A 57671-nucleotide genomic window follows, 5' to 3' on the forward strand; every position below is an offset into this window, starting at 1 on the left:
CGTTGAGCTGATTAATTATCACCGGAATGGCACGCCGTATTGGGTCAGCATCCAGTGCAACCCGATTTTTGACGGGCTTAATTTTCTGCAAGGCTTTATTGCCATCGAAAGCGACATCACGGCGAAAAAGCGCGTTGAGCTGGAGCTCAGACAGGCCAGACAGAATGCCGAAGCGGCGAGCAAAGCCAAAAGCATGTTTGTCGCCAATATGAGCCATGAAATCCGCACTCCGCTGAACGGCGTACTAGGCATGGCGCAATTGCTGCTCGATACACCGCTGAACGACGCGCAACGCAAATACATCGAAACCATTCAAGCCAGCGGTGACGCTTTGCTCAGCGTGATCAACGATATTCTGGATTTTTCCAAAATCGAGGCCGGCAAGCTTGACCTTGATCCGATCGAGTTTGATCTGCACAGCATGATCGATGATTTTGCCGACATGATGGCCATCAAGCCGCAGCAGAACGGCGTCGAATTTTTATGCCGGATCGATGAAAACGTGCCGCAGCGCGTGGTGGGCGACCCGGGCCGTATCCGGCAGATTTTGATTAATCTGACCGGCAACGCGATCAAATTTACCGAGCAGGGCGAAGTGGATGTACATATTGGCTTGCAGGAGCAGGCGGGTAAGGAGATTACGCTGCGCTTTACCGTGCGCGACACCGGCATCGGCATTGCGCCCGAGCAGCTCGCTTGCCTGTTCCAGAGTTTTAGCCAGGTCGATGCCGGGATTACCCGCCGCTTTGGCGGCTCCGGCCTCGGGTTGGCGATTTCCAAGCAGCTGGCCAATCTGATGGGCGGGCACATCGGCGTGGAAAGCCATCTGGACCAGGGCTCGGAATTCTGGTTTACCGCCCGCTTGCAGTTGGGGGAGGGGGTTTACCCGCTGGCCGTGCGCAGCGCTGATCTGAGCGGGCAGCGGGTGCTGATTGCCGAGCGGCATCGCAATAATGGCGAGCTGCTGCGCGAGCTATTGCAACGCAAGGGCATGCTCCCGGATGTGGTGGTATCCGCCGAACAGGTGCTCGATGCGCTGGCTGTTGCGCAGCAGGCTGGTCAGCCCTATGCCATGCTCTTGCTCGATTTCCAGCTGCCGGGCGAAGATAGTGAACAACTGGCGCGCCGCATCAAGGAAACGCCAGCGTTTGAGTCGCTGCCCATCGTGATGCTCACTGCGGTCGGTCAGCGTGGCGATGCAGGCCGCGCTCAGGCGGCTGGTTGCAATGGCTTTCTGAACAAGCCCATTCATCAGCGCGACTTGTACGAAATGCTGCAGCTGGTGATCAGAAACGGGCATTCCAACCAGCTGGTGACGCGCCATACCGTGCGCGAAATTCGCCAGTGCCAGCTCTCGGTCTTGCTGGCCGAGGATAACCCGATCAACCAGCTTGTCGCCGTGAAAATGCTCGAAGCCATCGGCTGCCGGGTGGATACGGCGCAGCATGGCGCAGAAGCCATCGCCAGATTGCAGCAAGCGTCCTACGATCTGGTGTTTATGGATATGCAGATGCCGGTGATGGATGGCCTGACTGCGGCCAGATTAATCCGGACGCAAAGCCGGTTTGACACCATGCCGATTATTGCGCTAACTGCCAACGCCATGCAGGCCGACCGGGATGCCTGCCTGCAGGCAGGAATGAATGATTTTCTGTCCAAACCATTGAACCAGCAGGCGCTGGAAGAAAAACTGCAGCTATGGCGCAATGGTGTGGTGATGAATTGATCTTTGGGTATGTTCTTAAAGATCACTATCTGCATGCCCTTCAAGGCAATACCTAGTTAGGTATATCAGCTGCGGTAGGCTTTCAAAAACACCACCACCGCGCTGCTGACCTGCCGTTTGATCACTTCGGCCGTGGGCTCGGCCACTGATAGCTGCATTTTGCGCACAATACCGGCGTCGCAGAGCGCAAAAAACTGCTCGGAGGCCAGTGCGGTGTCGCTCACGTTCAGCAGGCCAGTGTCATTTAAATGCGCCAGATAGCGCGCCAGATTGGCGTGTGCAATGGCCGGGCCGTTGTGCTCGATGGCTTGCCCGAGCTGAGGAAAGTGCAAGGCTTCGGCCAGCACCGTGCGAAACAGCGCCCTTTGCTGCGGATCAAGCAGGCTGATCAGCCATTGCTGGCCGATCTGCTCCAGCACCTGCTCGGGCGACGTCTCCGAAAAATGCTCAGGTAACTCATGCTGTTCGCTTTTACAGCACTCGCCCTGAATCAGCGCGACGTAGAGCATTTCCTTGTTTTCAAAGTAATTGTATAGCGTGCCTTTGGAGACCCCGGCGGCTTTGGCAATCTGCTCCATGCTGGCGGCGGCAAAGCCTTTGGCCATGAAAACGTCACGCGCCCCGTCGATAATTTGCTGACGCTTGCTTTCGCTGAGTTTGCTAGTGTTTTGCTGATCTGACATGACAGGGCTTCCAGAAATATATTCAAACGGCGTATTGACCGAACCGTTCAGTCAGTTTAGCATCTTTGCTCGTAAATCCCAATTCAGTGCCGCTGCCTGTTTCAAGATTGCTTTGATGGCTGCGGCTTAGATCGTGTGTGTCCCAATGAGGAACGCAGTTCCATGTCACTCCGTTTGATGCTCTCAGTGAGTGTGTTGGCAAGCCTGCTCAGTGCTTGCGCTGTCAATTTGCCCACCCCGACGTCTGCCCAGCTCGACCCTAAGGCTTTGCAATGGCAAGCCAGTTTGCAAAATCCCCTGCAAAGTAGCGCGCCACTGGCTGAGCGCCTCGCCGAGCAGGCGCAGTGGTGGCAAGCTTGGAATGACCCCGTTTTAATTCAATTGCAAATCGCCGCGCAGCAGGAAAACCCAACTTTGCAACTGGCGCAGGCGCGGATACGCGAAGCGCGCGCCAAGGCGTATTCGGCCAAGGCGTACTTGTGGCCTACGCTGACCGGCAGCGCAGCGGGCACGCGCAGCAAAAACGAGCTGGCTCCACCCGGCGCGATCAGCAAGGCCGGTTCGCTCGGGCTGGATGCCAGCTGGGAAATTGATTTATGGGGCGGCGTGCGCGCCGCCGAGCAAGGCTTGCTGGCCAATTTGGCCGCGCGCGAAACCGAGTGGCACGACGCCCGCGCCAGCATGGCGGCCGAAGTGGCCAATGCCTATGTCACTTACCGTGCTTATCAGACCATGGGCGCGATTGTGGCGCAGGATCTGGCCTCGCGCGATCGTAGCCTGGCACTGACACAGGATAAAGAACGCGTTGGTCTGGCCAGCCCGGTTGACGTTGCGTTGCTTGACGCCAGCAGCGCCGATGCGCAAGCGCAATTGGCCGAAATGCACGAAGGGCAGGCGCTGGCGGTCAAGGCGCTGGTGGCGTTGACCGGCCTGGAAGAGAGCGAAGTGCGTCTGCAACTTGCAGCCCTTGATCCGGCTACGCGAATCATGCCGCAAGCCGTGGGCTTTACCGTCGCCAGCCTACCTGCCGAAGTGATTGCCCAGCGCCCTGATGTTCGTGGTGCGGCCGAACAAGTCAAAATGGCCGCTGCCGATGTGGGCGTGGCCGAAGTGGCGCGCCTGCCATCGCTCAGTTTGTTTGGTGCCATCAGCATAGGCAGGCAGCAGAACGACGGGGTGACGGTATCGGGCAATAGCTGGTCTTTTGGCCCGACGATCAAGCTGCCGATTTTTAACGCCGGGCGGCTTAAAGCCGATCAGGAAGCCGCACAAGCGCGCTACGATCAGGCGCTGGCGGCGTATCAGCAGCGCGTGCGGCTGGCTGTGCGTGAAGTGGAAGAAAACATGGTACGGCTCAATAGCTCGGCCCAGCGCGTCGCCGCTACGCAGCGCGCGGTGGCAGGTTACCAAAAGCAGCTCGACTCGGGCGAGGCGATGTGGCAAGCCGGAGCGGCCAGTCTGCTTGATCTGGAAGTGTCTCGCCGTTTCCTGCTTGGCACTCAAACCCGCCTGATCAACTTGCAGCGCGAGCAATTGGCGAACTGGATTGCCTTGTATAAATCGGTGGGTGGCGAGTGGCCGCTTGATGAGACCCAATTACTTGCAAATAAATAGGGTATTGCCTTGTAGGTAATACGCTGAGCAGATTACATAAAGATACTGGAGTAGGGTAATGAATCGTTTGCTAGAACGTCTTCCCGCGCAACGTCGCATGGTGGTCAGTGTATTGGCCGCGCTGACTGTGATTGGCATGGCTGGCTACGCCGTGGCCAATGCGGATAAAAAACCGGATGCCGCCAGCCCGGCCAAGGCGGTGCTGACCGTCAAGCTGATTACGCCCAAGGTGATGGAGTGGGCGCAGAACGTGTTGGCCAATGGCAATGTCGTGGCGTGGCAGGAATCGCAAATCGGTACCGAAATTGGCGGCTTGCGACTGGTGGAAGTGAATGCGCAGATTGGTGATGTGGTGAAAAAAGGCCAGCTACTGGCGCGCTACAACGACGAAACGATTCAAGCCGAATTACTGCAAGTGAAGGCCGCGCTGGCCGAAGCCGAGGCGGCGCTCAATGAAGCGCAGGAAAACGCCAACCGCGTGCGCCAACTGGGTACGACCGGCTCATTGAGTGCCCAGCAAATTACGCAAGCGATGACGCAAGAGCGCACTGCGCAAGCGCGCGTGGCCGCCGCCAAGGCGCAGCTGGTGAGCGCGCAGGCGCGGCTGAATCAAACCCGGATTGTTTCGCCCGATGATGGCGTGATTTCCGGCCGTAGCGCGACCTTGGGCTCGGTCAGCCAGCCGGGGCAGGATTTGTTCAAACTGGTGCGCAAAGGTCGGCTGGAATGGCAGGCCGAAGTGACGGCCAGTGAAAGTGCGCGCATCAAAGTCGGGCAGAATGCGACTTTAACGGTCGCCAGTGGCAAGACGCTGAGCGGCCAGGTGCGCCAGATCGCACCAACGGTCGATACCCGCACGCGTAATCTGATCGTGTACATCGACGTTAAAAATGACGACGCAGCGCTTGGCGCGGCCAAACCGGGGATGTTTGCCAAAGGGCAGATCGCCGTTGGGCAGGCCAAAGCCATCACTTTGCCCGGTAGCGCGATTTTGCTGCGTGACGGTTTTGCCAATGTGTTTGTGATCGACGCCGCTGCCAAACAGGGTACGAGCAAAGTGAAGCAGGTACGGGTGCAGCTGGGGCGGCAGGCGCAAGGGCTGATGGAAGTGAGCGGCATTGCGGCCAATGCCCAGGTAGTGGCATCTGGCGCAGGCTTTCTGGCTGATGGCGATACCGTCCGTGTTGTGAAGTAATCAGCCAGCACACGTGTTCCCGCACCAGCGGCCCGCGTGGGTACTTTGTTTTTGTTGTTAAACCAAGGGTATTGCTCTGTAGCCCTTGATAATCAATATCGCTGTCGATATACCTGTGTTGGTATATTTGCCAAGGATGCATGATGAATTTTTCTGCGTGGTCGATTAAAAACCCGATACCGGCAATTATGCTGTTTGTCTTGCTGTCCATTGCCGGGCTGTGGTCGTTCAAAGCGATGAAGGTGCAGGACTTTCCTGACATCGAATTGCCGATGGTCACCGTCACTGCCGTCCTCGATGGGGCTGCGCCTGCCCAGCTGGAAACCGAAGTGGCGCGCAAAATCGAAAACTCGGTGTCGGCGCTGCAGGGCGTCAAGCACGTTTACAGCAATATCACCGACGGCGTCGTCGGCATGACGGTTGAATTCGAGCTGGAAAAACCGATCAATGAAGCGGTCGATGACGTGCGGGACGCGGTATCGAATGTGCGCGGCGATCTGCCCGCCGATTTGAAAGACCCGATTATTGGCAAGGTTGAATTTTCCGGCGTGCCGTTTCTGGTGTTTACCGTCGCCGATCCGCAGCTCGATGAAGAACAGCTGTCGTGGTTTGTTGATAATAAAATCACCCGGCTGGTACGTTCGGTTTCCGGCGTTGGGCAGGTGTCGCGCGTTGGCGGTGTCACGCGTGAAGTGCGTATCGAGCTTGACCCCGAGCGCATGAGCGCGTTGGGCGTGACCAGCAGCGATATTTCGCGCCAGCTGGCAATGACGCAACGCGACTCATCCGGTGGCCGTACCGATCTGGCCGGGGCCGAGCAGGCGCTGCGCACGATTGCCACGGTGCAAACGGCCGCTGAGCTCGCCAGCACTGAGCTGGCGCTGGGCGATGGCCGCCGCATCCGGCTCGATCAAGTGGCGACGATTTCCGATACCGTGGCCGAGCGGCGCACGATTGCCCAGCTTGATGGCAAGCCGGTGGTGGGGTTCGAGATCACGCGTTCACGCGGTGCCAGCGAAACCGAAGTGGCGGCGCTGATTCAGAAAGTGCTGGCACAACTCAAGGCCGAACACCCGACGCTGCAAATTACGCAGGCCTACGATATGGCCAAGCCGGTGCAGGATGAGTTTGATGGCTCAATGATGCTGCTGTACGAAGGCGCATTGCTGGCGATTGTGGTGGTGTGGTTTTTCCTGCGCGACTGGCGCGCCACGCTGGTGTCGGCCGCCGCCTTGCCCTTGTCGGTCTTGCCGACGTTTATCGGCATGCATTACATGGGCTTCACCCTCAATACCGTGACCTTGCTATCGATGGCACTGGTGGTCGGGATTCTGGTTGACGACGCGATTGTCGAGATTGAAAACATCGTGCGCCATTTGCGCATGGGCAAAACCCCGTATCAGGCGGCGATGGAAGCGGCTGATGAAATCGGTCTGGCGGTGATTGCGACCACTTTTGCACTGGTGGCGGTGTTTTTGCCGACGGCGTTTATGGGCGGCATTCCGGGTAAATTCTTTATCTCTTTTGGCTGGACTGCGGCGCTGGCGGTGATGGCCTCGCTGGTGGTCGCGCGTTTGCTCACGCCGATGATGGCGGCGTATTTGCTTAAGCCGATTCTGACGCAGGAAAAAGAAGGTCGCATTATGCAGACCTATCTGAAGTGGGCCGAATGGTGCTTGCGGCATCGTAAAACGACGGCGGCCTTGTCGATTCTGTTCTTTGTTGGCTCGCTGGCGCTGGTGCCGCTGCTGCCCACCGGCTTTGTACCGGCCGATGATCGATCACAAACGCTGGTGAATATTGAGCTGCCACCGGGCGCGACCTTGCAAGATACCTTTGCGGTCACCGAGCAGGCGCGGCATATTCTGGAAAAGCAGCCTTATATCACTCGTATTTACACGGCGATTGGCGGCGGCAAGGCCGGGAGTGATCCGTTTGCCGGTGGTTCAAGCGGGGTGAACAAGGCCAGCATCACGCTGACGCTGGCTGATCGCACCGAGCGGCCGATCAAGAAAACGCAGATTGAGAAAAATCTGCGCGAAGCGCTGGCCGTTTTACCTGGCGCGCGCGTCAAGATCGGTCTGGGGCAATCGGGTGAAAAGCTGCAGATGATTATCAAATCGGATGACCCGGAAAGCCTGGCGCTGGCGGCCAAAAATGTTGAGCAGGATTTGCGCACGCTGCAAGGCGTTGGTGCGATTACATCGAGTGCGAGTCTGGTTCGCCCTGAGGTGATTATTCGTCCCGATATGGGCAAAGCGGCCGATCTGGGCGTAACCGGTCTGGCGATTGCCAATACGATCCGTGTGGCGACGGTCGGTGATTTTGACACTGCGCTGGCCAAGCTCAATTTACCCGAGCGTCAGGTGCCTATAGTGGTGCGTTTGCCCGATACATTCCGCACCGATCTGGAGGCGATCAAGCGTTTGACTGTGCCATCGACTCAGGGCGATGTGATGCTTGGGCAGGTGGCAGATGTAGAAATCTCCAGCGGTCCTAGCCTGATCAGCCGCTACGATAGGGCGCGTAATGTGATTTTTGACGTCGAACTCAATGGCCGTACCTTGGGTGAGGTCAGTGCCGAGTTGGATGAATTACCTGCACTCAAAAATCTGCCTGCAGGCGTAACGCGCGCCGAGTTTGGCGATGCCGAAGAGATGAAAAAGCTGTTTGCGAGTTTTGGTTTGGCGATGCTGACCGGTGTGCTGTGCATTTATATGGTGCTGGTGCTGCTGTTCCGCGACTTTATGCAGCCGGTGACGATTCTGGCGGCGTTGCCGTTGTCGATTGGCGGTGCCTTTGTTGCGCTCTTGATTGCCAATAGCGCGTTTGCGATGCCGTCCTTGATTGGCCTGATTATGTTGATGGGGATTGCGACCAAAAACTCGATCTTGCTGGTGGAGTACGCGATTGTCGCAAGGCGCGAAGGGAAAAACCGCTTTGATGCGCTGATGGACGCGTGCCATAAACGGGCGCGGCCGATTGTGATGACGACGATTGCAATGGGCGCGGGTATGTTGCCAATTGCACTGGGCTGGGGGGCGGATTCGAGTTTTCGTTCGCCAATGGCGATTGCGGTGATCGGCGGCTTGATTACCTCAACTTTCCTTAGCTTGCTGGTGATTCCGGTGGTGTTTACCTTTGTCGATGATTTCGTGCAATGGTGGGCGCGAAAACGCAAGAAGGCACAAGTGGCCTAAACAAAAAGGGCTTTGCGATGGCAAAGCCCTTTTTACTTTTATACGTTTAGAAATTTACGCTTTGAGATAACGTTCAAATACAAAGCCAAAATCCTTGACGATGTATTTCTGCTGCGCAGCGGAGAGCCAGCTAAACGCGGTTTGATTCAGCTCTTTAAACGCTTCCACCACCGGCGTGCCGCCGACCTGACCGCGACCCAGTGTGGTGGCGGCAAGCTCAAGGCTGGCTTTGGCGTTCTCATGCATCAGCTCGTTCTCGTGCATGATTTCGGCGATGCGCAGCAGCGATTTGTACAGGTCTTTCAATTCTTCCAGGTGCTTTTTATGCACGTCGATAGAGAATTCCTTATGGCCGAAAGTGAATTTGATCTCGATATCCATATCCACCGTGCCAGCGGTTTCCAGATGGACATTGGTGATCGGGTTTGAATGGTAGCTATAGCGATAGAGCATGCGCTTTTTGCTCATCGCGCTGGTGCCGTCCAGATGAATCAGCGCTTTATTGGTAAAGCAGTATTCGTCGGTTTTGGACTTGATCAGAAAGAAAATCTTCTCGCTGTCTTCGTGAAACACATAATCATCAGCGTCGACCTTGTCGTAGTCTTCCACTTTGACGACCGAGCCAATATCGCTCAATCCCAGTGCATCTGCGGCTAATTTACCAAACATGGCGGCTTCCTTTTTTTGAGTGAAGAGACCTGACCAGTCTAGTCAAAAATCGGGCTGTAGTGGATTTTTTGCTGACCTTGCTATTTGGTGCAAATCGCGTTTACTAAAACCATCTTCAGGATGGAGCAGGGCATGCGCTATGGCAGCTGGGTTGCCGCCGTGATGATCGTAATGGCGGTATTGGGGCAGACGCAAGGCTTGTTGCCGGGGCTGGAGCGCTGGTCCTACGATGTGCGGGTACGCCTGTCGGCGACGGGGAACGTGCCCTTGCAGCAGGTGGCCACGATCCGTATTGACGACGCCAGCTTGCAGCAAATTGGCCGCTGGCCGTGGCCGCGTGAAACGCAGGCGCAATTGCTGGAGATTTTGGTTCACGATTACGGGGTGAGGTTGATCGGACTTGATATTGTGCTGGCCGAGCCCGAGCAAAATCAGTTGCAGCGTGAATGGGCAGCGCTATGCCGTGATCTGGGCGGCGAGCAAGACTCGCGCTGCCAGCAATGGCAACAACGCCTGCAGCCATTGTTGCTGCCCGAGCAGCGCCTGATGCGCGCCTTGACGCAGCTGCCTGTGGTGGGTGGCATGTATTTTCTGCCTGAAGTGCGCCAGTCGGGCGCATTGCCGGAGGGGATCGCGCTTGAGTCCGGCTTGAATCTGTTTCCGGTGGCGCGTGGGTTTGGCGGCAACTGGCAGGGGCTGGCCAAGGCCTTGCCCGATGCAGGCTTTCTGAATACCCAGGTTGACGATGATGGTGTGGTCAGGCGCGTGCCGCTCCTGATCCGCTATCAGGAGCGCCTCTATCCCGCGCTGGCGGCGCGGATGGCGGCCCGCCTTGCCGATCCTGCTGCGCCGGTGATTGAGCCGCTGATGCTCAGTGACGACTCGGGCGCGCGCGTGCTCGATGGCGTCCGGCTTGGGCAGCGTGTTGTCCATCGCCTTGATACGGCTGGCCGTGTGCTGCTGCCCCAGTTTGGCCCGGCAGGAGCTGTGCCGGGCTTTTCCGCGGCGGATATTTTGCATCGCAGGGTGGACAAATCAGCCTTGCAGGGGAAGGCGGTTCTGATCGGGGCGACCGCTCCGGGCTTACAGGATATCCGGGCTACGCCAGTGAGCCCGATTTATCCCGGTCTGGAGGCGCAAGCCTCTTTGCTGATCGGCATTTTGTCGGGCCAGCTGGCATGGCAGCCGCCTTTGGCCACACTGCTGATGTTGCCACTGATGGTCATCATCGGCGGCTTGCTGGCCTGGCGTTTTGCCCGCGATGATTTTTTGCGCTGCCATCTGTGGTTTGCACTCGCGATTGGCGCACTGATTGGGCAGGCCTATTGGGCCTGGCAGCAGTTTAGATGGGTATTGCCTGTAGTGTGGCCTCTGATCATGGTTGTGGCTCTATACCTGCGGATGGTATTGGCAAGCCGTTTTCTGGCTTTTCGCCAGCACCGTTTGCTCAAAGCGCGTTTTGGCGAATATATCCCGCCGCAAATTGTGGCCAAGCTCGATAGCGCCACCTTGCAGCAGGGTATGAGCCCGGAGGTCAGGTCGATGACGGTGCTGTTTGCCGATGTGTGCGATTTCACCGCGATTGCCGAACAGCTGAGCCCGGATGATCTGGCCGAATTGCTCAATCTGTATCTGAGCGCAATGACCGAGCAGATCCACGCCAATCAGGGCGTGGTGGATAAATACATTGGCGACGCGATTATGGCGTTCTGGGGGGCGCCGGTGGCCGATGAGCTACAGCATGCACACGCGGTGCAGGCCAGTCTGGATATGCAATCGAGCCTGATCGAACTGAACCGCCAGTTTGCTGTGCGAGGCTGGCCCGAGCTGGCGATGGGCATTGCGCTGCATGCTGGGTCGATGCGCGTCGGCAATATGGGCTCGCGCTACCGCCGCGCCTATACCGTGATGGGCGATGCGGTGAATGTGGCGGCCAGAACCGAAAGCCTGACCCGTGTTTACCAGCAAGGCTTTCTGGTGACCGAGGCGTTAGTGCAGGCTTTACCGCAATACGCCTGGCTGGAGATTGACCGGGTCAGGGTGAAGGGGCGGCAGCAAGCCATTTCACTCTATACCTTGCCACCCGCAAGCGATCTGCGCTGGCTTGCAGCGTGGCAGCCATTGCGTGCGGCTTGTCTGCAGGGGGATGCGGTACTGGCGGCTGAGTATTTGGCGCAATGCCGTGCGCTCGGCTTGCCAGATGGTCTATATCACAGCTATCAGGCTCGCTTAGCCAACTGGCCAGCAGATGGGATCTGGAGCTGGCAGTCCAAATAGTTTTTGGGAGGTTTTCATGGCATCCATTCGTCGTCGCACTTTCATGCTTTTGCTTGCTGCGTTTCCGCTGTCCCGTGTCTGGGCAATGAGCGGTTTTCTGTATCGCCCCGGCCTGCGAGCGATTCAGGGTAGTGTCAAAATCAACGGTAGCCCAGCCACTGAGGGTATGCCGGTCTCCTGGGGGGATACGGTGGAAACCGGCGTGAAATCCAGCGCGGTGTTTGTATTGGGCCAAGACGCATTTTTGCTGCGTGAAAATAGCCGGGTACAGCTGGGGCTGGAAGCCGCAAGCCGCTTTATCCGCCTGCAAACCGGCAAATTGCTCTCGGTGTTTGGCCCCGGCGAAAAAACGCTGGAAACGCAGGCGGTGACGCTGGGAATCCGTGGTACCGGCTGCTATCTAGAAGCCGAAGGCGCTGGCACCTATGTCTGTCTGTGTTATGGGCATGCCATCCTGACCCCGAAAGCCGCGCCAGAGCAGATGATCGAATACAAAACCATGCATCACGACAAGCCATACTGGGTGGAAGGCGCGCAAGTGCGTCCCGGTGGCGTGCGCAATCACACCGACGCCGAGCTGATCATGCTTGAAGCTTTGCTGGGGCGAAAACCGCCTTTTTCGTCGTCGGATCAATATCGCTACTGAGTCAGCGCCAAGAGGCCGCCGACCAGAAAGAATGCCAGCGCGCAGCAACGGTTAAAGCGCCTGATTCGTCCCGGAGCTTGCAGCCACTGCGCCAGTTGATGGCCACCCCAGGCATAGGCCACTTGCCATACGCTTTCAATGCAGAAAAAAGACACGAGCAAAATCAGCCATTGCGGCCCTTGTGGCTGATTCAGGTCGATAAATTGCGGCAGAAAAGCCCCGGCAAACAGAATGGCTTTGGGGTTGGACAAGGCGACAGTGAAGCCGGTCTGGTAGCGCGCATACGCGGTATTGGCGCTTTTTTCCGGCATATTCATTGTTTCTCCGGCGCGCCAGCATTGCGCTCCCAGATAAATCAGGTAGACGCCACCGACCAGTTTCAAACCCTGAAAAAGGGTAGGTGAAGCCATTAAAATGGCGCCAACGCCCAGTGCAGACAGGCCGATCAGGATAGCCAGGCCACTGATCGCTCCGGCCATGGTGGCCAGCGTCGCCCGCCAGCCATAGCGGGCGCCATGGCTCAGCATCAGCAACATATTCGGGCCTGGCGTGGCTGAAATAAAAATGGTACTGGCAAGAAATATAATCCACAGATTGAGGTTCATGGTGTCCAGTGTGTTTTGAATAAGGATCGCCGACTCATCGGCTGTGTACGTGTATTAAAGGGTAGTGATCTGCAATTTTGCTACCCAGTTTAAGCATTTTGTCAGCAAATAAAGCCTTGTTTTGCTACGCTTTACTATGATTGCTTGCCTTCAGTGGGCTTTGTCATAAAAATAATGGGGTTTTACCCCGCTTCAAATTGCCGACTCTGCCTTTATAAGAGAAATATCCTGTGTCTCGTAATCGATTAAATCAGCAAGTTGACGATTCCGGCTATTCATTTGGCCGAATCCGTAAAGTGCTGATCTTTTTATCCCTGTCGGTTTGCGTGATTGCACTGGCTATTCTGGCGCAGTCCACCTGGCGCAGCCGCCAGGAGGCGCTGAGCAAGGCCGAGCAAGAGATGTTGCTGCTGTCCCGCACGATGGAAGAGCACATTGGCCGTTCGATGGAAGGCACGCTGTCCGCCATGAATGGCGTTGCACATGATGAGATTTTCACCTCCTGTCTGGCGGCGCGCGACGAAGCCTGTTTGCATGCCTATCTGCAGCGCACGGTAGGGCGCTATCCGCAAATTGCCACGCTGGCGCTGGCGTATCCCGATGGCGATCTGGCTGCGTCCAGCACAATTTATCCGGTTGAGGCACGCAATCTCTCCAGCGCGCCGTATTTCCGCGCAATGCGTAGCCGTGCTCAGGCACCTTACTATATCGGCGAGCAGCAAACCGATCCCACCGGCAAACTGGAAATGATTCCATTTGTCGTCAGTGTGTCTGACCCGCAAACCAAGATGGCTGCAGTGCTGGTGGCCGGTCTGGCACCTGATTTTTACCAGCAGTTTTACGATTCGATCAATCTGGATCGGCAGCTGGTGATCCGTTTATTCCGTGAAGACGGCATTTCGCTGGTGCGCTTTCCCAAAGCTAACGAAGAAATCGGGCGCGATATTTCACAGCGTAGTTTTTTTGACAAAGTATTTCGTGATTCGCCAACCGGCATTTTTTATGAAACCAGCAAAATTGATTTTCTAACCCGGATTTATGGCTGGCGTCGCGTTCAGGGCTGGCCATTGGGGGTTTCGGTGGGCGTTGATCGTGAACTGGTGCTCGCCCAGTGGCGGCAGGACACGTTGGTCAATGTGGCGATTGCACTGTTGCTGGTGCTCTCGGGCGTGGTATTGCTGTTTTATGTTTTGCGCCAGCTGCGCCGTCTGGAGCGCACCGAAGATACGCTATTTTTAACCAAGGTTGCCGTTGAAAATGGTGCCGATATGGCGATCTGGCTCGATCCGCAGGGGCATATCCGCTATGTTAATGCCACCAGCAGCAAGCGGCTGGGTTACAGCGAAAGCGAGCTGATGGCGATGCGTTTTCGCGATATTCACCCCAATTTCAAAGCGGATGGATGGCCCAAATTCTGGCAAAAACTGCGGCATCACCGTCATCTGTTTGACGAGATTGTGCTGCGTACCCGTACGGGTGAAGAGTTTCCTAGCGAAATGCACTCGAACTATATTCTGTTCCAGGGGCAGGAATACAACTGTGCCGTGGTACGCGATATTTCCGAGCGCCGCATGGCCGAAGAAGCCATCGGCAAATCCGAGCAGCAATTGCGTCTGGCACTGGAAGCCTCGAATACCGGTTTGTTTGATATGCCGCTCGATGGTCGCCGCACAGCCGTGACCAGCCCCGAGTACGATAAATTGCTCGGCTATCAGCCAGGCGAGCTCATTGAAACATTCGAGAAATGGAAAGAGCAGCTTCATCCTACCGATCGCGAACAGGCAGTCTCGGCTTATCGTGATTACTATGTCGGCAATTCGGCCCAATTTACCGTCGATTTTCGCCGCCGGACCAAACTGGGCGAGTTTCGCTGGTATCAGACCCGTGGCAAGTTTGTCGATTTTGATTCACGAGGCAAACCGAGCCGCCTGATCGGCACCATGACCGATATTACCGAGCGTAAGGAAGCGCAGGATCGCATTACCGAGCTGGCCAATTTTGATACCGTCACCGGGCTGGCCAACCGTAATTTGCTGCGCGACGAGTTGCGCCTTGCGCTGGCTTCTGCCGAGCGCTACAAACGCAAACTGGCCTTGCTGTTTCTGGATCTGGATCGCTTTAAAACGATTAATGATTCATTGGGCCATGCGGCGGGCGATATGGTGCTGGCGCAAGTTGCGCTGCGTTTGCGCAGCATTGTGGGCAAGCAGGATATTCTGTCGCGCCTGGGCGGCGACGAATTTGTGCTGGTGCTGGCCGATCTGCCCAATGCGCTGGTCGCCGGAGACGTGGCCGAGCGGATTCTGGCGTCGTTTGGCGAGCCGTTTGTGCTTGAGGCGGGCAATTTTGCGACGTCCACCTCAATCGGTATCAGCGTGTACCCGGATGACGGTCAGGATGCTGACGAGCTGATCAAAAATGCCGACGTGGCCATGTATCAGGCCAAAAGCAATGGCCGCAATAATTACCAATTTTTCACTGCAGATATGAATGCCAGAGCGTCCGAGCGTCTAAGCCTGGAAACCAGCATGCGCCAAGCGCTGGATCGCGGTGAATTCGAAGTGTATTTTCAGCCGCAAGTTGGGCTGGATCAGGGCGGGATTATTGGCGCTGAAGCGCTGATCCGCTGGAATCACCCGACGCAGGGGCTGGTGCCGCCCGGCAAATTTATCCCGATTGCCGAAGAGTCGCGCATGATTGTGCCATTGGGTAACTGGATTTTGCGTCGCTCTTGCGAGCTGGCCGCGCAATGGCAAAGAGATGGTTTGCCGCCGATTACGATTGCCGTGAATCTGTCGCCTTTGCAGTTGCATCAGGCCAATTTGCTGGATCTGATTCAGGACGCGCTCGATACCGCCGGGCTGGATGCCAAATATCTGGAGCTGGAAGTCACCGAATCGGTCGTGATGCAGGAAGTCGAGCATGTCATGGCCATGTTGCATGGTATCAAGCAGCTGGGGGTCAAGCTCTCGCTTGATGACTTTGGTACTGGTTATTCCAGCTTGTCGTATCTGAAACGCTTTGCCTTTAATAAGCTCAAAGTGGATCAAAGCTTTGTCCGCGATATCAGCTCCGATCCAAACGATGCGGCCATTGTGCTGGCGATTATTGGTCTGGGCAAAACGCTGGGGATGTCGGTGCTGGCTGAAGGTGTTGAAACCGAGCTGCAGCTGGAATTTTTGCGCCGTGCCAAAACTGATTCGATTCAGGGTTATCTGTTTAGCCGCCCGGTTCGTGCCGATGAATTCCGGCAATTGCTGCAAGAGCAGCGGCAGCTCAAGCTACCCGAGATTGAAATGACCACAGTCATTCCGGAGTAATCGCCCGAGTCATTTTTGATGCTAGGTTGATGCGATACCCAAACAAAATGCCACGTCTTTGCGTGGCATTTTGTTTGGGACAGCACGGGCTTAATCGTCGTTGGCTTTGAGCTCTTCCACCAGATCAATATAGCTTTGCATGGCCTGCTCGCGATCCAGCCCCGCCAGTTTGGCCCAGGCGTCAAATTTGGCTTGCGCTACAAACTGAATGGCTGAAGGGCGCTCGCCTTGGACATCACCTTCGCTCGCCTGCTTGTACAGGGCGTACAGCTTGAGTTTGGTTTGTACATCAGGCGCTTCGTTCAGTTCGACCACTTCGTTTTGTGCGGTTTGAAAGCGTTGAGCCAGTTCAGACATAAAACCTCCGGTAAAACGATCGTTTGAAATTGTGACCAGTATAGGCAGCAAATCCCGGCGTGCCAAGCCCTGCGCCGACCGCTGACGCCTTGCGCTGTCGGTCTGTGCATGAAAAAGGGTAAAATATAATTCGAGTCTGTCGATGCTTGGTTTTGCAGACGGCAAAGCAAGCGCCAACAGACTCTTCAAGGAGTTCATCTGATGCACACCCCAAATCTGATTGCTTATCTGAATGGCCAGTTTGCGCCACTGAACGAGCTGAAAATCCCGGTGCTGGACAGAGGTTTTTTGTTTGGCGATGGTGTGTATGAAATGATTCCGGTGTATTCGCGCTGCGTTTTCCGGCTGGATGAGCACCTGCAGCGTCTGGCGCGCAGCTTGGCGGCGGTGGGGATTGCCAATCCGCATGAGCTGGCTGTGTGGCGGCAGATTGTGTTGCAACTGGTGGCTCAGCAGGATTTTGCCGACCAGTCGGTATACCTGCAGATTACGCGCGGCGTAGCTTATCCGCGCAATCATGCTTTTCCGTCGACGGACACCGCGCCGACGGTGTTTGCATTTAGCGACCCGCTGGAGATGCCGGCTGCTGCGCTGTGTGCGCAAGGCGTTGCCGCTGTCACTACGCGCGATATCCGCTGGCTGCGTTGTGACATTAAGGCGATCTCGCTGCTGGCCAATGTGCTGGCCAAACAGCAAGCGGTGGAGGCGGGTGCGGCAGAAGCCATCATGCTGCGCGATGGCAGACAAGGGGAAGAAGCCCTGATGATCGAAGGCGCGGCGAGCAATATTTTTATTGTTAAAAATGGCGTGATCTATGCGCCGCAAACCAGTGAGCTGATGCTGGCCGGGATTACCTACGAGCTGGTAATCGAGCTGGCAGAGCAGCATCAGTTGGCGCTGGTGCTGGGCGAGGTGAGCGAGGCCATGCTGCGTGATGCTGACGAGGTATGGCTGACTTCATCATCGAAAGAAATTTTGCCCATTGTCGAACTTGACGGCTTGCCAGTAGGAAATGGCAAACCTGGCCCCATATACCAGCAAATGCTGTCGATTTATCAAACCTACAAAGCCACGGTGATGCGCCGTGGTGAGGACTGAATATGGCTTTAATTGATATTCCGAACCAGAAACTTGAAGATCTGGTGACTTTTCCTGCCCTGATTCCCGTGAAAGCGGTCAGCCATAAAAACATCGCCGAACACGAATTTCGTGCCGCCGTGCTGGCCGTGACGCGCGAGCTGGTACCGGTGTTTCTGGAAGAACACATCACGATTCGTGCCTCGAGCGCCGGCAGCTATTTTTCGGCCACGCTGATGGTGACATTCGAGCACATTGATCAGGTGTACGCACTCGACACTGCACTGCGCGCCCACCCGCTGGTATTGCGTGTTCTGTAATGATGCTTGCTGAAGATACATTGGCAGGTATTGATCTACAGGCAATATCCATTCTGCCCTACAGCGATATACCCTTAGAGCCATTTGCGCATGTGCTGCGTGTGCGGCAGCTGGGCCAAGTTGATTACCAGCCCGTCTGGCAAGCCATGCAGCGTTTCACCGCCGAGCGCGATGCGCAGACGGTGGACGAACTCTGGCTGCTGGAGCACCCGCCGGTCTTTACGCAGGGGCAGGCGGGTAAAGCCGAGCATATTCTGGCCAGCAGCGATATTCCGGTGGTGCAGATTGATCGCGGCGGGCAGGTGACCTATCACGGCCCCGGCCAGCTAGTGGCTTACTTGCTGCTCGATTTGCGCCGCTACAAAATGGGCGTGCGCGATCTGGTGCGCAAGCTGGAAAACAGCGTCATCGGCATTCTGGCCGATCATGGCATTGCGGCGTATGGCAAAGTCGACGCGCCCGGCGTGTATGTCAGCGATGAATACGCCGAATCCAAGATCGCCAGTCTGGGCTTGCGGATTCGCAATGGCTGCTGTTATCACGGGCTGGCGCTGAATGTGAGCATGGATCTAGCGCCGTTCGGCCTGATTAATCCTTGCGGTTATCAGGGTTTGCAGGTCACGCGCATGGCTGATTTTGGCCTTGACGAGACACCCGCGACATTAGCCGCTAAAATGGCGGACAAAATTGCCCACCAAATCAAAACTTTAACCGTTTAGTTTGTACGGTTATCGGGAAAAAAATGACTGAAGAAATCAAAACACCGGCAAAACCAGGCAAAGAAGTTGGGGTCAAACTCAAGGGCGAAGCCAAAACTGCACGTATTCCAATCAAAATCGTGCAGCTGGAAACCAAGCTGAAAAAGCCCGAATGGATTCGCGTTCAGGCCGCTAGCCACAATAGCCGCTTCTACGAAATCAAGGAAATCCTGCGCGAGCAAAAGCTGCATACCGTTTGTGAAGAAGCGTCGTGCCCGAATATCGGCGAATGTTTCGGTAAGGGTACGGCCACTTTCATGATCATGGGCGACATCTGTACGCGGCGCTGCCCCTTCTGTGACGTCGGCCACGGCCGCCCCAATCCGCTCGATGAAAACGAGCCGCGCCATCTGGGCGAAACCATCGCCGCGCTCAAACTCAAATATGTCGTGATTACCTCGGTTGATCGCGACGATTTGCGCGATGGCGGTGCGGCACACTTTGTTGAGTGTATCCAGAAAACGCGTGAGTTAAGCCCTGAGACGCAAATCGAAGTGCTGGTGCCCGATTTCCGTGGCCGCATGGACATCGCGCTCGATATTTTTGCGCAGGCCTTGCCCGACGTCATGAATCACAATCTGGAAACCGCGCCACGCCTGTATAAGCAGGCTCGCCCCGGCTCGGATTACCAGCACTCGCTCGATCTGTTGAAAGAATTCAAACGCCTGTACCCGCAGGTGAATACCAAATCCGGCATTATGGTGGGCTTGGGTGAGACGGACGAAGAAGTCTACCAAGTTATGGAAGACATGCGCGCGCACGACATCGACATGATTACCATTGGCCAGTATCTGCAGCCATCGAATGGTCATTTGCCAGTATTGCGCTACGTGCATCCGGATCAGTTTAAGGCTTTTGAAAAACGTGCTTACGAGCTGGGCTTCAAACACGCTGCCGTTGGCGCAATGGTTCGCAGTTCATACCATGCTGATCAGCAGGCGCATAATGCAGGTCTTTGAGCGTTTGCGTGTTGCAGCAACATCAAACAACGGGGCATTGCCCCGTTTTTTATTGGTATTGCCCACTAGCAAGCGAATAATATGCTTTTCAGAGCAATACATTGCGAGGGTATATGAGCGATTTACCACGGCATGAGCTGGCCATGACGGTGTTGATGACGCCCGATATGGCCAATTTTTCTGGCAAGGTACACGGTGGTGCTTTGCTCAAGCAGCTTGATCAGGTGGCCTACGCCTGCGCCAGCCGATACGCCGGTGCGTATGCGGTGACATTGTCGGTGGATCAGGTGATGTTCAAGCAGCCGATCAATGTGGGCGAGCTGGTGCATTTTCTGGCCAGCGTGAACTACACCGGGCGCACCTCGATGGAAGTGGGCATCCGGGTGGTGGCAGAAAATATCCGCGAACAAACGCAGCGACACACCAATAGCTGTTATTTCACCATGGTAGCCATGAGCGCCCAGGGCACGCCGCTGACCATCCCGGCGCTGCAGATTAGCAACCCGGTGCAGCAGCAACGCTGGGACGAAGCTTTGGCGCGGCGCAATATCCGCCTGGCGAATGGTTAAGTCAAACAGCGGGGGAGGTGGGCCTTAGCCAACTTGCAGATCGAAGCGATGCTTGATGAAGAGTTGCCGGATGTCCGGGTTGGTATGGCTCAGCCCCTGGGCCAGCGTGGCCTGATGCTTGCTTTTGCTGGCGGGATCTAGCTTGGCAAATTGCAGTAGCAAGGTTTCGCTGCTGCGATAGTGGTTGGTTTGCAGGGCATAACTCAGCGCGGATTGTCCGTGATCGTCCAGCAGGCCCAGATCGGCCCCGGCTTCGAGCAAGGTGCGGATGGCGGCATGGTGTCCGCGTGATGCGGCTTGCATCAGCGGAGTAATGCCGGCCTTGCTTTGCGCATTCACCGCCGCACCGTGTTCAAGCAGCAGCGCCAGTGACGATAGATTGCCAGCAGCTGCAGCCCAGTGCAGAGCGGTAAAGCCGCCCAGATCGCGTGTTTCGGTATTGGCATTGCGCGATAGCAGCAGGCCAACCAGCGCAAGATGCGATTGGGTCGCCGCCCAGATTAGCGCGGTTTTGCCATATTCATCGCCCGTTTCAATGTTGATGCCTGCCTTCAGGTGAACCAGCACGCGCAGCGTATTGCCGGTTTCGGCGGCTTGAAAGTAATCTTTTTGCGTGCCGTTGACTTCGTAAAAGCTCAGCCCGTCGTCTTGCAGTTTGACATGATCCCAGGTTTGTTCCTGTTCGGGCTCGCCGCCAAAGCGCTGGGTATGCAGCTGATAAAGTGTAAATAACTCGGATGCCACTGCAGGCGGAAAGCCCTGGCGCGTGCCGCGCTCATCGACGGCCAGCTCGCTGATAAAAGGCTCGAGCTGTTCGCTACCCCACAGCGCAACAACCTGCTCCAGTATGCGCGGGTATTGTTGCTCAAGGTGGTGCGGGTAGAAATCGCCATCATTACCCAGTAAGGCCACAACTGCAGGTGTCAAAACAATCTCTTTATCGTTTAGGTGCTGTCGTCAAACTCTACCGATTGCGGGTATGAAGTTCAAGGTAAAAAAAACGCCACCGGTGGAGCCAGTGGCGTTTTTTTGCGCTGGGGCAAATTACATCATGCCGCCCATGCCACCCATGCCGCCCATGTCTGGCATTGCAGGTGCATCATCTTTCGGCAATTCGGCAATCATGCAATCGGTCGTCAACAGCAGACCGGCTACAGAAGCCGCGTGTTGCAGTGCAGAGCGAGTTACTTTGGCTGGATCGAGTACACCCATCTCAACCATATCGCCGTATTCGCCAGAAGCTGCGTTGTAACCGAAGTTACCTTTGCCTTCCAGTACTTTGGCAACCACAACGCTTGGCTCGTCGCCTGCGTTTTGTACGATCTGGCGCAATGGCGCTTCGATGGCACGCAGAACGATCTTGATACCCGCGTCCTGATCGGCGTTAGCGCCTTTCAGCTCGGTAATCGTTGAACGGGCACGCAGCAGCGCAACGCCACCACCTGCCACGATACCTTCTTCAACCGCCGCGCGAGTCGCGTGCAACGCGTCTTCAACGCGTGCTTTTTTCTCTTTCATTTCAACTTCAGTTGCTGCACCAACCTTGATCACTGCAACGCCGCCGGCCAATTTAGCCACGCGCTCTTGCAGTTTTTCGCGATCGTAATCGCTCGTTGATTCTTCAACTTGCTTGCGGATGGTCGCAACGCGAGTTTTGATCGCTTCTTCAGCGCCAGCGCCGTCGATGATGGTGGTGTTTTCTTTCGCCACTTCGATGCGTTTAGCTTGACCGAGCAATGACAAGTCAGCTTTTTCCAGTGACAAGCCAACTTCTTCAGCGATCACAGTACCGCCAGTCAAGATCGCGATGTCTTCGAGCATCGCTTTACGACGATCACCGAAGCCTGGGGCTTTAACGGCTACCGTTTTCAAGATGCCGCGGATGTTGTTCACAACCAGAGTTGCCAGCGCTTCGCCATCTACGTCTTCAGCGATGATCAAGAGTGGACGGCCTGCTTTAGCGACTTGTTCCAGTACTGGCAGCAGATCACGGATGTTGCTGATTTTTTTGTCGAACAACAGTACGAACGGGTTGTCCAGTGCAGCGATTTGTTTGTCCGGGTTGTTGATGAAGTACGGTGACAGGTAGCCACGGTCGAACTGCATACCTTCAACCACGTCTAATTCGTCTTCCAGACCTGAACCGTCTTCAACGGTGATCACGCCTTCTTTGCCGACTTTGTCCATTGCAGCAGCGATTTTTTCGCCAATGATTTCGTCAGAGTTGGCAGAGATCGAGCCAACTTGAGCGATTTCTTTGCTGGTTGTACAAGGCTTAGCGATGTTTTTCAGCTCGCCCACCAAAGTCACTACCGCTTTGTCGATACCGCGTTTCAGATCCATTGGGTTCATGCCGGCCGCAACGTATTTCATGCCTTCTTGCACGATGGCTTGCGCCAATACGGTTGCAGTTGTGGTGCCGTCACCGGCGATGTCAGAAGTTTTAGACGCCACTTCTTTGACCATTTGTGCGCCCATGTTTTCGAATTTGTCTTTCAATTCGATTTCTTTGGCAACAGATACCCCGTCTTTGGTGATCGTTGGCGCGCCGAAAGAGCGCTCCAGAACCACATTGCGACCTTTAGGGCCCAAAGTCACTTTCACTGCGTTCGCCAATACGTTAACGCCGTTGACCATTTTTGCGCGTGCGTTATCACCAAACAGAACTTCTTTTGCAGCCATTTTTCAATTCTCCAAATTCATGATCATCCGGCGTAATGCCGGGAAACAATGTTTGATTGTGGGATTACTCAACGATCGCGAAAATTTCTTCTTCACGGACAACAACCAGCTCTTCGCCGTCGATTTTCACGCTTTGCGCGTATTTGCCCAGCAATACTTTGTCGCCGACTTTAACGGTGAGCGCTTGAACGCTGCCGTTGTCCAGTACTTTGCCTGCACCAACTGCAATCACTTCACCCAGATCCGGTTTCTCTGCTGCGCTGCCTGCGAGCAAGATGCCTGATGCGGTTTTTTCTTCAGCTTCAACGCGCTTGATCACAACACGGTCATGCAATGGACGGATTTTCATGGTGTTTAAAACTCCTGAGTACAAGTTCGTTAATTCAGAATTTGATTGGCAGAAGAGGCATTTAGCACTCTCTGCGCTTGAGTGCTAAATAGTAGGGGCGAGTGCAGGGCTTTTCAAGAGGCTGACGCTAAAAATCATCGGCTTTTTACGGGGCAGCAGCTTTGCTTGTTCTAAAAGTGGCGGTTGTTGGTGCTGGCGATCGTTGTGTCTTTCGCAGACGAGGTTGCAGTAGGTGATGCTGCTGGATTTTTGCTTGGGGTATATGCCTGAAGGCTAGGAGCAGACTGCTCTGCGGGGCAATACCCCGGGGAAATGAAAAATGCCCTGAGCAAGCTCAGGGCATTTTGGAATTTTTGGCGGAAGCGCAGAGATTCGAACTCTGGGGGGACTCACATCCCCGACGGTTTTCAAGACCGCTGCCTTAAACCACTCAGCCACGCTTCCGTACTTTTAAATTGTATTTCGAATAAAAAAGCCCCGACAGCGTCAGAGCTCATTTATGTATTCATTGGCGGAAGCGCAGAGATTCGAACTCTGGGGGGACTCACATCCCCGACGGTTTTCAAGACCGCTGCCTTAAACCACTCAGCCACGCTTCCGTTCTTGAATAGGTGCGCATATTAGCAAGGTTTTTTGCGCTTGTCTCGCTTTTTTGCAATTTTTTTTACAATTTTTCCAAAACAGCGAAATTAGCCAGTGATGCATTGGCCGTGTGTTCAATCGCCGGTGAGAGCCGGATGCGGTAGGTTTTACCTTGCGCAGCAAGGCGGAATTCGCGATTGTCGGCAAAAAACGCTTGCGGTACGACCAGGAAACGATTCTGGTTGATCGTGGTGTTTTCTGGCGAATACACGCCAAAAAAACTGCGATTGCCCAGTAGCGGCGTGAGCTCAACGACGATGGGCGTTTGCGACACCGTTTCAATGCCGACATTCACCTGACCTTCGCGGGTTTTGGTAATGCGGCGTACGATGCCGACCGAAACCGGGCTCATGCCGACACCATCCATACCAACGATTTCACCCACTTGCAGCGCGTCTTCGCGATCTGTCTGGTAATTCACGCCAAAGCCGGTGGCGCTTTCATTATCAATCGTCCAGCGATCCCGGCTCGATTGCTGCGGTGGCGTGCCGCGCAGATGGCTGATGACATCATCGAGCCCGCGTGTGACATTAATCGATTTTTGCGTGGCGCGGCGCTCCGACTTGCGTACCGGCGCTGGTGCGTCGCGTGACCAGAGCGAGATCAGATGTTGCATCAAGTCCAGATTGGCGGCATTGGCCGAATCCGGTGGCAGCCCCAACTGGCTGGCTTCTTCGCCCTGATTTAGTTTTTCGATGGTTTCCTTGATGTGCAAAACCAAGGTTTCGGTAAACCAGTAGCGCCAGTTTTCACCGACCATATCGCGGCGCAAACGTTTGGGTGGGGTTGATCCGGCCACATTAATGGCAAATAGCTGGCGGTTGGGGTTGATCTGGGTTTCCAGATCGATCCGGCTAACCCAGCGCTTGAGCCACTGGGTCACCAGCTCGATTTGCGCCGATTGCATTTTTTCCGGGTGCGCCAGCGACAGCATCATCAGCACCATGTATTCGCGGCGCACGTCGGTGATTTCCATTTCCGGATACGGCTGCAAAGGGGTTGAGGCAAAACCCTGTTGCTCGGCGTATAGGTAAAGGCGGTTCAAGTTGCGCCAGGTGCGGCTATCGACTTCCATGTAGCGCAAATAAGACCAGCGAGCCTGTTCGACAAAATACATGATGCCGCGCAGCGTAAACACTTGCAGCTCTTTTTCTAGGCCGCGTGGCAGGCTTTGGCTGGCTTGTTTGACGCAGAAACGATAGGCATCGCCCATATCGTTCCAGAATGCCAGTAAGGTCGGTAAAACCTGCTTCGGGCTGGCACCGTCGTCCAGTGTTTTGCCCTGATAGATTTCCACCAGATGCGCCTGCAGTGAGCGGGCTTTTTCATCCAAGTAAGGAACGGTTTTAAAGCGTTCCTTGGCGCTGGTTTTCGGGTTGCTATTAAGTTGTTTGAGTGCTTTTACAATTTCGATTTGCGCTTGCAGGATGTCGCTCTCGGGGAGCTCCTGCATCATAATCGTGGCCGACTTGTAGTTGTGGACGCCTTCTTGTTCGCGTTTTCCGAGCAGCGCCCCGATCAGACTTTTAAAGTCAAACATAGGGTTATTCCTAGCTATGCCTTAATTATTAAATATATTTTTATCCTGCAACGATAAACGTGTTCTTGGCTTTGCGGCAAGCTTTGCCTTTGTTTTTCCAAGATATAGTGCCCGCGCTGTTGCAGTAATGTGATGTTGCGCACATTTTGCCCGAATCATGCTGTTTTGTAATTACAAAACCAGACGCAGGGGCTGTGATAAAATACTGCGTTTTCAGCCGCTTGGCTGCGCGCTTTGCGGCGAGCTTGAGCGAATTCTTCTCGCTGATGGTGATAGGGCACACGCACAATATGATTAGTTCTAATGGCATTACGATGCAGTTTGGCGCCAAGCCACTGTTCGAAAAAGTCTCGGTAAAATTTGGCGATGGTAATCGCTATGGTTTGATTGGCGCCAATGGTTGCGGTAAATCGACCTTTATGAAAATCCTCGGTGGCGATCTGGAGCCGAGTGCAGGTAATGTTTCGCTCGAGCCGGGCGTTCGCCTCGGTAAATTAAAGCAGGATCAGTTTGCCTACGAAGATCAGCGCGTGCTCGATGTCGTGATGCAAGGGCACGTTGAATTGTGGGCGGCGATCCACGAGCGTGATGCCATTTACGCCAATCTGGATGCGACCGAGGACGACTATATGCGTGCTGCCGAGCTGGAAGGCTTGGTCGCTGAATATGATGGTTATACCGCCGAAGCGCGCGCGGGCGCATTGCTACTTGGCGCGGGCGTGCCGATTGAGCAGCACAATGGCCCGATGTCAGATGTGGCACCGGGTTGGAAATTGCGCGTTTTGCTCGCGCAAGCGCTGTTCAGTAACCCTGACGTGCTGCTGCTCGATGAGCCGACCAATAACTTGGACATCAACACGATTCGCTGGCTGGAACACACGTTGAACGAGCGTAATTCAACGATGATCATTATTTCCCATGACCGTCACTTCTTGAATCAGGTGTGTACGCATGTGGCCGACGTTGATTACGGCAATATCCAGATTTACCCGGGTAATTACGACGATTATATGCTGGCATCGACTCAGGCTCGCGAGCGCGCGCTGACCGATAACAGCAAGGCCAAAGAGCGCGTGGCCGAGTTGCAGGCGTTTGCGCAGCGTTTTGCGGCGAATAAATCGAAAAGCCGTCAGGCGACCAGCCGTTTGAAACTGGCGGACAAGATCAAGGAAGGTATGGTTGAAGTGAAGCCATCTTCACGTCAGAACCCGTATATCCGCTTTGAAATGGACGAGAAGCAAAAGCTGCATCGCCAAGCGTTTGAAATGACCAATGTATCCAAAGCCTTCGACAAAACGCTGTTTTCCAAGCTGAACTTCATTTTTGAAGCGGGCCAGAAAATGGCGGTGATCGGTGGGAATGGCGTGGGTAAATCGACGCTGATGAAAATGCTGGTGGGGGTCTTGGAGCCGGATGCCGGTACGATCAAATGGGCAGAAAAAGCCGAGCCGGGCTATTTTGCGCAGGATCATGAAGAAGACTTCGCTGAAGACATCACGCTATTTGACTGGATGAAGCAATGGGGCCAGCCTGGTGATGATGACCAAGTGATTCGTGGCATCTTGGGTCGCCTGTTGTTTGGCGGCGATGATGTGAAAAAATCGGTCAAAGTACTATCGGGTGGTGAAAAAGGCCGCATGCTGTACGGCAAGCTGATTTTGCAAAAGCCAAACGTGCTGGTGATGGATGAGCCAACCAATCACATGGATATGGAATCGATCGAGTCGTTGAATATGGCGCTGGAGCTGTATAAAGGTACGCTGATTTTCGTTTCGCACGACCGCCAGTTTGTATCGTCTTTGGCGACGCAGATTCTGGAATTGAATGGCGATGGTACGTACACCCACTTCCTGGGTGGTTACGAGGAATACCTCGAAAGCCGTGGTCTGGAATAAGCTGTACAGTATTGAAGGTATTCAAACAAAAAACCCAGCGCTGGCTGGGTTTTTTTTATGGTGCGCATTGCTTTGTGATGCGGTGTGAAGGGCAATAAAAAACCGAGCCTAAGCTCGGTCTTGGGGTATTGCCTTGTAGCCCAGTATGCACTTGGCTTACGGCGCTATACCCGTATTAGCGGCGGCGGAAGTTGCCACCTGCAGGAGGGCCGCCACGCTCGTCTTTGTGACGGAAAGTGACGCGACCTTTGGTCAAGTCATAGGGTGACATTTCAACAGTCACACGGTCGCCCGCGATAATACGGATGTGGTTTTGACGAATCTTGCCTGAAGCGTAGGCAGTGATTTCGATCCCATTCGTCAGAGTTACACGAAAGCGCGTGTCCGGGAAAACCTCGGCCACAACACCTTCCATTTCAACTACGTCTTCTTTTGACATGCTTTATTCCAGTAAGGCTGACGCCGATCTGTTTGAGCGTCATTTTTTTAAATAAGGGCGAACTATACAGGTTTTAGCCGAAAATTGCGCCACTTTTTGTGCGTTTTTGAGCGTAACCATTTGTATTTATGCTTGATTCAGTGTAGCAGCAACTTTAAGCTTGCCGCCTCTATGAAGTGGAATCGAATACCAATGCGTCGGATCTTGATATTAAGCGCGGCTTTGCTCCTTGCTGCCTGTGCCAGCCAGCCCGTAACAGCGCCGCTGGCCACGCCTAGCGTGAGCCCGGAGCCCACCGCAACAGCGCAGAGCATGCCTGCCCAAACTCCCCAGCCTACGCCTAGCGTGAGCCCAATACCCAGCACAGCGCCAACGGTGAGGCCGAGCGCGCGTCCGCAGATCAGCGAGGCGCAGGGGCGGGTACTGATGGGCAAGCTACTCCCCGCCAAAATGCCAGATCGCGAGGGCTGGATTGACGATATGCTCGACGCGTTTACCGCGCTCAAGCTGGCCTATACGCCGGAATATATTTGCGCGCTGGCCGCCACCATTGAGCAGGAGTCGAGCTGGCAAGGCGATCCGGTGGTGCCGGGTTTGCCAAAAATTGTCTGGGGCGCGATTGAAGATCGGGCAGAAAAATATCATCTGCCGCTGCTTGCGGTGCAGACCGCGCTGCTGAAAACATCGCCCACTGGAAAAAGCTACAAAGCCCGCATTGACAGCTTGCGCACCGAGCGTGAAATGAACGATCTATTTGAAGATTTGGCGGCCGAGGCCAAGAATCTGAACTTGCCGCTGAATATGAAAAACCCGATTCGTACTGGCGGGCCCATGCAGGTGAGCATCGAGTTTGCCCAGTCGCATGTCAAAGTGTGGCCTTATCCGTATGCGATGAAAGGCAGCGTGCGCAGCGAAGTATTTACTCGCCGGGGAGGGGTGTATTTTGGTACAGCCATTCTGCTGCAATATCCAGCGCCCTATACTGATATGGTGTATCGCTTTGCCGATTTTAATGCCGGGCGCTATGCCAGCCGCAACGCGGCCTTTCAGCAGGTGGTATCGCATCTGAGTGGCAAGGAGTTGGTTGAAGACGGTGATTTGTTACGCTACCAGAATGGCAATCCAAGCGGCACCAGCAGTGTGCAATCGGCTTTGTACGGGATGTCTACGCAGCTGGGCCTGAGTCGGGATGAAATTTTGCGCGATCTAAAGCTGGAAAAACTCAATGCGTTTGCCCAGTCGCCCCTGTATCAAAAAGTGTATGCGCTGGCCGAGCGCAACGGCAAAAGCTGGCCGCGCGCCAGCATGCCGCAGATTGATTTGAAGAGCCCGAAAATTACCCGCAAGCTCACCACCGAATGGTTTGCCAACCGGGTTAAATGGCGTTACGACACCTGCATGAAGCGGCTTTGATGCACCGATTGCCGATGTCGATGATTGCTTCGCCTGCCGCCTATATTTATAATTTGGATTAATCAATTCAATTTTATTGAAGGCGCAGAATGAAATTCACCCTGAGGCAATTGGAAGTTTTCGTCGCTGTGGGGCAGGGGGAGAGTGTATCGCGCGCCGCCGAGCAGTTGAAAATGTCGCAATCGGCAACCAGCACGGCGCTGGCCGAGCTGGAGCGCCAGTATGAGATGCGGCTGTTTGACCGCGTTGGCAAGCGCTTGCAGCTCAATGAATTGGGTGCGCTGCTGCTGCCGCGTGCGATTGAATTGCTCGACCGGGTGCAAAGCATGGATGCCATGCTCAGTGGCCAGCATGGCTTTGGCCCTTTGCGTGTTGGCGCTACGCTGACGATAGGCAATTATCTGGCAACCCTGCTGATTGGTGATTTTATGCGCCAGCATCCGGGGTGTCGCGTGAGCTTGGCCGTGCATAACACCGCGACGATTGTGAATCAGGTGGTGCATTTTGAGCTGGATCTGGGGCTGATTGAGGGCGATTGCCAGCACCCAGATTTGATTGTCTTGCCGTGGGTTGCCGATGAACTAGTCGTCTTTGCCGCGCCGCAGCATCCGTTGGCGCAGCAGAAAAAAGTCAGCTTTGAAGATTTGGTGGCGGCATCATGGATTGTGCGCGAGCAGGGCTCGGGAACGCGGCAAACCTTCGAATTCGCCATGCGCCACGCTTTGTCGCAGCTGGATATCCGGCTGGAGCTGGAGCATACCGAAGCGATTAAACGCGCGGTTGAATCCGGCCTTGGTATTGGTTGTATTTCGCGGCTGGCGCTGAAAGACGCCTTCCGGCGCGGTAGCCTGGTACCGCTGGATGTTGCGGGGCTGGATCTGGCGCGGCAATTTCATTTTGTGGTGCACAAGCAGAAATACCAGACGCCCAGCATGGGGGCTTTTCTGGACTTATGCAAAACGGCAACGGCAGGCATTCGCCGCAGCGACGAAATTGCCATGCCTTATATCCCTTAGGGGTATATTGCTGAAAGTATTTCCAGTATTAATTTAGAGGGGCATACCCTTCAATGAAAAAGCCCGCATTGCGGGCTTTTTCATTGAGCAGAACAGGCGGCTTAGTGAATACCACCGCTTTGCTGGTAGCGTTTCTCCAGATGATTCACCCCGGCAGCCAGTACCAGCGTCATGATCAGATAGATCAGTGAAATGGTCAGGTAGGGTTCCCAGTAGCGTGAATAGGCGCCGGCCACCGTACGGGCGGCGTAGGCCAGCTCGCCCAAGCCAATGGCGGAAACCAGCGAGCTATCTTTAAGCAGCATGATCGCTTCATTGCCCAGCGGCGGCAGCATGCGGCGAAAGGCTTGCGGCACAATAATAAAGCGCATGGTTTGGCCGTAGCTCATGCCCAGCGAGCGGGCGGCTTCAAACTGCCCTTTGGCAATCGACTGAATCCCGGCGCGAAAAATTTCGGTGATGTAGGCACCGGCATTGAGCGTGAGGGCGACAAGGCCGGATAGAAAAGCGCCGTATTCCTGGCGCAGTGTTGAAGCCATTTCACCGCTTAGAATCAAGCCATGGTCTGGGTGAACCAGCAGGGGCATGACGGCAAAGTGGGTCAGCAAAATCTGTACAAAGAGCGGTGTGCCACGAAAAAAAGTGACATAAGCGGTGGCGGGCCAGCGCAGAAAAAATCTGACCGGATACTTCCACGGACCGTGCTTGACGTCGGCCAGACGTGCCATGCCGGCAAACAAGCCGATCAGCGTACCCAAAATAACGGCAATCAGCGTAATGCCCAGCGTCATTTTGATGCCGTCGATAAAGAGCTCACGATACTCCCAGACCATCTGGAGCTGGAAGTTTTCTAGCAGCGGGACGGCATGCTGCACTTGTTGCCAAAATTGATTGAAATCCATTGCGTGTACCAATCTGTTCGCTCAAGACAATAAAGCACAACTCAAGGTTGCGCTTTATTGTGCTTCGCTAATGAGCCAAAAAGGCCGATGCCTTATTTGCCGAAATACTGTTTATAAATCTTGTCGTAAGTACCATCAGCCTTGATTGCGGCGATGCCTTTATTGATTTGATCCAGCAGCGCTTTATTGCCTTTTTTCACCACAATGCCGTAGTACTCTTTGGCAAATGTCGCATCATCAATGGTTTTAAGCTTGGCTTTAGGATTGTTGGCCACGTAGTTAACCACAACGCCGTTATCAGCAATCACCGCGTCAACGCCGCCAGTTTGCAGTTCCTGAATCGCCAGTGGCGTTGATTCAAAACGTTTGATATTCGGGCTGGTTTTGCCGAGCAGCTTTTGCGCTACTTCATCGCCGGTTGTGCCGGTTTGTACGCCAATTTTCTTGCCTTTCAGATCTGCCAGCTTGCTGACTTTGCTGCTTTGGCCAACAGCGATCAGCTGTTTGGCTTCAAAGTAAGGCTCAGAGAAATCCATGGATTGCTTGCGTTCCGGGGTGATGGTCACCGCTGAAATCACAATGTCACGATCGCCATTGTTCAGTGAGGCGAAAATGCCTTCCCAAGGGGTGTTGACGAACTTGATCTTCAGCCCTGCTTTGGCGGCAACGGCTTTCATGATGTCCATATCAAAGCCAACGGCTTCTTTTTTCTCGTTCAGCGATTCGAACGGGGCATAAGCGGCATCGGTAGCAACCTGATAGGTTTTGGCGGCATGCGCTGGAGCATTGAGCATCAGACCGGCCAGTAGAGCTGTAGTTAAGAAGCGAAATGGGGTGCGCAACATTGTGAATTCTCCAGCGATGTAAAGAAAAAGGGCAGACATCATAACCGATCTTACGGTTTCAATGCTCTGCCCTGATGCTAGTAAGCTTTAGCTATTGAGATAATCAGGTCTTTCCCTATTTTTCTCTATGGCCACGACTTTGATGCAAAAACTTCAGTTTGCCAATTAGGCAATTAATTCGTCCAGTCCGCTAGAGAGATCGGCCAATTCAACCAGTTTCTCAATAAGGCCGCCGTGATCCAAACCAGCCAGTTGGGTAATGCTTTCAGAAATGGCTGCTGCCATTTCGTCACTGGATGCCGATTCCTGCAATTGGTGAGTGATGACTTTGGCTAGATGCAAAATTGCCGAGAGTTTGTCTGAAGGCTCCTGATCGCTAGGCTGATTTTGGTATTTGATCGCTTGCTGGATCGCCACCGGGAAATTCCAGCGGCGGGCAAGTTCTTCGCCAACCATGACGTAGTCAAAACCGATATTGTTGTCTTCCAGTGCCACCCGGTCGGCTGCGCCGTTTTCGACAAACTGGTCAATTTTGACAGCAATTTCGGGTGCCACAATGTGAATCAGCATTTCGCCAATATTGTGAATCATGCCCGCAGTGAAGGCGACTTCACCGTTGATTTTGGCTAATTTGGAGAGCCATTTGGCGACCGTGGCCACTTGCAGACTGTTTTTCCAGAATTTCTTGCGGTCAAAACCCGGAGTAGCGACAAATGCACCTGTGATGCCCGAGGCGACAACCAGAGTTCTGACGGTATTAAAACCCAAGACCACCACGGCTTCTTGGACTGAACCAATCTGGCGGCTGGCACCAAAATGGGCTGAATTAGCCAAACGTAATACTTTGGCAGTAATAACCTGGTCTAGCGCGATCTTTTTGGCAATGGTGTCGATGTCGATATCGTCATTGCTGAAACTATCGATCAATTCTTGTACTACCTTTGGAATCGTTGGTAGTTTATGCGTTTGTTCGAACACTTCTTCCAATTTCATGACAACACTCCCGTGGGCATTTTTCTTATCGGTTTAAAACCAATTCCATACTAGAACAGACGAACGGGCTCTGCTAGCTGGAAAATAAAAAAACCACACCTTTTGGGTGTGGTTTTTTTCAGGGTGATGTCAGTTTATTGCTTGGTTTCTACTTGGGCGAGTGTGGCTTGCGCACTGTCTTCATTTGAGACGCTCGCCTGTACGTCTTTGCGGCGACGGCGAGCAGGTGCTGCAACGGCAACTTCTTCCGCTGCGACAGCCGCTGCAGAGCGGGTTTCAACCAGTTGTAATGGCTCCGCAGTCACTGTCGTTTCAGTGGTGTTGCTTTGCACATCCTTGCGGCGACGGCGTTGTGGTAGCGCTGGCTCGGCTTCGGCAGCAGGGCTTGGCTCTGCGCGTGTCGCAACCTGAGTCAGGCCGACTTCGGCCGGGCTGGCTACAACAAACTCCGTAGCCGCAACAGGTGCTACTTCCGCGACGGCAGCAACAATTGGTGCTGGCTCAGCACTGGCTGCTTCTGCAGCAGGTACTTCGCTGGCTATTTCTACCGTAACGTCTGCAGCTGCGCTGCTTGTAGTGTTTTCAGTTGCAGTTTGTACCGCCTCAGTAACAGGGGTAGAGGCTGCTTCGCTTGCGATGGTCGCCGATGCTGCCACGGGTGTTGCTTCTTCTACCTGTACTTTCACAAGCTCTACCGCTGGAGCGCTTGGCTCGCTTGCCGCTGGTGTCGCAACTGGTGCTGCTTCGGCTACTGCGGTGGCCTGTGCGGTTTCTGCCGCTTGTTGGGCCTGCTGCTGCAAGATCACCTCGTTAGGCACAAAGGCAGGTGCTGTAACTTCTTCGGTGTCTGCTGTCGTGCTGTTGTCAGCCGTATGAGTGCGATCATTGCGGTCGCGACGATCACGGCGGCTGCGACGACGGCGATTGCGTGTTTCACCATTTGCTTCTGTATTCGCGCTTGGCTCAGCGGTCGCTGCATCATTCAGCTCTAGTGCAGGTGTATTCAATGGCTCCTGCACTTGCTCTGCGCGCGCTTCCTGACGCTGGCGCTCTTCGCGCGGTTGACGCTCGCCACGAGGAGGGCGCTGTTGACGCTCTTCGCGTTTCTGGATGTCTTCCTCGATGCGTGGTTTGCCAGAACGGTTGTTGCGATCAGTACGTTCCGGACGTTCGGCTTTTTCGCCGCGTTCACTGCGCTCGCGTGGCGCTTGGCCTTCACGATTTTCGCGATTTTCATTACGATCAAAGCGGCCATTACGACGCTCGTTGCGACCACGTGGTTGGCGTGGTGCAGGCTTGGCTTCTTCAACCGGTTTTGCAGCTTCCGGCTCGCTGCTAAACCACGCGACGATTTTTTTCCACAACGAAGTTTGTGCTGGTGCCACTTTTACTTCCGGTTTGCTAACACGTTCGGTGCTGGCGGGAGCCGGTTGCGCTGGCGTAATGCCTTTCACCGCCGCTTCCTGACGCTTGGCTTGTTCTTCTTTGGCTTTGCCAGGCTTGTAACCTTCTTCGGCAGGTTGTTCCACCATGCGGTATGATGGCAGGGCATCTTCGTAAGACAATACGTCTTCCGAGCGCACGCGAGTAATGCTGTAGTTTGGTGTTTCCAAATGCATATTTGGAATCAGCATCACGCCAACTTTCAGGCGAGCTTCAACGGCGAACAATTCCGCGCGTTTTTCATTGAGCAAGAAGGTTGCAACATCCACTGGCACTTGAGCATGCAAGGCTCCGGTGTTTTCCTTCATCGCTTCTTCCTGAATGATACGCAGGATGTGCAAGGCCGATGATTCGATGCCGCGGATAAAGCCTGTGCCATGACAGCGTGGGCAGGCGATATGGCTGGTTTCTTCCAGTGATGGTTGCAGGCGTTGGCGAGACAATTCCATCAAACCAAAACGGCTGATTTTGCCGGTTTGCACGCGAGCACGGTCGTGATGAAGCGCTTCACGCACGCGGTTTTCAACGTCGCGTTGGTTTTTCGGGTTTTCCATGTCGATAAAATCGATCACGATCAAACCACCAACGTCGCGCAAACGCATCTGGCGCGCGATTTCATCGGCCGCTTCCAAGTTGGTGCGCAATGCCGTTTCTTCGATGTCGCCACCGCGTGTGGCTTTGGCCGAGTTCACGTCGATTGACCACAAGGCTTCGGTACGATCCAACACGATGGCGCCGCCTGATGGCAGGCTCACTTCACGCGAGTAGGCGGTTTCGATCTGGTGTTCGATCTGGAAGCGCGAGAACAATGGCACGTCGTCTTGGTAGAACTTCACCTTATGCACATTGTTCGGCATCACGTGGCTCATGAACTGCTGAGCTTGCTCGTAGATATCGCGCTTATCGATCAACAATTCGCCAATATCAGGCTGGAAGTAATCACGAATTGCACGGATAACGAGACTGGATTCCTGATAAATCAGGAAGGCACCAGTCTGGGTATTGGCTGCACCTTCAATCGCACGCCAGAGTTGCAGCAGATACCCCAGGTCCCACTGCAATTCTTCGGCGTTGCGGCCAATCGCTGCTGTGCGTGCGATCAGGCTCATGCCGTTTGGCGTTTCAAGTTGATCCATCGCGGCGCGCAATTCATTGCGCTCTTCGCCTTCGATGCGACGCGATACGCCGCCGCCACGTGGGTTATTTGGCATCAGCACGAGGTAACGCCCCGCCAAGCTGATGTAAGTGGTGAGTGCCGCGCCTTTATTGCCACGCTCGTCTTTTTCCACCTGAACAATCAGTTGCTGGCCTTCTTTCAGGCTATCAGCGATGCGACCACGGCCACCATCACCTTCGCTGAGGTAAGCACGGGCGATTTCTTTGAAGGGCAAAAAGCCGTGGCGATCGCAACCGTAATCGACAAAACACGCTTCGAGCGACGGCTCGATGCGGGTAATAATGCCTTTGTAAATATTGGATTTGCGTTGTTCTTTGCCGACAGTTTCGATGTCGAGGTCGATCAGTTTCTGGCCGTCGACAATCGCAACGCGTAACTCTTCGGCTTGGGTTGCATTAAAAAGCATACGCTTCATGGGTGTAGGGCTCCTGCGCGCACCCCACGGCAGAACTGTGGATTTTGACAGGCAGATCGATTGTGACGGCAGTTCGGCAATACAAAATTGCAACCTTTGCTGGCCGCTCATTGCTGGTATTCACCATCTTCGCCCCTGCTTGTATCAGGTTTGAGGCTGCATGCAGCGCGATGGGGCAGGCTTTCGTTTGCGGTTTGAATTCAAACGCATCGACAAGCTGGAATTAAAGCAAGCTGAACGGGGTTCAAAGCTAAAGGCCTAGCCGTGGGCTAGTTTGGCGGAAAATCGTATTGGCTTAGGAACTGGGTATCGTTACTCCGGTGATCTGTATGCTCTGTCGGGCGAACACCCAGCCAGCGTCTTGGCATGGCTAGGCGTATAAAATCCGGTGAGTGCGCTAATGTAATAAATCAATTACCATCGCTACTTCTTGTTGAGCGGTGAGCGTCATAACCGCCAATCACTGCTTTCACTAGCGTTGTACACCAGACACTTTCATTTTGTGAGTCCCGCGCAGCTGCTCTATGTCGAGTAGGCAACGTCATCCGTTACGGCGGGAAAGAAATCACAATCGTGAAAGTAGGGTACTCGCTGTAAAATAAGCGATTATTAATTCCAATATTGAGTCAAGACAGCTCGTAGCCGGCAGCCAAAATAGGTCTGCGCAAACGCGTTTGCTGTGGTCTTGACTCATCCCGTAAAGGCAGAGCCTTTGCGGGATAACCAGCTGCTTTATATTGCAGCGTGCCATAGAGTATATGCCAATATGTCCGAGACTAGCAAAGCGTCTGTGAGCTTCGTGACGGTCGATGAAGAAGATGCCGGTCAGCGGCTCGATAATTTCTTGCTTAAGCGCCTGAAAGGCGTGCCCAAAAGCCATGTTTATCGCATCGTTCGTTCGGGTGAAGTGCGGGTGAATAAAGGCCGTGCTGATGTCACGACGCGCGTTTGTGCGGGTGATGTGATTCGCCTGCCACCCGTGCGTGTCGCCGAGCAGCCCAAAGCGCCCAACAATGCCACGGCCGCTGCCGATACGATGCAATTGCCGATTGTGTATGAAGACGATGCACTGCTAGTGATTGATAAACCGGCGGGTATTGCCGTACACGGCGGCTCGGGGATCAGCTTTGGCGTGATCGAATTACTGCGCGCGCAGCGCCCGCAAGCGAAGTTCTTAGAGCTGGTGCATCGACTTGACCGCGAAACATCGGGTTTGTTGCTGGTGGCCAAAAAACGCAGTGCTTTGGTGAAAATGCACGAAGTGCTGCGCGAAAGCCATGGCATTGACAAGCGTTACCTCGCCTTGGTCGAAGGTGTCTGGCCGCATACGCGCTGTCACGTCAAAATGAAATTGCTGAAATACGAAACGCCCGATGGCGAGCGCCGCGTCAAAGTGCATGCCGATGGCCTTAGCTCGCACACAGTGGTCAATCGCCAGCAAGCTTGGCCTAGCGCGTCCTTGCTGGAGTGTGAATTGAAGACCGGCCGTACGCATCAGATCCGCGTGCATTTATCGGCCAGTGGTCACGCGATTCTGGGCGATGATAAATATGGCGATTCGGCGGTGAACCGGGCGTTACCCAAACAAGGCCTGCGCCGGATGTTCTTGCATGCCTGGCGCTTGACGCTCAACCATCCGCTCACTGGCGAGAAAATGACGTTGGAAGCGCCGTTGCCTGCTGATTTGCAGGCTTATATTCATCAACTCAATTCCAATCAATCCAACACGCAAGGTTAGGGCTATGTCACGACGTTTTGATTTGGTCGTTTTTGATTGGGACGGCACGCTCATGGACAGCACCGGCATGATTGCGCGCTCAATCCAGCGGGCTTTTGACGATGTCGGGCTAGCGGTGCCGAGCGATCAGGAGGCGCGCTATGTGATCGGTTATGGTCTGGGCGAGGCGATGGCGCATCTGGCGCCCAATGCGACCGAGGCGCAGATTCGCCAGGTGGTTGATGCTTACCGCACGCATTTTCTGGCCAAAGATCAGGATTTGAAGCTTTACGATGGCGTGGAAGAAGGGCTTGCCCGTTTGCGTGCTGCCAACTTCCGCATGGCGGTGGCCACTGGCAAATCGCGCGCGGGGCTCGATCGCGTGCTCAAGGCCACGCAGCTGGGGGGATTTTTTGAAGTTACTCGCACGGCTGATGAAGCTTTTTCCAAACCCCACCCAGCCATGCTTGAATACATCCTGGGGTATGCCGCTGTAGAGCCCGAGCGTGCTGTGATGGTGGGCGATACCACCCATGATTTGCAGCTGGCTTTGAATGCTGGCACGGCGAGCTTGGGTTTGACCTACGGCGCGCACGAAGGCGAAGCCCTGCTTGATTTGCAAGCGCTGGCTTTGTTTGACGATTTTAATTCGCTGATTGAATGGATTTTGACCCATGGTTGAAATTTGCAGCTCGGCGCAATTGCTTGAGCGTGGTCTGGCGGTGCGCTTTCAGGTCTTGCTGGCGGGCGTAATGAGGCCAGCGATTGCTTTGCGCTATGATGGTCAGGTTTACGCCTACCTGAACGAATGCGCGCATATTCCGATCGAGCTTGATTTCAACCCTGGTGATGTATTTGATCTCAGCCGGCAATATTTGATTTGTTCGACGCACGGCGCATATTATGATCCGACCACGGGTTTGTGTCTGGGAGGGCCGTGTAGCGGGCGGCGCTTGAAAAAATTACCCGTTGAAGAGAAAGACAATGCAGTCTGGCTGCTTGAGGAAGATAAATTATGAGTGATTCAATCGAGCGCGATGCGCTCAATGCCATTTTGACCGCTTCAGTGAAAGAGCAGCGCAGTGCGCGCCGCTGGGGGATTTTCTTCAAGCTGTTGACGTTCACTTATCTGTTTGTGATTCTGGCCCTGATGATGGGCTGGGTCGGCGGTCAGCAGAGCGAGAGTGCCTCCGCCGATGCGCATGTGGCGGTCGTGAATCTGCAGGGCGCTATTTCATCCGATAGCGATGCCAGCAGTGCGCTGATTTTGCAGGGATTGAGCAACGCTTTTGAAGACAAAAACACCAAGGCCGTGATTTTGCGCGCCAACAGCCCCGGCGGTAGCCCGGTGCAGTCGGGCATGATGTACGACGAAATTGCACGCTTGAAGAAGAAACATCCCAAAATCCCGTTTTATGTCGTGGTTGAGGATGTGTGTGCTTCCGGTTGCTATTATGCCGCCGTGTCGGCCGACAAAATTTTTGCCGATAAAGCGTCGATTGTCGGCTCGATTGGGGTATTGATGGATGGCTTTGGTTTTACCGGCACGATGGAAAAACTGGGCGTCGAGCGGCGCCTGATCACCGCCGGGGCCAATAAAGGTTTCCTCGATCCGTTTTCGCCACAAAGCGAAGAGCAAAAGCAAAAAGCGGTCACCATGCTGGCTGAAGTGCACCAGCAGTTTATCAATGTGGTGAAGCAAGGGCGTGGCAAGCGTCTGGTGCAAGACAATCCTGATCTGTTCTCGGGTCTGGTCTGGTCGGGTGAATCGGCCCTCAAGCTGGGTCTGATCGACGCGCTGGGCTCGGTTGATAGTGTGGCGCGCGATGTGGTCAAGGTGGATAACGTCGTCGATTTCACGCCACAGCCTACCTACGCTGACCGTTTGGCGCGCCAGCTTGGTGTCGCCGTCGCGACGACGCTGGGCGCCAAAATGGAATGGCAGCTGAAATAATCTACTATGGGTATGTGGCTGTAGGCTAATTTGGTATTGGCTCGTGGCGATATACCCATTGATCGAGGCAGATATGGCGCGTAGAAAAAGAGTCGAAGAGCATGAAAACCACGAGCGCTGGCTGGTGTCGTATGCCGACTTTATTACGCTGCTCTTTGCCTTTTTCGTCGTGATGTACGCGATTTCTTCGGTCAATGAAGGCAAGTACAAAGTCTTGTCCAATTCGCTGGTCGACGCCTTCAAGCAGCCCAAACAATCGGCCGATGCCATTCGCCTGAATGACCAGAATACACCCGGCGCGCCGCAAAAACTGATTGTGATCCCCGGCGCCACCATGATGCCCAATGCCGGGAAATTTGAAGAGCAAGCCAAGAAGATGCAAGGCATTGCCGGCGATTTGCGCCAATCACTGGGCTCCTTGATTGACCAGGGCAAGGTCAGGGTGACGCAGTCCAAACGCGGGATTGCGGTGGAAATCAGCGATTCGATCCTGTTTGCCACCGGGCGCGCCGATTTGCAGGAAGAATCAGCCAGCGCCCTGCTGGCTATCGCTGATCTGGTCAAAAATTCCGACAATCTGATCCAGATCGAAGGCCACACCGACAACCAACCGATCCGCGGCGGTTTATTCCCCAGCAACTGGGAGCTATCGTCAGCGCGTGCGGCCAGCGTTGTGCGCCTGTTTCAAAGCGCGGGCGTGGCACCGCAAAGAATGGTCGCGGTGGGCTACGCCGAATTCCGTCCTGTTGAATCCAATGATACTGTCGATAGCCGGGCCAGAAACCGCCGTGTGACTTTGAATATTCTGGCCGATAATCAGGATGAAGTCGCCGTTATCTCCCCCTGATCGTCCGCCCTGAACGCCATAAACGGAATACATCGAGAATCTGTTTGATGAATGCTCATGAATCAAGCCTAGATAAAGCCAAACACCCCGCAGTGGTAGAGCGCATCACCAAGCTGGTGTATCGCAATTCGGTTTCCGGGCAAATTATCTGCATTTTAATCTCGGCCGTGCTGGCGATGGCGTATTTTGGCCATTTGAGCCAGTTGGCGTTGGGCTACTGGATTGCGTCTACCTGGCTGATTGCCTTGTGGCGTTTGTACACCGCCCAGCAATATCATCAGGCTATCCAGAGTGCTCAGGTGGACTATGGCACCTGGAGCAAGCGCTTTTATCTGGGCGTCAATGTGTCTGGTCTGGTCTGGGGTGTAGGCGGTTTTATTCTGATGCAAAACGCCTCCGACTCGTTGCGACTGTTTACTGCGTTTGTGATGTCGGGCGTGGTTTCGGGCGCGGTACCGATTCTGGGGGCGCACTATCAGGCATTTCGCAATTTCACGCTGTTTATTTTATTGCCCGTGCTGGTGTCGGCTTTGCTGGGGCAAGGCTCGCTCGATACTGTGCTGGCGATCATGTGTTTTATGTATATGGTCGTCGTCATTAAAGGCGTGCGCAATTACAACGAAGCAATTATTGAAAGCATTGTGCTTGAGCTTGAGCAAAAAAATCTGGTCAGTAATTTGCAGCAGGCGCGCAATGCGGCCGAAGCGGCCAGCCGGGCCAAAAGCGAATTTATTGCTAATGTCAGCCATGAAATCCGCACCCCGATGAATGGCATCGTTGGCATGGCCAATTTACTGGCCCAATCGGATCTGGACGAGCAGCAACAGCAGGAGCTGGCGGTGATTTTATCGTCGTCCGATTTATTGCTGGCACTGGTGAATGATGTGCTGGATATTGCCAAGATTGAGGCAGGGCAATTTGAAATCGTCGAAAAAGATTTCGATCTGGCTGTGCTGCTCAATAACACCAATAAGATGTTTGCCGTAACGGCGAAAAAGAAAAACGTCGAGTTGATCCTGAAAGCCAGCTATGCCGGCAATTGGTGGGTGCACGGCGATGCGATTCGCCTGCAGCAGATTCTGGTTAATCTGCTGGGCAATGCGGTTAAATTTACGCACGCAGGCCGGGTCGAGCTCGATTGCCATGTGGCCGAAAATCGCCTGCAATTTGCCGTGCGTGATACGGGAATTGGTATCCCACCATCCCATCTGGCGCGTATTTTTGATGCTTTTGTTCAGGGTGATGGTTCGCTGTCGCGCCAGTACGGCGGTACCGGTTTGGGGCTCACGATTGCCAAAAAGCTGACCGACTATCTGGGCGGTGAATTAACCGTCAATTCCGTACATGGGCAAGGCACCGAATTTTCATTTTCCATTCCCTTGAAAGCGGCCAAGGAAGCTGTTCACACCGAAAGTGCGCCAGCAGCAACCGAAAATCAGCTCCGTATTCTGTTGGCAGAAGATAATCCAACCAATCGTCTGGTTGCCACCCGGATTTTGCAGGCGGCCGGACATCAGGTAATTTGCGCCGAAAATGGTGAGGAGGCGCTCGGCTTGGCGCAGAGTCAGCAGTTTGATCTGGTTCTGATGGATGTCCAGATGCCGGTGATGGATGGGCTGGAAGCCACCAGGCTGATTCGGGCGCAGCAGTCGCAGCGTGCAATCCCGATTATCGCGTTGACTGCCAATGCCATGGATGCCGATCGTGATGCCTGTTTTGCTGCCGGTATGGACGGGTTTATTACCAAGCCGGTTCGGCCGGAACAATTGGCTGCTGCGATCAAGGCTGCACTCGAGTCTGGCCGATCCTAGCTTTGCTGCGTGGATTGTGATCAATCCGTTCGCCCTCTATAAATAAACATTGGCGTACAAGGTAAGCGGGCGTGGATAATTTGAACCTGATTGATGCGGTGGATGTCCCCGAGTTGCTGGGGAAAATCGAATCCTGCCTGTTGCAGGATGTCGATCAGGCATTGATGCTGAGTTCTGCGCTGCAGCAGCGTTGCAAACACCTGTCGCTTGAGCCCGAACTGAAGGTGCATGTCTACCTCAACCATGCCAAGGTGTTGTGGAGCTCGGGTAATTTGCGCCCGGCTTTAAGGCTGATCAACCGGACGATCCAGCTCTCCAACCAGTTGCCGCTGAATCATTTTCGGGCTGAGATTTATCTGACGCGCGGCAAAATCAACTACAACCTGAAACGTTATTCGGCAGCCATTGACGATTTTGCCCTTGCCGCTGATGTTGCGGTTGATTTGCTCAGTGTCGACGTCGCAATTGAAGCCTATCTGTATATCGGTAGCATTTATATTGTCTTTGGCAGGCACGACCAATCGTACGAAGTGCTCAATTTTGGCTACAAAATGGCGCACGCCATCAATAGCGCCAAACTGATTTCCAAAAGTGCCATTTTTCTATCCGGCTATTTGCTTGACCAGCATCGCTATCAGGATGCGTTAAGAATCATGTACCAAAGCGAGCCTAGCTTGCTGGAATACGGCGATATGACCTGGCTGATCGAGTGCGGCAAAACAATGGCGGTTTGTTATCAGCATCTGGGTCGCGAGGAAGATGCCGATCTGTATTTCAATTGCATGCTGGCCATTGCCAAAGGCTTGAATGTCAAATGGGCGGGTGCCTTGGTCGCTATCAACTATGCCCGCTTTTTGCTCCTGAAAACACAATCGGCTCAAGCGATTGAAATGCTTGATTCGGCGGAAGAAAATCTGGCTGATTTCGACGATGTTTATTTGGCGCAGCAAAGTGCTGAGTATCGTGTATCGGCCTACAAGCAGCAAAAAGATTATCAAAATGCTTTGCACGGGCTTAAAAAACTGGAAACCATCAAACTAAGATGGATACAGCTTAATGCTTCAATTCGCGAAGTGAACCGCTATGGCCGCTTTAATGATTTGCAGAAAGTCATTACGCTGGTCGATAAAACCCGGCAGGAATTTGAAAGGCTGCTGGGTTTGATTATTTCCCGCAGCTCGATCGGCAGAGAGAGCGTGCTACTGGAGAAATGTAAAAACCTGCCTGCCGCAGAGACCATTTTCCTGATGAAAATCGATGCCCAATTGATGTACCGGCGTTTGGTGGAAAACAAAGTCGATTCGGTTTTTCGCGAGTTATGCATGGACGGCGATTTATGGGTGCGCACCATCACCGGGGAGTATCTGGTCTATTTTGCCGATTCGCCGCGCGAGCACGCTGCGCTGCTGACTGGGACGATTACCGATTTTCCCTGGTCCTGGCATGAGTGTGAAAATCCGAAAATAGAAGCGCACTGGCTAACGCCAGCTGAAGCGCTGTTGAAGCTGCAAGCACGGGTTGCCTGATGAGCGCGCATTTTCCGGAACTTGATACCCGAATTGCCGAACTCATTAGCGGTATCGAGCTGGCATATTGGGAGTCAAACCAGTCGCAGCATGACGACAGCAAGTCTTTGCTTGAGCTGTGTTTGCAATGCAAGCACCCGCTGTTGGGCTATGCCTATCTGCTGTATGGACGCACTTTAATGCTGGTGGGCGAGCTTGAGCAGGCCTTGCTGATGATGGAGCAGGGGGTGGCGTGGTGTCGCAAGAAAAAAGACCAAGCCCATTTGGCTCTGGGTTTGCTCTGGCTCGGTTCACTGCTCAGTAAACAGAAAAAATATCCTCAGGCTTTGAAAATCTGGGTCAAGTCGCTTGATCTGGCTCTGGCGCAGGAAAATCTGGAAATCGCCGTCGAGATTTATCTGAATCTTGGCTGCCTTTATTTGATGCTGGGTTTGCGTGAGGAATGTTATGCCATTCTGATGGATGGCTTTTCTCTGGCCGAAACCATTAATAATAAAAAGCTGATTGCAAAAAGCGGTGTTTTTCTATCTGATTTTTTGATCGAATCGGGTCAGTATTTGTCGGCAATGTCGATTATTGCCCGCTCCGAGCTCGATATCATCCGGCATGCCGACTTTACATGGGTGATTGAGCTGTGCAAAAACAAGGCATGCTGTTTATGGAAAATGGGGTACGCCGAAGATGCCATGGCCTGTTTTGAATCGGGCATTATTCTGGCCAGAAAATTTGATCTGGCTTGGGCTTGTATCATGCTCTCGATTGTTTACGCCGAATTTTTGCTTGAACAAGAAAAGGCCGGATTAGCCCGGCAGCATCTGGACAATATTCGATCGTATTTCAATGCCTATTCGGATGCCGAGCTTTACCGTAAATGGTGTTTTGTACATTATCAATGTGCCAAAGCGGAAAAAGATTTTCAGCTGGCATTGGCATCATTAAAAGCCCATCAAGCCTGCCAGACGCATTCAATCTTTGAATTTGTGCTGTCCAGCACGATGGTCAAGCTGAAAACCAGTTTAAAGAAACTCTATCCGGGTTTAAGGCGGGATTTTCGCAATATCACCCATCTGGGTGATGCGCCCAGTATTTTTATGACCATGAAGCAATTGCTTGAATTTAAAAAGCGTTGCGAAAGCGGCCTTGATTCAGCCAGGGTGATCGAAGTATGTGTACCCTGCAGGGGAGAAAAACAGGCCGAACAGCGGGTGTTACTGATTATCAACGACTATTGTTCGGTTAAGGACGTCTGGATTCGCGCATCGCCCGATTCCTATTATGTTTTTCCCAGTCATGAACAAAAAAGCCTGCATGCATTCTCGACTCGTTTGTTGCGGGCGATTGCCACCCAACCCTGGGCCCGGTTGAAAACAGCGCCCGTGCAGGCGCGGACGCGCATTTTGATGGTCAGCCAGGACTTTATCCGTCAGGTTGACCAGATTATTCAAAGAGGCTGGCATGACGCAAGATGATTTCACTGCATGCCTTGATCGGCAGGCGCAGTACCGGCTGAGAAATTACGATCAGGCGTATGAGCTGGCGCTTGAGCTGGAAAAGATGGCGGCAGGGATGAGCGATCCAGCCAGACTCGAATTGGCGCTTTACCTGAAAGGCGAAGCGCTGGAAAAACTGGGCAATTTTAGCGAAGCCAAATCGGTATTGCTGGCGCTGGAAAAGAAATTGCTACAGCGCAGCAAGAAAGAGTTTCTATTGCTTGATTTGTATGAGTGCCTCGGCAAGGCCTGCTACGCGATTGGCGAGCTGAATCTGGCGCTGGAATACTGGAGCGCCTGCCTTGAATTATCGCTTGAGCACCAATCAATTGTGCATTACATCAAGGCCTACACCGGTATTGGTGGTGTTTATCTGTACTACGGCTTTTTTGAAGATTCATTGCGGCATCACCTGCTGGCGCTGGATTACGCCAAAGAGCTGGATGACCCGGTGTTGTTAATGATGCTCAATTTGTGGCTGGGCAGTGATTACAATGAATTGGGTCAGTATGAGGAAGCGCTCAAGCATTTGTCGCTGGCGCAGAATTTCTACCGGCGGCAAGCCGATACCGGGCAGGTGAGCGAAGTCCTGATGCATATGGGCTTTTCCTATCTGGGGCTGGGCAATATTGTCGAGGCATTCAGGGCCTTTAATGATGCGGTGCAAATTGCCGAAAGTAACCACCATGCCTGGCCTATGTCGATGGCGCATCTGGGAATGAGCGAATTGTTTTTGCTGCAGGCACGCTATAAGGACGCGCTCAATTACGCACAAAAAGCCCAGGAATTCGCCGTGAGCGTCAAGTCGGTGCATCATGAGTTGCGTGCTTGCCGTGTCAAATCGGCCGCGTATGAAGGCTTGAATGAATTTGAAAATGCTCTGCTCGCCTACGAGCGGCATTATGAATTGTCGGTCAAGCTGGCGCAGGAAATCACCATGACGCAATTGCAGAGCAGTGCCTTGCGCCGGATTAACCGCTCTGAAATCCGTCTGAAATTATTGCGTACCGAGCAGCAGAAAAAGAATCTGGAAAACGAAAGCATTTTAAGACAGGCCGAGTTTCTGGCCGAGAAAAATGCCCTGATGGCTGTCAATCAGGCCAAGAGCGAATTTCTGGCGCTGGTGAGTCACGAAATCAGAACGCCGCTCTCCGGGGTTATCGGTATGCTGCGCCTGGCCAAGGCGCAGAAGGAGCTGCGGCCCAATACCCGTGAGCAAATCAGTATCGGGCTGGAAAATGCCGAAATGCTGATGGGCATTATTAATGATCTGCTCGACGCGTCAAAAATCGAGGCGGGCAAGATTTCAATCGAAACCATTCCGTTTGATCTGCACCGGATTATTGCCCAGGTTAGCGCCCTGTTTGCGCCCAAGGCCGAGGAAAAAGGTTTGGCGTTTCTGGTTGATGTCGCGCACTTGCCGCATGAAGGCTGCCTGGGCGATCCGACCCGCTTGCGTCAGGTCCTAATCAATCTGGTCAGCAATGCGATCAAGTTTACCGAGCAAGGTTCGGTCAAACTCGGTGCTTATCGGGATGGCGAACAGATCAAGTTTTCGGTGGTTGATACCGGCATTGGCCTGGATGAACAAAGTCTGGGGCGCATTTTCAACAAATTCGAGCAAGCCGATACCTCGACCACGCGCAAATACGGTGGAACCGGTCTGGGATTGTCAATCTGTCATGCGCTCATCGAATTGATGCAAGGCTCTATCGCCGTAACCAGCCAGCTGGGCGAGGGGACGTGCTTTCGCGTTGACGTGCCGCTTGAGCCGGTGCAATTGATGAGCGAGCCCGAAGCCGAACCGATCGTGCTCGCACCGCTGCCTTACCAGCTTAAAATCCTCTATGCCGAAGACATTGTGACCAATCAGCTGATTGTCGGCGCGCTACTCGAAGAAATGGGGCTGGGCTTGCAGGTGGTCGGCACGGGCTTGGCGGCCATTGAGGCGCTGGCCAAAGAGCAGTTTGATCTGGTGCTGATGGATGGCCGCATGCCGGTCATGGATGGCTTGACTGCGACCCGGCTGATCCGTCAGGGTGGGTATCAGGGGCTAACGGTCAATGACCCCGAAGTGTATATCGTGGCCTTGACGGCCAATGCTGCGCAGGAAGACCGGCAATTTGGTCTTGAAGTGGGAATGAATGATTATTTATTAAAACCGATCGATCCGATCAAGCTGAGAAAAGTCATTATGGATGCCTGCGAATATCAGTTAAACCGGGGCCGCAGCCTGCAGCCGCTGTTCAAGCCTGCTGCGGCGAGCAATCAGGCTTTGTCGGTGGACGATGTGCAGTTATTGCATCAGCTGGAGCTGGCGGGTGTCGCCGTCAACGAGGCCTTGCAGCGGCTGAATGGCAATGTGATGCGTTTCAAACGCTGGCTCTGGCAGTTTTTTCAGGAGCAGCAAAATTTCTTTGCCGAACTGGACGAGCTGGTGCTGGGACGTGATATTCCGCAATTGATCAGCAAAGTGCACGCCTTGCGTGGTGTGGCCGGAACGCTGGGCTTGACGGCGCTGTATGAGCAAGCGAGCTTGCTGGAGCAAAATCTGAACCACTTTACCCGGCATGGCGGGGTATGCCCAGACGCCAATCGCCTGAGTCAGGCCTGGGCACACGCACAGCAAACCATCTGGCCTCTGGTGCAGATAACCAGCCAGATCGTCGAGCATCAGCCTTTGTCCAAACCCTTGCCCAAACCCTACTGGCCGCAGGCGGGGCAATTGCAGCAAGCGCTGGAGTCCAATAGCCTCAGAGCCCGGCACAAGCTGCAGGAATTGCTGGTCTTGCTGGAGGACAGCCAAGCCAAAGCGTCGCTCGGCGGAGTGATTGCTGCACTGGACAGGCTGGATTATCCGGCCGCTTTGCAGGCTTTGCAGGCCATCATGGTTGAGGGCGCAGATGAATAGTGATTCATATATTCTGGTCGTCGATGACCAGATGGCCAATATCGAAGCGCTGGGCGAATTATTGGCCGATCAATACGATGTGCATTTTGCCCTCAGCGGGCAGGCGGCTTTGGCGCAGGTGGCCAAGTCCAAGCCCGATCTGATCCTGCTCGACATTATGATGCCGGATATGGACGGTTACGCGGTCTGCCGGCAACTGCAAAGCCAGCTTGAAACCGCCGATATTCCGGTTATGTTTATCACTGCGCTGGCCACGCCGGACGAGGAAACGCGCGGGCTGGACGCCGGGGCGGTTGATTACATTGTCAAACCGTTCAATCCGACCATTGTGCGCGCTAGGGTGCGCAACCATCTGGCCTTCAAGCACGCCAAAGATCAATTGCGCTTATTGGCACAAACCGATGGGCTCACTGGTCTGGCCAATCGGCGCTATTTGTTCGAGCGCTTGCAGGCCGAGCTGGAACGGGTGCGGGAGCAGGCGGCGCAGCCTTTTTCGCTGATCCTGATCGACGTCGATCATTTCAAGCATTACAACGACAGCCAAGGGCACGTGGCCGGGGACTTGTGTTTGCAGCGCGTGGCCGGCGTGCTCAAGGCCGAATTGCGCAATCCCGACGATATGATGGCCCGCTATGGCGGCGAGGAATTTTGCTGCCTGCTGCCGCATACCGGCTTGGCCGATGCCGAGCAGATCGCCCTGCGCATTTGCCGCCGGATCAATGAGCTGGCGATTCCGAATGCCGATGTCGAGCACGACGCGCAACGCGTGGTGACGGTGAGCGCGGGGGTGGCCTTGTGCACGGCAGCAATGGCCAGTGTCGAAACCTTGCTGCAGCAGGCTGATCGGGCGCTTTACACGGCCAAAGCCGCCGGGCGCAATCAGGTTAAGGTATGGGTATAGTCATGCAGGCTTTATCTGTATTGCTCTGTAGGGCTATACCCTTAATGGCTATTTGAGCTTTTTCTCTAGCTTGGCCAGGCTGATATACAGCACTGGCGTGATATACAGCGTGATCAGCTGTGAGAACAGCAGGCCACCGACGATAGCGACGCCCAGTGGCTGGCGCAGCTCGGCGCCCGCTCCCAGACCCAGCGCCAGCGGCATAGCACCCATCATCGCGGCCAGTGTGGTCATCATAATGGGTCTAAACCGTTTGGCGCTGGCTTCGCGGATGGCCGCGATAGAATCGAGCTGCTCTTTGCGCTCGGCCTCCAGTGCAAAGTCGATCATCATGATGGCGTTCTTTTTCACAATCCCGACCAAGAGCAAAATGCCGATCATCGCAATAAAGGTCAGCTCCAGCCCGATCAGCTGCAAGGCCAGCAGCGCGCCAATTGCTGCCGATGGAATGCCGGCCAGAATCGTGAGCGGATGAATCCAGCTTTCGTACAGCACGCCCAGCACCAGATAAATCACCGCCACCGCAGCTAGAATTAGCCAGAGCTGGCTGGTCTGGGTCTGGTTATACAGCGCCGCATCACCGGCAAAACCGCCGAAAATATACTCGGGCAGGCCTATCGCCTGCTCGGATGCCTTGATCTCCCGTGCGGCATCCGACAATGACGTCCCTTCGGCCAGATTGAAAGACAGTGTAATCGCTGGCAATTGTCCCTGGTGATGAATGGTGGTGGTGACGGCGGTGCGCTCGACGGTGGCAAAGCTCGATAGCGGAATCAGGGCGCCAGTCTGGCTGCGCACGTGCAATTTGCTCAGTTTGCTCTCGTCGCTGCGGTCTTGCTCATCCAGCTGCATCAGCACCGAGTAGCTATCCTGCGGCGCGTAGATGCTGGCGACTTCGCGCTCGCCATAGGCGGCGTACAGCGTGTCGCGCAAGGACTGCATATTCACACCCAGCTCGGCGGCACGGTCGCGCTGGATATTGAGCTTGGCTTGCAGCGTTTTTTGCTCGGCATCGGAATTGACATCGCGGAAAGCCGGGTTTTTCCCTAGCTCGGCCAGCAAGCGATTGCTCCATTCTTCCAGATCATTGGCATTCACCGCCTGCAGCGTGTACTGATAGCTGCTTTTCCCGCTGCGGCCACCAATATTCAGATTCTGCGTCGGGCGATAAAACACGCTAACGCCAGCAATCTTGCCGGTGCTTTTGCGCAGGCTTTCCAGCGTTTTTTGCATATTGTCACGCTCGCTACGCGGTTTGAGCGTAATAAATAGGCGGCCTCCGCTGCCGCTGCTGCCTAGGCTTGACGCCACCGTGGCGACGTTCGGATTGCTGGCCACGGCTGAAGCGACGCGCTGCTGTAGCTTGAGGAGCGCCGGGTAGCTGATATCGGGCGCAGCATCAACGCTGGCCTGAATCTGGCCGATGTCTTCTTGCGGGAAAAAGCCTTTCGGAATGGCCATATACAGCCAGACGGTGACGCCAAAAGTGGCCAGCGTCAGCAGCAGCATCCAGACCCGGTGGTGCAAAACCCAGGCCAGACTGCCCTGATAAGCCGCCAGCAAACGGTTGAATCCGGCTTCAAAGCAACGGCTCCAGGCCGGAGCCTGATGCTGGGCATCGTGTGGCTCGGGCTTGAGAAAGCGCGCGGCGAACAGCGGAATCAGTGTCAGCGACACTAGCATCGACACCAGAATGGCCAGCGCCACGACAACAGCAAATTCATGAAACAGCAGCCCCATCGTGCCGGGCATAAAAAAGATGGGGATAAATACAGCCACCAGCGAAATCGAAATAGACACCACGGTAAAGCCCACTTCACCCGCACCCTTGATCGCGGCCTCCATCGGCGTGATGCCGTCCCCGGCTTCTTCGAGGTGGCGAACGATGTTTTCCAGCACCACAATCGCGTCGTCAACGACCAGCCCCAAGGCCACCGTCAGCCCCATTAGCGAGATATTGTCCAGGCTATACCCCAGCCAGTACATCAATGCAAACGTTGCCAGTAAAGAGATAGGGAGAGATACCGAGGGGATCAGCGTGGCCGCCGCGCGGCGCAGAAAAAGCAGTACCGACATCACGACCAGCGCCAGAGTCAGCAGCAAGGTCAGATTGACGTCATGGATGGATTCGCGAATCGACACCGATCTGTCGTTGAGGACGCGAACATTAACCGAGTCGGGCATTTGCGCTTCCAGCCTGGGCATCATGGCCTTGATCGCATCGACGGTGGCGACCGTATTAGCGCCGGGCTGGCGCTGCACGGCCAGAATAATCGAGCGCTCGCCATTGACCCAGCTACCGGATTTAATGCTCTCCACGCTGTCTTCAACGCTGGCCACATCCTTGAGCCTGACCAGCCCGCCTGCAGCGCTGGTGCCGACGACCACTTCGGCAAATTCAGCCGCATTTTTCAGTTGCTCATTCGCCTGCAGCATCAGCGTCTGGCGCTCGCCTTCGAGCTGGCCAACGGGTGAATTGGCATTGACGGTTTTTAGTGCATTTGAGAGCTCTGGCAGCGAAATATTACGGGCTGCGAGCTTGTCCGGGTCAACGGCAATCCGGATGGCGTATTTTTTCTGGCCGTATACCTGTACCTGCGCGACGCCATCAATGGTCGATAGCGCGGGGGCGATCAGATTGTCGGAAAAATCATTGAGCTGCGACAGCGACATCGACGGCGAATTGATCGCCAACATCAGAATCGGCGCATCGGACGGGTTTACCTTGCGGTAGCTCGGCGGGCTTTTCATATCGCTGGGCAAGCCGCGTGTGGCACGATACAGCGCAGCCTGCACATCGACTGCCGCAGATTCGATATCACGGCTGGGGGCAAACTCCAGCGTGATCGACGTGCTGCCCAGACGGCTGCTGGAGCTCATCATCGCCAGGCCGGGAATGGTCGAAAACTGTTTTTCCAGCGGGGTGGCGACCGAATTGGCCATGGTTTCCGGCGAGGCGCCGCTGAGCGAGGCCGACACATTGATCGTTGGCGTGTCGTAGCTGGGTAGCGCCGAAATCGGCAAGTGAAACCACGCAATGCCACCCGCGACCATCACGGCCAGCCAGAGCAGCAGCGTGGCGACGGGGCGGTGGATGGCCCACCATGAAATTCCCTGTTTCATCGGCTTTGTACTCCGCTTGCAGCAGCAGGGCGGCTCGCTTCGCTCACCGCGCCGCCAGGGCGAACATTCTGCCCGCCTTCGCGGATCACTTTAGTGCCAGCCTCGACACCGCTAATCAGTGCCTGTCCTTCATGAATACGCAAGACCTGTACCGCTTGCACCTGTGCCTTGCCGTCGGCGGCGATGCGATAGACAAAACGCTGTTCCGGGCCGGTCTGGATGGCTTGCAAAGGCAGAATCAGGCCTTGTTCCATGCCCAGCTGGACTTTGATGCCTGTGCTCAAACCTGGCCAGAGCTGGCGGTCGCCATTGGCAAACTCGGCTTTGGCCAGTACGGTGCCGCTGCTTTTATCCACCATGCTATCGAGAAATACCAGCTTGCCCTGGCGCACGCTGCCATCGGGCAGGCTGGCTTCAACGCCGATTCCGGCGGGAGCGGCTAGCAGGGCGGGCAGGTCGCGTTCGGCTACGCTAAAGCTGATGCGCACCGGGTCTAGCTGGGTCAGCGTAACCAGCGGTTCGCTGCTATTGGCCTGTACCAGACTGCCGCTGCGGGCATTGATTTTGCCGGTGCGTCCGGCAAATGGCGCGACAATCCGGGTGTAGGATAGCTGTGCCGTGCTGGCGGCCTGATCAGCCTTGGCTGCCGCCAGCTGCGCACGCAAGGCATCGGCTTTGGCGCGAGCCGTATCTACGGCCGACGGTGAAATAAATTTGGCTTGTGCCAGCTCGATCGAGCGCGCCAGATTGCGGTCGGCTTCGAGCAATTGGGCGTTGACCTGCATCACGGTGGCTTTGCTGCGCTGCGCCTGAGCTGCATCGATGCGCGAATCGAGCGTGAATAGCAGCTGGCCTGCACGTACTTCGTCGCCTTCCTTGAAATGCACACTGGCGAGCTGGGCGCTGATTTGCGAGCGGATATCTATCATCTGGACGGCTTCAACGTGGCCATTGGTGGTGATAATGCGGGGCAGCTCACCGGCTTTGACCACGCTGCTCACCACCACGGTGGGGCGCTCGTTTTTGCCGGCCGGTTTGTTGCTACCACCCTGACCACAGGCCGCCAATAAGCTGCAAACAAGCAGGGTGCCAAGCAGCGGAGTTCTTGTTCTTGTCATCATGTTCTTTATGCCTAAGGGTGCGTGGACGCTTTTCTTTACTGGTTAACGGTGCTCAATCATGCAGCAGCCCCTGCCTGAGACTTTGGCGATAACGCAGGATGATCCAGCTCATCACCAAAATCACTAGTCCGCCAAAGCCGATAATGATTAGATACATCGGCGGCATGCCGTTGTGCGCAAATTGCTGTTGCAACAAGGCGCTGCTGTCGGCGGCCAGCGGGCTGCTCCAGTTTTTGACCAGCCAAGCATGCAGGCCAACCATGACCAGAATGCCCAGATTTTCATTAAAATTCTGGACCGCAATCGAGTGCCCCGCGCCCATCAGCGCATGCCCGCGATGTTGCAGCATGGCATTGAGCGGCACGACAAAAAATCCCGACAGCGCACCAATAATCAACATCAATAACGCAGCCAGCCAGATCTGGTTGACCCAGAGCATTGAAATTAGCAAAGCCCCCATGGCCACACCGGCCCACAGCACGCTGAACGCTTTGTGTAGCGGGATCCAGCGGCCGGCGGCGATGGCGCCAAAAGCAATGCCGACGGCGACCAGCGCAATCAGCTGGCTGGCTTGTTCGAGTTTGAGAGACAGCCAGATGACCGCCCAGTTCAATACCACCAGCCTCATCGTCGCGCCCGCGCCCCAGAACAGCGTGGTGACGCCCAGTGAGAGCTGGCCTTGCGGGTCACGCCACAGGCGCTTGACGCACCAGGCGAATTCTTTGGCCTGATGCACCGGATCAAGATGCAGGGGCTTGAGGCGTACGGCCAACTTGGGGATGTAGAGATTGATATACGCGGCCAGACAATACAGCAGCACCGTAGCGCAGATCGCAAATTCGGCCGGGCTCAGATACTTACCCAGTGTATTGCCTGTTAGCCAATTTTGAATGTGGCTTCCAGATAAATACCCCCCAATCACTGTGCCAAGGATAATCGCGGCGACGGTGGCACCTTCCAGCCAGCCATTGGCGGCTACCAGTTTTTCATGCGGCAGATATTCGGTAATGATGCCGTATTTGGCCGGAGAGTAAGCGGCCGCGCCAAAGCCGACAATGGCGTAGGCAAAAATTGGCGGCATGCCGACGATCATGCTGGCGCAGCCCAGTAGCTTGATGCCATTGCAGATCAGCATGGCCCGGCCTTTGTGCATGGAATCGGCAAAAGCGCCGGCATAAGGCGCAATCACGACATAGGAAACAGTGAACGCCCAGAGCAGCATGGATAAATGCCATTCCGGTGCTTTTTGCTCTTTTAACAAGGCCAGCGCGGCGAAAAACAGCGCGTTGTCGGCCAGCGCGGAGAAAAATTGCGCGCCCAGAATGGTAAAAAATCCACGGTTCATAGCAATACACTTTCGCAGCGAGGGTTCACGTCTGCTGCTTATATCACGGATTGATGACATTCAAGCTGCGCCTTGTCATCTCTTTGCAGCAAATTAAAAACGCCGCGCTCGTGCTATCATCGCCGCCATTGGCCTTTTTTGTGACGGTTTGTCATGGATATTCTCCAGTCGCTCATCGGAATTTTTACCGACTACGGCTATTTGGCTGTCTTTACTGTGCTGCTGATTTGCGGGTTTGGCGTGCCGATTCCGGAGGACGTTTCTCTGGTGGCGGGCGGCGTGATCTCCGGCTTGGGTTATGCCAATGTGCATACGATGTTTGCCGTGGGCATGGCGGGCGTACTGATTGGCGATAGTGCCATGTTCCTACTTGGGCGTTACTGCGGTGAAAACTTGCTTGAGCATCGCTATTTCAAGCGCATGATGACGCCGGAGCGCTATCAGGCCGTGCAGGACAAATTCGAGCGTTACGGCAACCGGGTACTGTTTGTTGCCCGCTTTCTGCCAGGCTTGCGTGCCCCGATCTATCTGACCGCGGGCATGTCGCGGCGCATCTCATATTTACGCTTTTTGCTGCTCGATGGTTTTGCCGCGCTGATTAGCGTTCCAATCTGGGTGTATCTGGGTTATTACGGTGCGTCCAACCATCAATGGCTGATGACCTGGCTGGGACGTGGACAAACGGCGATTCTGGTGCTGGTTGGCATTATCGCGCTGATTGTGGCGGTCTGGTACGTGCGCAACCGCAAGCAGAAAAACTGAGCGGGCTGCTTTCATCTTTCGTCCGGGCTGGAATCGCATCCAGCCTTTCCCGTACTTTGCTCGGCACTGGCTTGCCTAAGACGCAGGCGAGGGCGCATCATTTATTCCCGTCTTTGAGTTGCGATACCACCATGTCTCGTCCGATAGAGGCTGTGATCCACAGCGCCGCACTGGCACATAATTACCAGCAGATTAAAAAAACCGCACCGACGGCTCGCGCGTTTGCCGTCGTCAAAGCCAATGCCTACGGTCACGGGCTGGAACGCGTGATTACCGCGCTGCCGCAGGCCGATGGTTTTGCCATTCTGGAGTTTGATGCGGCCATCGCCCTGCGCGAGCTGGGCGTCAAACAGCCCATCTTGTTGCTCGAAGGCGTATTTAGCATCGCGCAGCTGCAACAAAGCGCCGCACACCAGCTGATGCTGGCGATTCACGAGCCACGGCATTTACTCTGGTTGCGTGACACGCCGCTGAGCGCGCCCGTCGATGTGTTTCTGAAACTCAATACCGGCATGAACCGCCTCGGCTTTGCGCCCGAGCAGGCCGCCGATCTGCTCGCGCAGCTGCGCGACATGCCCAATGTTGCCAGCGTCACACTGATGACCCATTTTGCCACCGCCGACGATCCGGCCAAAGGGATTGCCCGGCAATGGGCACGCTTTCAGGCGCAAACGGCAGGGCTGGATTGCCCGCGCTCGCTGGCCAATTCGGCCGCGACGCTGGCCTACCCTGAGGTGCACGCAGACTGGGTACGCCCCGGCATTGCCCTGTATGGCTCCTCTCCCTTTGCTGATCGCAGCGCGCAGTCGCTTAATTTGCAGCCCGCCATGAGTTTGCGTTCGCGAATTATCGCCGTGCAGCAGCTGCAGGCGGGCGATGAGGTGGGCTATGGGGCGACTTTTATTGCTGATAAAGCGATGCGTATTGGAGTAGTGGCCTGTGGTTATGCCGATGGCTATCCACGGCATGCCCCAACCGGAACGCCGATTATCGTGGCAGGTAAAGTGAGCCGACTGCTAGGCAGAGTATCTATGGATATGTTGTGCGTTGATCTGAGCGAGATTGCCGAGGCAGAAATTGATAGCGAAGTGGAACTTTGGGGCCAGGGCTTGTCCATTGATCTGGTCGCGCAGGCGGCAGGAACAATCGCTTATGAATTGATGTGTGCAGTTGCCCCGCGTGTTCCGGTGTGTATGGATTGAATGCGTTTATATGGCGTTTTGATGTCGAAATACCCTATTTGACGCAGTTTCCATTACAATAATCCGGTTTTTATTAATTTTTCCAGCCTGCAGGTTAATCATGGCATTGATCGTCCAAAAATATGGCGGCACATCGGTTGGGTCTCCTGACCGAATCAAAAACGTAGCGCGTCGCGTCGCCAAGTTTAAAGCCCAAGGGCATGACTTGGTGGTGGTTCTGTCTGCGATGTCTGGCGAAACCAATCGCCTGATCGCACTGGCTAAAGAAATGCAAGCCAATCCGGACCCACGTGAACTAGATGTAATTGTTTCGACTGGTGAACAAGTCACGATTGGCTTGCTGGCAATGGCGCTTAAAGACATCGGTCTGGATGCCGTGTCCTACACCGGCTCACAGGTCAAAATCCTGACCGACAGCTCGCACACCAAGGCGCGGATTCAGCATATTGACGATGCCAATATGCGTGCCGATCTGAACGCCGGTCGTGTGGTGATCGTGGCGGGCTTCCAAGGCGTGGACGCCAACGGCAATATCACGACTCTGGGTCGTGGCGGCTCGGATACTTCGGGCGTTGCCTTGGCCGCAGCACTGAAAGCCGACGAATGCCAGATTTATACCGACGTGGACGGCGTTTATACGACCGACCCACGTGTGGTGCCAGAAGCGAAAAAGCTCAAAACGATTACGTTTGAAGAAATGCTGGAAATGGCCAGCTTGGGCTCGAAAATCTTGCAGATTCGCTCGGTTGAATTTGCAGGCAAATACAATGTGAAATTGCGCGTATTGTCCTCGTTCCAGGAAGAGGGCGAGGGTACGTTGATTACTTTTGAGGAAGACTCTACCGTGGAAAAACCAGTCATCTCCGGCATCGCCTTTAATCGCGACGAAGCCCGTATCAATGTGATCGGTGTTCCTGACAAGCCAGGTATCGCTTATCAAATCTTGGGCCCGGTGGCGGATGCAAACATCGACGTGGATATGATTATCCAGAACGTCGGTCAGGACGGCACTACCGATTTCTCGTTCACCGTGCCAAAAGGCGAAATGGCGCGTGCCATCAAGGTGCTGGAAGGCGTACAAAGCCAGATCGGTGGCAAATCGGTGTCGGGTGACGACAAGATTTGTAAAGTATCCATCGTTGGCGTGGGTATGCGCTCGCACGTGGGCGTGGCCTCAACGATGTTCCGCACGCTGGCGGAAGAGGGTATCAATATCCAGATGATCTCGACTTCTG

The 57671-nt window shown here is 54.7% G+C and carries 44 protein-coding genes and 2 tRNA genes (2 of these 46 only partly in view); 28 read left to right on the top strand and 18 right to left on the bottom strand.

Annotated elements, in window-relative coordinates; translation table 11 throughout:
- Positions 1-1726 carry the end of a response regulator gene (locus ABHF33_RS11100; RefSeq protein ID WP_348944032.1) on the top strand. Its footprint begins 2105 nt before the window's first position, so only the last 1726 of its 3831 coding nucleotides appear in the window; the start codon falls outside the window, past its left edge; its stop codon occupies positions 1724-1726.
- Positions 1727-1791: 65 nt separating this feature from the next.
- Here the strand turns inward: ABHF33_RS11100 and ABHF33_RS11105 are convergent, their stop codons facing one another.
- Complete coding sequence (locus ABHF33_RS11105) at positions 1792-2409, bottom strand: TetR/AcrR family transcriptional regulator (RefSeq protein ID WP_348944033.1); 618 nt, start codon at positions 2407-2409, stop codon at positions 1792-1794.
- Positions 2410-2571: 162 nt separating this feature from the next.
- On the opposite strand from ABHF33_RS11105, the gene ABHF33_RS11110 reads away from it, so the two are divergent.
- The 3 genes from ABHF33_RS11110 (at position 2572) to ABHF33_RS11120 (ending at position 8418) form a co-directional block, all read left to right on the top strand.
- Positions 2572-4023, top strand: coding sequence for an efflux transporter outer membrane subunit (locus ABHF33_RS11110; protein ID WP_348944034.1), 1452 nt, complete (start codon positions 2572-2574; stop codon positions 4021-4023).
- 58 nt (positions 4024-4081) lie between these two features.
- Positions 4082-5218 carry an efflux RND transporter periplasmic adaptor subunit gene (locus ABHF33_RS11115; RefSeq protein ID WP_348944035.1) on the top strand — a complete coding sequence of 379 codons (1137 nt, stop codon included), beginning with the start codon at positions 4082-4084 and terminating at the stop codon, positions 5216-5218.
- A gap of 140 nt (positions 5219-5358) precedes the next feature.
- Positions 5359-8418 (top strand): efflux RND transporter permease subunit, encoded by a 3060-nt coding sequence (locus ABHF33_RS11120; RefSeq protein ID WP_348944036.1) that lies wholly within the window; start codon positions 5359-5361, stop codon positions 8416-8418.
- Positions 8419-8472: 54 nt separating this feature from the next.
- On the opposite strand, the gene ABHF33_RS11125 is transcribed toward ABHF33_RS11120, so the two are convergent.
- Positions 8473-9087: a PH domain-containing protein gene (locus tag ABHF33_RS11125; RefSeq protein ID WP_348944037.1), complete on the bottom strand. Its 615-nt coding sequence runs from the start codon at positions 9085-9087 to the stop codon at positions 8473-8475.
- A gap of 132 nt (positions 9088-9219) precedes the next feature.
- Here ABHF33_RS11125 and ABHF33_RS11130 point away from each other — a divergent pair, with 132 nt between their 5' ends.
- Together ABHF33_RS11130 and ABHF33_RS11135 are read left to right on the top strand one after the other, a co-directional pair.
- A complete protein-coding gene (locus ABHF33_RS11130; protein WP_348944038.1) occupies positions 9220-11364 on the top strand; it encodes a CHASE2 domain-containing protein in 2145 nt (714 codons plus the stop codon).
- A 16-nt stretch (positions 11365-11380) separates the two neighbouring features.
- Complete coding sequence (locus ABHF33_RS11135) at positions 11381-12010, top strand: hypothetical protein (protein WP_348944039.1); 630 nt, start codon at positions 11381-11383, stop codon at positions 12008-12010.
- Here the strand turns inward: ABHF33_RS11135 and ABHF33_RS11140 are convergent.
- Positions 12004-12615 carry a LysE family translocator gene (locus ABHF33_RS11140; RefSeq protein ID WP_348944040.1) on the bottom strand — a complete coding sequence of 204 codons (612 nt, stop codon included), beginning with the start codon at positions 12613-12615 and terminating at the stop codon, positions 12004-12006. The genes ABHF33_RS11135 and ABHF33_RS11140 overlap by 7 nt on opposite strands.
- Before the next feature lie 230 nt (positions 12616-12845).
- On the opposite strand from ABHF33_RS11140, the gene ABHF33_RS11145 reads away from it, so the two are divergent.
- Positions 12846-15935, top strand: coding sequence for a bifunctional diguanylate cyclase/phosphodiesterase (locus ABHF33_RS11145; RefSeq protein ID WP_348944041.1), 3090 nt, complete (start codon positions 12846-12848; stop codon positions 15933-15935).
- 90 nt (positions 15936-16025) lie between these two features.
- Here ABHF33_RS11145 and ABHF33_RS11150 read toward each other — a convergent pair whose 3' ends face one another.
- Positions 16026-16292, bottom strand: a complete 267-nt coding sequence (locus ABHF33_RS11150; RefSeq protein ID WP_157314224.1) for an acyl-CoA-binding protein — start codon at positions 16290-16292, stop codon at positions 16026-16028.
- A 201-nt stretch (positions 16293-16493) separates the two neighbouring features.
- Between ABHF33_RS11150 and ABHF33_RS11155 the strand changes: the two genes are divergently transcribed.
- From ABHF33_RS11155 to ABHF33_RS11175, 5 genes are all read left to right on the top strand, one after another.
- Positions 16494-17390, top strand: a complete 897-nt coding sequence (locus ABHF33_RS11155; RefSeq protein ID WP_348944042.1) for a D-amino acid aminotransferase — start codon at positions 16494-16496, stop codon at positions 17388-17390.
- A 2-nt stretch (positions 17391-17392) separates the two neighbouring features.
- A complete protein-coding gene (locus ABHF33_RS11160) occupies positions 17393-17689 on the top strand; it encodes a YbeD family protein (RefSeq protein WP_348944043.1) in 297 nt (98 codons plus the stop codon).
- 95 nt (positions 17690-17784) lie between these two features.
- Entirely contained in the window at positions 17785-18408 is a 624-nt protein-coding gene (gene lipB, locus ABHF33_RS11165) for a lipoyl(octanoyl) transferase LipB (RefSeq protein ID WP_348946631.1), read from the top strand.
- Positions 18409-18431: 23 nt separating this feature from the next.
- A complete protein-coding gene (gene lipA / locus ABHF33_RS11170; protein WP_348944044.1) occupies positions 18432-19406 on the top strand; it encodes a lipoyl synthase in 975 nt (324 codons plus the stop codon).
- A 113-nt stretch (positions 19407-19519) separates the two neighbouring features.
- Complete coding sequence (locus ABHF33_RS11175) at positions 19520-19975, top strand: acyl-CoA thioesterase (RefSeq protein ID WP_348944045.1); 456 nt, start codon at positions 19520-19522, stop codon at positions 19973-19975.
- A 24-nt stretch (positions 19976-19999) separates the two neighbouring features.
- Here ABHF33_RS11175 and ABHF33_RS11180 read toward each other — a convergent pair whose 3' ends face one another.
- The 6 genes from ABHF33_RS11180 to ABHF33_RS11205 all read right to left on the bottom strand — a co-directional run bounded on the left by ABHF33_RS11180 (position 20000) and on the right by ABHF33_RS11205 (position 25188).
- A complete protein-coding gene (locus tag ABHF33_RS11180; RefSeq protein WP_348944046.1) occupies positions 20000-20902 on the bottom strand; it encodes an ankyrin repeat domain-containing protein in 903 nt (300 codons plus the stop codon).
- Positions 20903-21019: 117 nt separating this feature from the next.
- On the bottom strand, positions 21020-22657 hold the full coding sequence (gene groL / locus ABHF33_RS11185; protein WP_348944047.1) for a chaperonin GroEL: 1638 nt from the start codon (positions 22655-22657) through the stop codon (positions 21020-21022).
- 64 nt (positions 22658-22721) lie between these two features.
- A complete protein-coding gene (locus ABHF33_RS11190; protein WP_348944048.1) occupies positions 22722-23006 on the bottom strand; it encodes a co-chaperone GroES in 285 nt (94 codons plus the stop codon).
- 354 nt (positions 23007-23360) lie between these two features.
- Positions 23361-23450 (bottom strand) — tRNA-Ser (locus tag ABHF33_RS11195).
- Between the two features lie 65 nt (positions 23451-23515).
- A tRNA-Ser gene (locus tag ABHF33_RS11200) sits at positions 23516-23605 on the bottom strand.
- Between the two features lie 65 nt (positions 23606-23670).
- The gene (locus tag ABHF33_RS11205) at positions 23671-25188 is read right to left on the bottom strand and encodes a hypothetical protein (protein ID WP_348944049.1); all 1518 of its coding nucleotides are present in this window, start codon (positions 25186-25188) and stop codon (positions 23671-23673) included.
- Positions 25189-25478: 290 nt separating this feature from the next.
- On the opposite strand from ABHF33_RS11205, the gene ABHF33_RS11210 reads away from it, so the two are divergent.
- Entirely contained in the window at positions 25479-27083 is a 1605-nt protein-coding gene (locus tag ABHF33_RS11210; protein ID WP_348944050.1) for an ABC-F family ATPase, read from the top strand.
- A 175-nt stretch (positions 27084-27258) separates the two neighbouring features.
- Here ABHF33_RS11210 and infA read toward each other — a convergent pair whose 3' ends face one another.
- The gene (gene infA, locus ABHF33_RS11215; RefSeq protein WP_348944051.1) at positions 27259-27522 is read right to left on the bottom strand and encodes a translation initiation factor IF-1; all 264 of its coding nucleotides are present in this window, start codon (positions 27520-27522) and stop codon (positions 27259-27261) included.
- Positions 27523-27714: 192 nt separating this feature from the next.
- On the opposite strand from infA, the gene ABHF33_RS11220 reads away from it, so the two are divergent.
- A complete protein-coding gene (locus tag ABHF33_RS11220; protein ID WP_348944052.1) occupies positions 27715-28935 on the top strand; it encodes a DUF1615 family protein in 1221 nt (406 codons plus the stop codon).
- Between the two features lie 89 nt (positions 28936-29024).
- The gene (locus ABHF33_RS11225) at positions 29025-29951 is read left to right on the top strand and encodes a LysR family transcriptional regulator (RefSeq protein WP_348944053.1); all 927 of its coding nucleotides are present in this window, start codon (positions 29025-29027) and stop codon (positions 29949-29951) included.
- Between the two features lie 101 nt (positions 29952-30052).
- On the opposite strand, the gene ABHF33_RS11230 is transcribed toward ABHF33_RS11225, so the two are convergent.
- The 4 genes from ABHF33_RS11230 to ABHF33_RS11245 form a co-directional block, all read right to left on the bottom strand.
- Positions 30053-30853, bottom strand: coding sequence for an amino acid ABC transporter permease (locus tag ABHF33_RS11230; RefSeq protein ID WP_157315134.1), 801 nt, complete (start codon positions 30851-30853; stop codon positions 30053-30055).
- A gap of 92 nt (positions 30854-30945) precedes the next feature.
- The gene (locus ABHF33_RS11235) at positions 30946-31698 is read right to left on the bottom strand and encodes a basic amino acid ABC transporter substrate-binding protein (protein ID WP_157315136.1); all 753 of its coding nucleotides are present in this window, start codon (positions 31696-31698) and stop codon (positions 30946-30948) included.
- A gap of 165 nt (positions 31699-31863) precedes the next feature.
- Positions 31864-32691, bottom strand: a complete 828-nt coding sequence (locus tag ABHF33_RS11240; RefSeq protein WP_348944054.1) for an HDOD domain-containing protein — start codon at positions 32689-32691, stop codon at positions 31864-31866.
- A gap of 134 nt (positions 32692-32825) precedes the next feature.
- Positions 32826-35726, bottom strand: a complete 2901-nt coding sequence (locus ABHF33_RS11245) for an Rne/Rng family ribonuclease (protein WP_348944055.1) — start codon at positions 35724-35726, stop codon at positions 32826-32828.
- A gap of 766 nt (positions 35727-36492) precedes the next feature.
- On the opposite strand from ABHF33_RS11245, the gene ABHF33_RS11250 reads away from it, so the two are divergent.
- From ABHF33_RS11250 to ABHF33_RS11295, 10 genes are all read left to right on the top strand, one after another.
- The gene (locus ABHF33_RS11250; protein WP_348944056.1) at positions 36493-37464 is read left to right on the top strand and encodes an RluA family pseudouridine synthase; all 972 of its coding nucleotides are present in this window, start codon (positions 36493-36495) and stop codon (positions 37462-37464) included.
- A 4-nt stretch (positions 37465-37468) separates the two neighbouring features.
- Complete coding sequence (locus tag ABHF33_RS11255; protein WP_348944057.1) at positions 37469-38125, top strand: HAD-IA family hydrolase; 657 nt, start codon at positions 37469-37471, stop codon at positions 38123-38125.
- Positions 38118-38462: a Rieske (2Fe-2S) protein gene (locus ABHF33_RS11260; protein WP_348944058.1), complete on the top strand. Its 345-nt coding sequence runs from the start codon at positions 38118-38120 to the stop codon at positions 38460-38462. The genes ABHF33_RS11255 and ABHF33_RS11260 overlap by 8 nt, the downstream gene beginning before the upstream one ends.
- The gene (locus ABHF33_RS11265) at positions 38459-39397 is read left to right on the top strand and encodes a S49 family peptidase (protein ID WP_348944059.1); all 939 of its coding nucleotides are present in this window, start codon (positions 38459-38461) and stop codon (positions 39395-39397) included. Before ABHF33_RS11260 ends, ABHF33_RS11265 begins: the two co-directional genes overlap by 4 nt.
- A 73-nt stretch (positions 39398-39470) precedes the next feature.
- On the top strand, positions 39471-40244 hold the full coding sequence (motD, locus tag ABHF33_RS11270; protein ID WP_348944060.1) for a flagellar motor protein MotD: 774 nt from the start codon (positions 39471-39473) through the stop codon (positions 40242-40244).
- Positions 40245-40291: 47 nt separating this feature from the next.
- Positions 40292-42055 carry an ATP-binding protein gene (locus tag ABHF33_RS11275; RefSeq protein ID WP_348944061.1) on the top strand — a complete coding sequence of 588 codons (1764 nt, stop codon included), beginning with the start codon at positions 40292-40294 and terminating at the stop codon, positions 42053-42055.
- 71 nt (positions 42056-42126) lie between these two features.
- On the top strand, positions 42127-43581 hold the full coding sequence (locus ABHF33_RS11280; RefSeq protein WP_348944062.1) for a hypothetical protein: 1455 nt from the start codon (positions 42127-42129) through the stop codon (positions 43579-43581).
- Positions 43581-45050 carry a hypothetical protein gene (locus tag ABHF33_RS11285; RefSeq protein WP_348944063.1) on the top strand — a complete coding sequence of 490 codons (1470 nt, stop codon included), beginning with the start codon at positions 43581-43583 and terminating at the stop codon, positions 45048-45050. The genes ABHF33_RS11280 and ABHF33_RS11285 overlap by 1 nt, the downstream gene beginning before the upstream one ends.
- On the top strand, positions 45037-47982 hold the full coding sequence (locus tag ABHF33_RS11290) for a tetratricopeptide repeat-containing hybrid sensor histidine kinase/response regulator (RefSeq protein WP_348944064.1): 2946 nt from the start codon (positions 45037-45039) through the stop codon (positions 47980-47982). The genes ABHF33_RS11285 and ABHF33_RS11290 overlap by 14 nt, the downstream gene beginning before the upstream one ends.
- Complete coding sequence (locus ABHF33_RS11295; RefSeq protein WP_348944065.1) at positions 47975-48883, top strand: diguanylate cyclase; 909 nt, start codon at positions 47975-47977, stop codon at positions 48881-48883. Before ABHF33_RS11290 ends, ABHF33_RS11295 begins: the two co-directional genes overlap by 8 nt.
- A gap of 48 nt (positions 48884-48931) precedes the next feature.
- On the opposite strand, the gene ABHF33_RS11300 is transcribed toward ABHF33_RS11295, so the two are convergent.
- From ABHF33_RS11300 to lplT, 3 genes are read right to left on the bottom strand one after another with little or no spacing between them, the layout of a single operon-like run.
- Positions 48932-52006, bottom strand: a complete 3075-nt coding sequence (locus ABHF33_RS11300) for an efflux RND transporter permease subunit (RefSeq protein WP_348944066.1) — start codon at positions 52004-52006, stop codon at positions 48932-48934.
- Positions 52003-53127 (bottom strand): efflux RND transporter periplasmic adaptor subunit, encoded by a 1125-nt coding sequence (locus tag ABHF33_RS11305; RefSeq protein WP_348944067.1) that lies wholly within the window; start codon positions 53125-53127, stop codon positions 52003-52005. Before ABHF33_RS11305 ends, ABHF33_RS11300 begins: the two co-directional genes overlap by 4 nt.
- A 52-nt stretch (positions 53128-53179) precedes the next feature.
- Positions 53180-54472 (bottom strand): lysophospholipid transporter LplT, encoded by a 1293-nt coding sequence (lplT, locus tag ABHF33_RS11310; protein ID WP_348944068.1) that lies wholly within the window; start codon positions 54470-54472, stop codon positions 53180-53182.
- 153 nt (positions 54473-54625) lie between these two features.
- On the opposite strand from lplT, the gene ABHF33_RS11315 reads away from it, so the two are divergent.
- From ABHF33_RS11315 to ABHF33_RS11325, 3 genes are all read left to right on the top strand, one after another.
- Entirely contained in the window at positions 54626-55234 is a 609-nt protein-coding gene (locus tag ABHF33_RS11315) for a DedA family protein (RefSeq protein WP_157315169.1), read from the top strand.
- Between the two features lie 131 nt (positions 55235-55365).
- A complete protein-coding gene (gene alr / locus ABHF33_RS11320) occupies positions 55366-56436 on the top strand; it encodes an alanine racemase (protein ID WP_348944069.1) in 1071 nt (356 codons plus the stop codon).
- A 100-nt stretch (positions 56437-56536) separates the two neighbouring features.
- Positions 56537-57671 carry the 5' portion of an aspartate kinase gene (locus ABHF33_RS11325; protein ID WP_157315173.1) on the top strand. Its footprint extends 92 nt past the window's final position, so 1135 of the gene's 1227 nt are visible here — the first part of the coding sequence; it begins with the start codon at positions 56537-56539; its stop codon lies beyond the right edge, outside the window.

It is taken from the genome of Chitinibacter sp. FCG-7 (assembly GCF_040047665.1).
GTDB lineage: Bacteria > Pseudomonadota > Gammaproteobacteria > Burkholderiales > Chitinibacteraceae > Chitinibacter > Chitinibacter mangrovi.

Excerpts from the sequence above, each read along its gene's own strand:
- ABHF33_RS11105 (WP_348944033.1), bottom strand. The coding sequence starts at position 2,409 with ATGTCAGATCAGCAAAACACTAGCAAACTCAGCGAAAGCAAGCGTCAG.
- ABHF33_RS11110 (WP_348944034.1), top strand. The coding sequence starts at position 2,572 with ATGTCACTCCGTTTGATGCTCTCAGTGAGTGTGTTGGCAAGCCTGCTC.
- ABHF33_RS11115 (WP_348944035.1), top strand. The coding sequence starts at position 4,082 with ATGAATCGTTTGCTAGAACGTCTTCCCGCGCAACGTCGCATGGTGGTC.
- ABHF33_RS11120 (WP_348944036.1), top strand. The coding sequence starts at position 5,359 with ATGATGAATTTTTCTGCGTGGTCGATTAAAAACCCGATACCGGCAATT.
- ABHF33_RS11125 (WP_348944037.1), bottom strand. The coding sequence starts at position 9,087 with ATGTTTGGTAAATTAGCCGCAGATGCACTGGGATTGAGCGATATTGGC.
- ABHF33_RS11130 (WP_348944038.1), top strand. The coding sequence starts at position 9,220 with ATGCGCTATGGCAGCTGGGTTGCCGCCGTGATGATCGTAATGGCGGTA.
- ABHF33_RS11135 (WP_348944039.1), top strand. The coding sequence starts at position 11,381 with ATGGCATCCATTCGTCGTCGCACTTTCATGCTTTTGCTTGCTGCGTTT.
- ABHF33_RS11140 (WP_348944040.1), bottom strand. The coding sequence starts at position 12,615 with ATGAACCTCAATCTGTGGATTATATTTCTTGCCAGTACCATTTTTATT.
- ABHF33_RS11150 (WP_157314224.1), bottom strand. The coding sequence starts at position 16,292 with ATGTCTGAACTGGCTCAACGCTTTCAAACCGCACAAAACGAAGTGGTC.
- ABHF33_RS11155 (WP_348944042.1), top strand. The coding sequence starts at position 16,494 with ATGCACACCCCAAATCTGATTGCTTATCTGAATGGCCAGTTTGCGCCA.
- ABHF33_RS11160 (WP_348944043.1), top strand. The coding sequence starts at position 17,393 with ATGGCTTTAATTGATATTCCGAACCAGAAACTTGAAGATCTGGTGACT.
- lipA (WP_348944044.1), top strand. The coding sequence starts at position 18,432 with ATGACTGAAGAAATCAAAACACCGGCAAAACCAGGCAAAGAAGTTGGG.
- ABHF33_RS11175 (WP_348944045.1), top strand. The coding sequence starts at position 19,520 with ATGAGCGATTTACCACGGCATGAGCTGGCCATGACGGTGTTGATGACG.
- groL (WP_348944047.1), bottom strand. The coding sequence starts at position 22,657 with ATGGCTGCAAAAGAAGTTCTGTTTGGTGATAACGCACGCGCAAAAATG.
- ABHF33_RS11190 (WP_348944048.1), bottom strand. The coding sequence starts at position 23,006 with ATGAAAATCCGTCCATTGCATGACCGTGTTGTGATCAAGCGCGTTGAA.
- ABHF33_RS11205 (WP_348944049.1), bottom strand. The coding sequence starts at position 25,188 with ATGTTTGACTTTAAAAGTCTGATCGGGGCGCTGCTCGGAAAACGCGAA.
- ABHF33_RS11210 (WP_348944050.1), top strand. The coding sequence starts at position 25,479 with ATGATTAGTTCTAATGGCATTACGATGCAGTTTGGCGCCAAGCCACTG.
- infA (WP_348944051.1), bottom strand. The coding sequence starts at position 27,522 with ATGTCAAAAGAAGACGTAGTTGAAATGGAAGGTGTTGTGGCCGAGGTT.
- ABHF33_RS11220 (WP_348944052.1), top strand. The coding sequence starts at position 27,715 with ATGCGTCGGATCTTGATATTAAGCGCGGCTTTGCTCCTTGCTGCCTGT.
- ABHF33_RS11225 (WP_348944053.1), top strand. The coding sequence starts at position 29,025 with ATGAAATTCACCCTGAGGCAATTGGAAGTTTTCGTCGCTGTGGGGCAG.
- ABHF33_RS11230 (WP_157315134.1), bottom strand. The coding sequence starts at position 30,853 with ATGGATTTCAATCAATTTTGGCAACAAGTGCAGCATGCCGTCCCGCTG.
- ABHF33_RS11235 (WP_157315136.1), bottom strand. The coding sequence starts at position 31,698 with ATGTTGCGCACCCCATTTCGCTTCTTAACTACAGCTCTACTGGCCGGT.
- ABHF33_RS11240 (WP_348944054.1), bottom strand. The coding sequence starts at position 32,691 with ATGAAATTGGAAGAAGTGTTCGAACAAACGCATAAACTACCAACGATT.
- ABHF33_RS11245 (WP_348944055.1), bottom strand. The coding sequence starts at position 35,726 with ATGAAGCGTATGCTTTTTAATGCAACCCAAGCCGAAGAGTTACGCGTT.
- ABHF33_RS11250 (WP_348944056.1), top strand. The coding sequence starts at position 36,493 with ATGTCCGAGACTAGCAAAGCGTCTGTGAGCTTCGTGACGGTCGATGAA.
- ABHF33_RS11255 (WP_348944057.1), top strand. The coding sequence starts at position 37,469 with ATGTCACGACGTTTTGATTTGGTCGTTTTTGATTGGGACGGCACGCTC.
- ABHF33_RS11260 (WP_348944058.1), top strand. The coding sequence starts at position 38,118 with ATGGTTGAAATTTGCAGCTCGGCGCAATTGCTTGAGCGTGGTCTGGCG.
- ABHF33_RS11265 (WP_348944059.1), top strand. The coding sequence starts at position 38,459 with ATGAGTGATTCAATCGAGCGCGATGCGCTCAATGCCATTTTGACCGCT.
- motD (WP_348944060.1), top strand. The coding sequence starts at position 39,471 with ATGGCGCGTAGAAAAAGAGTCGAAGAGCATGAAAACCACGAGCGCTGG.
- ABHF33_RS11275 (WP_348944061.1), top strand. The coding sequence starts at position 40,292 with ATGAATGCTCATGAATCAAGCCTAGATAAAGCCAAACACCCCGCAGTG.
- ABHF33_RS11285 (WP_348944063.1), top strand. The coding sequence starts at position 43,581 with ATGAGCGCGCATTTTCCGGAACTTGATACCCGAATTGCCGAACTCATT.
- ABHF33_RS11290 (WP_348944064.1), top strand. The coding sequence starts at position 45,037 with ATGACGCAAGATGATTTCACTGCATGCCTTGATCGGCAGGCGCAGTAC.
- ABHF33_RS11295 (WP_348944065.1), top strand. The coding sequence starts at position 47,975 with ATGAATAGTGATTCATATATTCTGGTCGTCGATGACCAGATGGCCAAT.
- ABHF33_RS11300 (WP_348944066.1), bottom strand. The coding sequence starts at position 52,006 with ATGAAACAGGGAATTTCATGGTGGGCCATCCACCGCCCCGTCGCCACG.
- ABHF33_RS11305 (WP_348944067.1), bottom strand. The coding sequence starts at position 53,127 with ATGATGACAAGAACAAGAACTCCGCTGCTTGGCACCCTGCTTGTTTGC.
- lplT (WP_348944068.1), bottom strand. The coding sequence starts at position 54,472 with ATGAACCGTGGATTTTTTACCATTCTGGGCGCGCAATTTTTCTCCGCG.
- ABHF33_RS11315 (WP_157315169.1), top strand. The coding sequence starts at position 54,626 with ATGGATATTCTCCAGTCGCTCATCGGAATTTTTACCGACTACGGCTAT.
- alr (WP_348944069.1), top strand. The coding sequence starts at position 55,366 with ATGTCTCGTCCGATAGAGGCTGTGATCCACAGCGCCGCACTGGCACAT.